The 45,691-nt window shown below is 41.9% G+C and carries 49 protein-coding genes and 1 pseudogene (1 of these 50 running past the window's edge); 23 read left to right on the forward strand and 27 right to left on the reverse strand.

What is annotated here, in order from left to right; genetic code table 11:
- The 3 genes and pseudogenes from CDG77_RS04030 to CDG77_RS39040 form a co-directional block, all read right to left on the reverse strand.
- Positions 1-75, reverse strand: partial view of a DUF4335 domain-containing protein gene (locus tag CDG77_RS04030; protein ID WP_094328133.1) — the start only. The gene continues 1,539 nt to the left of window position 1, outside the view; 75 of the gene's 1,614 nt are visible here — the first part of the coding sequence; the start codon lies at positions 73-75; its stop codon lies off the left edge, out of view.
- Between the two features lie 253 nt (positions 76-328).
- Positions 329-934, reverse strand: coding sequence for a DUF3038 domain-containing protein (locus tag CDG77_RS04035; RefSeq protein ID WP_094328134.1), 606 nt, complete (start codon positions 932-934; stop codon positions 329-331).
- A 798-nt stretch (positions 935-1,732) separates the two neighbouring features.
- Positions 1,733-1,989, reverse strand: a pseudogene (locus CDG77_RS39040) (hypothetical protein); the annotation flags it as partial.
- 286 nt (positions 1,990-2,275) lie between these two features.
- Here CDG77_RS39040 and CDG77_RS04040 point away from each other — a divergent pair.
- From CDG77_RS04040 to CDG77_RS04055, 4 genes are all read left to right on the forward strand, one after another.
- On the forward strand, positions 2,276-2,614 hold the full coding sequence (locus tag CDG77_RS04040; RefSeq protein ID WP_094328135.1) for a hypothetical protein: 339 nt from the start codon (positions 2,276-2,278) through the stop codon (positions 2,612-2,614).
- A gap of 181 nt (positions 2,615-2,795) precedes the next feature.
- Positions 2,796-3,980 (forward strand): AbrB family transcriptional regulator, encoded by a 1,185-nt coding sequence (locus CDG77_RS04045; RefSeq protein ID WP_094328136.1) that lies wholly within the window; start codon positions 2,796-2,798, stop codon positions 3,978-3,980.
- A gap of 123 nt (positions 3,981-4,103) precedes the next feature.
- Positions 4,104-4,919: a DUF1838 domain-containing protein gene (locus CDG77_RS04050; RefSeq protein ID WP_094328137.1), complete on the forward strand. Its 816-nt coding sequence runs from the start codon at positions 4,104-4,106 to the stop codon at positions 4,917-4,919.
- Positions 4,920-4,962: 43 nt separating this feature from the next.
- Positions 4,963-5,484 carry a GNAT family N-acetyltransferase gene (locus CDG77_RS04055; RefSeq protein WP_094328138.1) on the forward strand — a complete coding sequence of 174 codons (522 nt, stop codon included), beginning with the start codon at positions 4,963-4,965 and terminating at the stop codon, positions 5,482-5,484.
- Between the two features lie 176 nt (positions 5,485-5,660).
- Here CDG77_RS04055 and CDG77_RS04060 read toward each other — a convergent pair whose 3' ends face one another.
- The 3 genes from CDG77_RS04060 to glsA are packed head-to-tail and all read right to left on the reverse strand — an operon-like array spanning position 5,661 to position 7,010.
- Positions 5,661-5,846 carry a DUF6887 family protein gene (locus tag CDG77_RS04060; protein ID WP_094328139.1) on the reverse strand — a complete coding sequence of 62 codons (186 nt, stop codon included), beginning with the start codon at positions 5,844-5,846 and terminating at the stop codon, positions 5,661-5,663.
- A complete protein-coding gene (locus tag CDG77_RS36235; RefSeq protein WP_190233902.1) occupies positions 5,843-6,019 on the reverse strand; it encodes a DUF6888 family protein in 177 nt (58 codons plus the stop codon). Before CDG77_RS36235 ends, CDG77_RS04060 begins: the two co-directional genes overlap by 4 nt.
- Positions 6,020-6,029: 10 nt before the next feature.
- Positions 6,030-7,010 carry a glutaminase A gene (glsA, locus tag CDG77_RS04065; protein WP_094328140.1) on the reverse strand — a complete coding sequence of 327 codons (981 nt, stop codon included), beginning with the start codon at positions 7,008-7,010 and terminating at the stop codon, positions 6,030-6,032.
- 896 nt (positions 7,011-7,906) lie between these two features.
- On the opposite strand from glsA, the gene CDG77_RS04070 reads away from it, so the two are divergent.
- The 8 genes from CDG77_RS04070 (at position 7,907) to CDG77_RS04100 (ending at position 15,553) form a co-directional block, all read left to right on the forward strand.
- Complete coding sequence (locus CDG77_RS04070; protein ID WP_094328141.1) at positions 7,907-9,010, forward strand: septal ring lytic transglycosylase RlpA family protein; 1,104 nt, start codon at positions 7,907-7,909, stop codon at positions 9,008-9,010.
- A 256-nt stretch (positions 9,011-9,266) separates the two neighbouring features.
- Complete coding sequence (locus tag CDG77_RS04080; protein WP_094328143.1) at positions 9,267-10,865, forward strand: bifunctional pantoate--beta-alanine ligase/(d)CMP kinase; 1,599 nt, start codon at positions 9,267-9,269, stop codon at positions 10,863-10,865.
- A gap of 471 nt (positions 10,866-11,336) precedes the next feature.
- Positions 11,337-11,939 (forward strand): superoxide dismutase, encoded by a 603-nt coding sequence (locus CDG77_RS04085; RefSeq protein WP_094328144.1) that lies wholly within the window; start codon positions 11,337-11,339, stop codon positions 11,937-11,939.
- 536 nt (positions 11,940-12,475) lie between these two features.
- The gene (locus CDG77_RS38410; RefSeq protein ID WP_258169569.1) at positions 12,476-12,607 is read left to right on the forward strand and encodes a hypothetical protein; all 132 of its coding nucleotides are present in this window, start codon (positions 12,476-12,478) and stop codon (positions 12,605-12,607) included.
- Complete coding sequence (locus CDG77_RS35175; protein WP_143856953.1) at positions 12,604-12,837, forward strand: hypothetical protein; 234 nt, start codon at positions 12,604-12,606, stop codon at positions 12,835-12,837. The genes CDG77_RS38410 and CDG77_RS35175 overlap by 4 nt, the downstream gene beginning before the upstream one ends.
- Before the next feature lie 138 nt (positions 12,838-12,975).
- Complete coding sequence (locus CDG77_RS04090) at positions 12,976-13,182, forward strand: hypothetical protein (protein WP_069070599.1); 207 nt, start codon at positions 12,976-12,978, stop codon at positions 13,180-13,182.
- Positions 13,183-13,269: 87 nt separating this feature from the next.
- Positions 13,270-14,406, forward strand: coding sequence for an AIR synthase related protein (locus tag CDG77_RS04095; protein ID WP_094328145.1), 1,137 nt, complete (start codon positions 13,270-13,272; stop codon positions 14,404-14,406).
- A gap of 460 nt (positions 14,407-14,866) precedes the next feature.
- A complete protein-coding gene (locus tag CDG77_RS04100) occupies positions 14,867-15,553 on the forward strand; it encodes a PHP domain-containing protein (RefSeq protein WP_094328146.1) in 687 nt (228 codons plus the stop codon).
- A 170-nt stretch (positions 15,554-15,723) separates the two neighbouring features.
- Here the strand turns inward: CDG77_RS04100 and CDG77_RS04105 are convergent, their stop codons facing one another.
- Complete coding sequence (locus CDG77_RS04105) at positions 15,724-16,002, reverse strand: hypothetical protein (protein ID WP_094328147.1); 279 nt, start codon at positions 16,000-16,002, stop codon at positions 15,724-15,726.
- Positions 16,003-16,165: 163 nt separating this feature from the next.
- Complete coding sequence (locus CDG77_RS04110) at positions 16,166-16,939, reverse strand: hypothetical protein (RefSeq protein WP_094328148.1); 774 nt, start codon at positions 16,937-16,939, stop codon at positions 16,166-16,168.
- Between the two features lie 113 nt (positions 16,940-17,052).
- Between CDG77_RS04110 and CDG77_RS36240 the strand changes: the two genes are divergently transcribed.
- Positions 17,053-17,520 carry a hypothetical protein gene (locus CDG77_RS36240; protein ID WP_190233903.1) on the forward strand — a complete coding sequence of 156 codons (468 nt, stop codon included), beginning with the start codon at positions 17,053-17,055 and terminating at the stop codon, positions 17,518-17,520.
- A 40-nt stretch (positions 17,521-17,560) separates the two neighbouring features.
- On the opposite strand, the gene CDG77_RS04120 is transcribed toward CDG77_RS36240, so the two are convergent.
- From CDG77_RS04120 to CDG77_RS04130, 3 genes are all read right to left on the reverse strand, one after another.
- Positions 17,561-17,968: a hypothetical protein gene (locus CDG77_RS04120; protein WP_094328178.1), complete on the reverse strand. Its 408-nt coding sequence runs from the start codon at positions 17,966-17,968 to the stop codon at positions 17,561-17,563.
- Positions 17,969-18,157: 189 nt separating this feature from the next.
- Positions 18,158-18,658, reverse strand: coding sequence for a hypothetical protein (locus CDG77_RS04125; protein WP_094328179.1), 501 nt, complete (start codon positions 18,656-18,658; stop codon positions 18,158-18,160).
- 358 nt (positions 18,659-19,016) lie between these two features.
- Positions 19,017-20,117, reverse strand: coding sequence for a D-alanine--D-alanine ligase family protein (locus CDG77_RS04130; RefSeq protein ID WP_094328149.1), 1,101 nt, complete (start codon positions 20,115-20,117; stop codon positions 19,017-19,019).
- A 201-nt stretch (positions 20,118-20,318) separates the two neighbouring features.
- Between CDG77_RS04130 and CDG77_RS04135 the strand changes: the two genes are divergently transcribed.
- Entirely contained in the window at positions 20,319-22,010 is a 1,692-nt protein-coding gene (locus CDG77_RS04135) for an NAD-binding protein (RefSeq protein WP_094328150.1), read from the forward strand.
- A gap of 51 nt (positions 22,011-22,061) precedes the next feature.
- Here CDG77_RS04135 and CDG77_RS04140 read toward each other — a convergent pair whose 3' ends face one another.
- The 4 genes from CDG77_RS04140 to CDG77_RS04155 are packed head-to-tail and all read right to left on the reverse strand — an operon-like array spanning position 22,062 to position 24,879.
- Positions 22,062-22,427, reverse strand: a complete 366-nt coding sequence (locus CDG77_RS04140) for a helix-turn-helix domain-containing protein (RefSeq protein ID WP_094328151.1) — start codon at positions 22,425-22,427, stop codon at positions 22,062-22,064.
- Between the two features lie 4 nt (positions 22,428-22,431).
- A complete protein-coding gene (locus tag CDG77_RS04145) occupies positions 22,432-22,860 on the reverse strand; it encodes a DUF2358 domain-containing protein (protein ID WP_094328152.1) in 429 nt (142 codons plus the stop codon).
- 12 nt (positions 22,861-22,872) lie between these two features.
- Entirely contained in the window at positions 22,873-24,027 is a 1,155-nt protein-coding gene (locus CDG77_RS04150) for a glycoside hydrolase family 10 protein (RefSeq protein WP_094328153.1), read from the reverse strand.
- A 33-nt stretch (positions 24,028-24,060) separates the two neighbouring features.
- Positions 24,061-24,879, reverse strand: coding sequence for a DUF1206 domain-containing protein (locus CDG77_RS04155; protein WP_094328154.1), 819 nt, complete (start codon positions 24,877-24,879; stop codon positions 24,061-24,063).
- Between the two features lie 193 nt (positions 24,880-25,072).
- Here CDG77_RS04155 and CDG77_RS04160 point away from each other — a divergent pair, with 193 nt between their 5' ends.
- Positions 25,073-25,936, forward strand: a complete 864-nt coding sequence (locus CDG77_RS04160; protein ID WP_094328155.1) for an alpha/beta fold hydrolase — start codon at positions 25,073-25,075, stop codon at positions 25,934-25,936.
- A gap of 302 nt (positions 25,937-26,238) precedes the next feature.
- On the forward strand, positions 26,239-26,694 hold the full coding sequence (locus CDG77_RS04165; RefSeq protein ID WP_094328156.1) for a pentapeptide repeat-containing protein: 456 nt from the start codon (positions 26,239-26,241) through the stop codon (positions 26,692-26,694).
- Positions 26,695-26,959: 265 nt separating this feature from the next.
- On the opposite strand, the gene CDG77_RS04170 is transcribed toward CDG77_RS04165, so the two are convergent.
- On the reverse strand, positions 26,960-29,071 hold the full coding sequence (locus CDG77_RS04170) for a M3 family metallopeptidase (protein ID WP_094328157.1): 2,112 nt from the start codon (positions 29,069-29,071) through the stop codon (positions 26,960-26,962).
- A 611-nt stretch (positions 29,072-29,682) separates the two neighbouring features.
- Here CDG77_RS04170 and CDG77_RS04175 point away from each other — a divergent pair.
- On the forward strand, positions 29,683-30,639 hold the full coding sequence (locus CDG77_RS04175) for a hypothetical protein (protein ID WP_094328158.1): 957 nt from the start codon (positions 29,683-29,685) through the stop codon (positions 30,637-30,639).
- A gap of 439 nt (positions 30,640-31,078) precedes the next feature.
- Here the strand turns inward: CDG77_RS04175 and CDG77_RS04180 are convergent, their stop codons facing one another.
- A complete protein-coding gene (locus tag CDG77_RS04180; RefSeq protein WP_094328159.1) occupies positions 31,079-32,899 on the reverse strand; it encodes an ABC transporter ATP-binding protein in 1,821 nt (606 codons plus the stop codon).
- A gap of 92 nt (positions 32,900-32,991) precedes the next feature.
- Entirely contained in the window at positions 32,992-33,789 is a 798-nt protein-coding gene (locus tag CDG77_RS04185; protein WP_094328160.1) for a DUF6816 family protein, read from the reverse strand.
- Between the two features lie 280 nt (positions 33,790-34,069).
- Here CDG77_RS04185 and CDG77_RS04190 point away from each other — a divergent pair, with 280 nt between their 5' ends.
- The gene (locus CDG77_RS04190) at positions 34,070-35,185 is read left to right on the forward strand and encodes a toll/interleukin-1 receptor domain-containing protein (RefSeq protein WP_094328161.1); all 1,116 of its coding nucleotides are present in this window, start codon (positions 34,070-34,072) and stop codon (positions 35,183-35,185) included.
- A gap of 40 nt (positions 35,186-35,225) precedes the next feature.
- On the opposite strand, the gene CDG77_RS04195 is transcribed toward CDG77_RS04190, so the two are convergent.
- From CDG77_RS04195 to ffh, 5 genes are all read right to left on the reverse strand, one after another.
- Entirely contained in the window at positions 35,226-35,630 is a 405-nt protein-coding gene (locus CDG77_RS04195; RefSeq protein WP_094328162.1) for a ChuX/HutX family heme-like substrate-binding protein, read from the reverse strand.
- Between the two features lie 79 nt (positions 35,631-35,709).
- On the reverse strand, positions 35,710-36,663 hold the full coding sequence (locus tag CDG77_RS04200) for a PhoH family protein (RefSeq protein WP_094328163.1): 954 nt from the start codon (positions 36,661-36,663) through the stop codon (positions 35,710-35,712).
- A 255-nt stretch (positions 36,664-36,918) separates the two neighbouring features.
- Complete coding sequence (locus CDG77_RS04205) at positions 36,919-37,356, reverse strand: KH domain-containing protein (protein ID WP_094328164.1); 438 nt, start codon at positions 37,354-37,356, stop codon at positions 36,919-36,921.
- Positions 37,316-37,579 (reverse strand): 30S ribosomal protein S16, encoded by a 264-nt coding sequence (gene rpsP, locus CDG77_RS04210; protein ID WP_094328165.1) that lies wholly within the window; start codon positions 37,577-37,579, stop codon positions 37,316-37,318. Before rpsP ends, CDG77_RS04205 begins: the two co-directional genes overlap by 41 nt.
- Positions 37,580-37,813: 234 nt before the next feature.
- Complete coding sequence (gene ffh / locus CDG77_RS04215) at positions 37,814-39,280, reverse strand: signal recognition particle protein (RefSeq protein WP_094328166.1); 1,467 nt, start codon at positions 39,278-39,280, stop codon at positions 37,814-37,816.
- A 215-nt stretch (positions 39,281-39,495) separates the two neighbouring features.
- Here ffh and CDG77_RS04220 point away from each other — a divergent pair, with 215 nt between their 5' ends.
- Together CDG77_RS04220 and CDG77_RS04225 are read left to right on the forward strand one after the other, a co-directional pair.
- A complete protein-coding gene (locus CDG77_RS04220) occupies positions 39,496-40,125 on the forward strand; it encodes a Uma2 family endonuclease (RefSeq protein ID WP_094328167.1) in 630 nt (209 codons plus the stop codon).
- A gap of 28 nt (positions 40,126-40,153) precedes the next feature.
- Positions 40,154-40,798, forward strand: coding sequence for a DsbA family protein (locus CDG77_RS04225; RefSeq protein WP_094328168.1), 645 nt, complete (start codon positions 40,154-40,156; stop codon positions 40,796-40,798).
- Positions 40,799-40,802: 4 nt separating this feature from the next.
- Here the strand turns inward: CDG77_RS04225 and CDG77_RS04230 are convergent, their stop codons facing one another.
- The 3 genes from CDG77_RS04230 to CDG77_RS04240 form a co-directional block, all read right to left on the reverse strand.
- Positions 40,803-41,288 (reverse strand): hypothetical protein, encoded by a 486-nt coding sequence (locus tag CDG77_RS04230; RefSeq protein WP_094328169.1) that lies wholly within the window; start codon positions 41,286-41,288, stop codon positions 40,803-40,805.
- Between the two features lie 154 nt (positions 41,289-41,442).
- Complete coding sequence (locus CDG77_RS04235; RefSeq protein WP_094328170.1) at positions 41,443-42,825, reverse strand: aminopeptidase P family protein; 1,383 nt, start codon at positions 42,823-42,825, stop codon at positions 41,443-41,445.
- A 34-nt stretch (positions 42,826-42,859) separates the two neighbouring features.
- The gene (locus CDG77_RS04240) at positions 42,860-43,099 is read right to left on the reverse strand and encodes a hypothetical protein (protein WP_143856954.1); all 240 of its coding nucleotides are present in this window, start codon (positions 43,097-43,099) and stop codon (positions 42,860-42,862) included.
- Positions 43,100-43,311: 212 nt separating this feature from the next.
- Here CDG77_RS04240 and CDG77_RS04250 point away from each other — a divergent pair, with 212 nt between their 5' ends.
- Complete coding sequence (locus tag CDG77_RS04250) at positions 43,312-44,112, forward strand: PhzF family phenazine biosynthesis protein (protein WP_094328173.1); 801 nt, start codon at positions 43,312-43,314, stop codon at positions 44,110-44,112.
- Positions 44,113-44,119: 7 nt separating this feature from the next.
- Here CDG77_RS04250 and CDG77_RS04255 read toward each other — a convergent pair whose 3' ends face one another.
- On the reverse strand, positions 44,120-44,584 hold the full coding sequence (locus CDG77_RS04255) for a DUF29 domain-containing protein (protein WP_094328174.1): 465 nt from the start codon (positions 44,582-44,584) through the stop codon (positions 44,120-44,122).
- Positions 44,585-44,835: 251 nt separating this feature from the next.
- Here CDG77_RS04255 and CDG77_RS04260 point away from each other — a divergent pair, with 251 nt between their 5' ends.
- On the forward strand, positions 44,836-45,144 hold the full coding sequence (locus CDG77_RS04260; protein WP_094328175.1) for a hypothetical protein: 309 nt from the start codon (positions 44,836-44,838) through the stop codon (positions 45,142-45,144).
- Positions 45,145-45,233: 89 nt separating this feature from the next.
- Positions 45,234-45,671 carry a DUF4332 domain-containing protein gene (locus CDG77_RS04265; protein WP_094328176.1) on the forward strand — a complete coding sequence of 146 codons (438 nt, stop codon included), beginning with the start codon at positions 45,234-45,236 and terminating at the stop codon, positions 45,669-45,671.
- The last annotated feature ends 20 nt before the right edge of the window (positions 45,672-45,691 follow it).

Consider the following 45,691-nt stretch of genomic DNA (forward strand, 5'->3'; position numbering starts at 1 on the left):
CGAGCTTTGCGCGAATACTTCTAGCGTGCAAGTAGGGGGGGTGTAGCGACGAATTACAGAATTTGATAGAGGCATAGCAGGAACTGCGAGGAAGACTATTTGGGATTTTGCAAAAATTTAAGCCAGTTGCTTGCAAAGAAAAGTTGAAACGGTGGATTCCTTCACTCACAAGGAATGTTTGTCAGGTTTCTTCCGTTGTGTAGTCTTGTGCCAGGAGGAAGCAGTGCTGATAGTGCATCGCCCAAGGGCTAACGGCTATCAAAAAGGTTTCCCGATCTAGCAAACAAATCACAAGCGAATTTTGATTGAGGAATTTCAAATTTCAAATCTAAAATTTTGTCGAACGGTCTATAAGTGCTAGCCAGAGACGGCGATGCCCACCAGGGGCGCTGTAAAAAAGTAAATCTACAAGCAGTTTTAGTGCCAGGTTGGTAAGTAAATCCGTTGAGATTTTCTCGTCCTCTTCCATCCGATCTTGGTAGGTGTTGCAAAAAGCATCAATATAGTCTCCAAGTAAAGCAGCCTGGTGAGGTTCCCGGTTATTTTCTGCCATTTGTTCCAACAGGCCGACAGCGCGGCGAATCAATTCCTGGTGCTGTTTGGCTAGGTAGCAGATAATCAGAACAAGCGATCGCGCTTCTTCGACATCTAGCTTTTTTCGCCCTCCTTGACCTTTGCGTAGGGGATTTGACTGGCGCAGTCGCCATAAAGCTACGCGGTCTGGCACTCTTGACTCTAAATTCAGATCGGTTGCCGCCGAAAGCATAGCCTCTGAGCCAATCCCAGTTAAGGTTTCTAGCGCCAACAGCACCAAGTCTAATTGGGTTTTGATATTGTCCCATTGAACTGTGTTTGGGGCTGGAAGCTTGATTAAATCCTCCCACTGGGAATTTGGAGTGGCTGAGTTGGCGGCCGAGTGCATAACTTTTAGCATAGGTGATCGAGCGGATAGGGGATGTTGCTGTTACCCATTTTGAAACCAGACTCTCAAGCATCAAGCTTGGTTTCCCATAGCGATGAGCCAGAGGCTTCAGCTAGATTTTTTCTATGTGGTAAACAGCATGTATCTTTGTCCTACTCTAGATGAAAATTTATTTTCAACAAAGTAGAAAAGTATCAATTCTAATTAAGGTTTACCCAACTTTCATTGCTAATTCCGTACAAGAGTATAAATAAACTATGTTTTGAATGCTAACTGCCAATTATCGTTAAGTAATTATGTAGAATACCTCCTACATTTATTTGCAGTTTTAAATTGTGAAATTTCTTGATGCTGATTACTTGTTTTTAATGTATACATAATTACTATACAAATCTTTTGGCTGTTTGCTAAAGGTGCTTCTTGCTGCTACGGAGCAGTTTCACTTGTGTGCAGCCTGTTATTTCAGGACACGCTGGGCAGCATCAGGACTGATCGATCTGACTTTTCCCGTTAAGTCTCTCTAGCAAGCTGCTAACCCTCTCTAAGGGACTTCCAAATAAAAAAATATCCAATTAACTCCTGTGGGGTGGGCGTCTCGCCCGCCCAGTCTATATGGCGGGCAAGATGCCCACCCCACAATATTGGATAATTTATTTCTTGGAGTTCCCTAAGAGGATGTTTTAAAAGTCCTCTGGTCGGTAGCAAAACGTTTTAGATCCCCCTAAATCCCCCTTAAGAAGGGGGACTTTTAGAGACTTTGCCCCATTTTTTACGGGTGTTTGGGGGATCAACAAGTGCCTAAAATTACAGCTAACCACTTTTAAAACATCCTCTAAGAGACGCTACGCGAATACGAAGATCGTGCAATTTTAACTCGCCTAACCACAGTACCTGGATGCCAATGGAAGTATTACGTCGATATTCTAAGTAACCGCCTAAACGAGCGATATCTACGATGGGCTACGCCTACGCAAACCAAGCGCCCAACTAACTGTTAACACCTTGGGTAGTTTTAGTAATTTGGCTTTTAAAACGTTAAGTTGACAGGGATTGAGGACTTCAATAGCCGCAGAATTCTAAACTGCGGTTACGATCCGCGCGAACGAGAACTCCTTATGGCACAAAGAGTCAAAACTCACTTTGAGCGTTCCTACACTCGTCACTAAAATAGGAACTAGAGACTGGGGACTGGAGATTGGGGATTGGAATCAGAATTATTCCCAACACTTAATCCCTAATTTATAAATCTGAGTCACGATCGAGTTAGCGGCTCTGCGCTAAAGTAAAAATATTGGGATCAAAATCTCTGGCAGTAAGTTCAATACACCACTAATCTTTACCACTGCGGCGATAATGTCTCAAGAGTATAACGAATCACTCCAAATTCAAGAGATCACCAAACTCAAACCGAAACACTTTGCTGATTTAGTCAGATCGGCACAATTGATTTTCGACCCCACAGCAGGTGTTTCGGGAAGACATATAACAGTTGACTGGGAACAATTCGGAATTCCCCATGATGTGGCGGACAATCTCAGAAGCCTTGGTCAACAGTACCAATATGCATCTCCTCACATCCCTGTTGAAGTCATTTGGGGTCAATTAACTCCCGAAACTCGTATTTGGTTCGTTCAAAACAAAGATAGGTTGTGGCAGCTTGAAGAAGCTTTCCCAGCCCTTGATGAAGATTAAACGGCTGAACCATTAGAAAGGAATATAAATTATTTGTAGGGGCAGAATAATCGTTGTGCCCCTATCCTGTCTCTATAGCGATTCTTGTGTAAGTTGATTTATGCGATGGCGCAAGCGACCGCCGTAGGCGATCGCGTTAGCTTAAGTACATAAGTTAAATTAATAAAAAAGCTTTCTATTGATGAATCAAAGCCTAAGTGTTGCTTCCAGCCTGGAAGAACACACTCATAAAAATCCTGTTGTTACCAAACAACAGCTATTTACGAAGCAACTAATTGTCCTTGTCTTAGAAATACTTCTAGCATTACCTCTGGGTTTACTCCTGGCCAAGTTCCAAATTGGTAGAATTGCCTGGATATTTGGCGGCATTGCTGCTGGTACAGTAGTTATTCAAGGGTGTCGAATTTTTTATCAATATTCCCCCCAACCTAACCGCACTGCTAGAAAAGTGGGAATGGCACTTGTAGGTTTAACTGTCGGCGCTTCCAATACCCACGGTAATCTAGCTAGTATTGCTTCTAGTATTCCCATATTTATTTTTCTGACCTTGTTTCTGCTGCTGAGTGGAAGCTGTATTGGTTATATTTACGCCCGCCTCAGTAAAACCAACCTATTGACAGCAATGCTGGCGACAGTTCCTGGTGGTGTCGGAATTATGGCTGCGATCGCAGCCGATTACAATAAAAATGTCAGCTTAGTTGCTCTAGTTCAGGCGATTCGCGTCACTTCAGTAGTTGTTTTGATTCCCTTCATCGCTAGGACATCAGCTGGTAATTACTATCCCCAACCACTCCCAATCAACGGCGTTTGGCTCAATCTCGATCCATCTCAACTAGAATTACTCTTGTTAGTACTCCTAATCACTGGATTAGTAGTTTATCCAGCTATATTATTTAAAATTCCCGCCGGCGATTTCTTTGGTGCATTGTTGATTGGTATGGGGTTTAATCCTTTGCTACATTGGCTGCCTTTTGTGGGCGATATTAGTTTTAGTCCGCCGCCAATAATAAACTTATTGGGTCAAATGCTTCTGGGAATTACCATTGGTGAATATTGGGGAGACAAACCCAACTTTAAGAAGCGGACTGTCGGCTATGCCTTGATGTCTGTAGGAATGACTCTCATCGCCGGAGCGATCGCTGCTATACTTGCCATGCAATTAACTTCTTGGGACTGGTTAACCTGTCTCTTAGTCACAGCACCAGGAGGATCGGCAGAAATGATTTTGGTTTCCCTGGCATTAAATCATAATGTTGAAATTGTCACAACTGGTCATTTAGTGCGGTTGATTGCGATTAATAGTTCCCTACCTCTTTGGGTGTTTTTGTTTCGCCATCTAGATGAGCAAGTTTCTGAACCAGTTTAATTGATGAAGGTATTGGTAATGGGGCATTAGTTTTTGACAAATGACAAATGACAAATGACAAAGATGCAACTTGAATGCTGATTAGCTTATCCTTTTGTTATCCAAACACTAAGGATGCTTTAGATGGTTGCCCAAATCCAAGAACTTGAAGCGCAGCACTGGGTTAAAACTCGTTCTTCCCTCGACCCTAGCGAATCGACTTTCCTGATTTGGAAAGGTAAGATTTATGCCTTTATCCCTGGCGAGAAAAGACAACTCCTGTTCAAGATGCTGGGATTGAGTGTTAGCCGATGTATTCCCACAGCAGAGGGTAGCTGGGATTTTACTTCTAGAGAACTGACTTACTACCTCAATCCAAAAACAGATGAAGTCTTACGCAAATGGGAGAATCCTTGGACAGGCGAGACAGTTCCGGTAATTCACGTCGCCAATAATCCCGTGCAGGGTAGGTTTGAGGGAAATTTTCCCGCACAAGTAGATGGTGACAGTACAACCTTCGTTTTTGATATATTTCCCTATTACCCCAATCCCTTAGCAGACGATCGCAAATTTACCGAATATAGCCCAAATCCAATTTATCAGGCGGCAGAATTGTTTAAATTAACTGTGCCAACCGCAGATTTATTTAACACAGCGCTTCAGTCAGTTTCTGAACTCAAACTGAGTTGGGATCGGATTGGTCAATGGCTTCCTTGGATGAAAATGGGCGATCGCCCCGGTCAACTTATCTATAGTGCTGTTGGTAGCAAAGTCAATGGTTTAACAGAACTGCCTCCACTGTTGCAAGACGAAATTAATAACCGGATTCCTCTATATAAACAAGCCCCAAAAGCATTGATAGATGGGGAAGATATGACTTCTTGGTTGTACTTCCAAAAGCACTTTCAAGCTTATTTAGCTGGTGAAATCTTCCCACTTCCCCAAGCAGAAGAGTTGTAAACTAGCTGAAAAGAACTATCGATCTCTTGCCAGGAGATAGCTGATGGCGATCCGAGAAGCAAACTTAGCTGATGCACCTGGCATCGCCAAAGTCCATATAGACACTTGGCGGACAACCTACAGCAAGTTAATGCCAGCAAAGTTTCTCGCAGATTTATCTTATGAAGAACGAGAGACAAAATGGGTAAAAATTTTGAGCAATATAACTCAGGATGATTTCACATATATTACTGAGGATGAAACCGGGCAAATAGTTGGTTTTGCTAGTGGAGGTAAAGAGAGGACAGGCGATTGCCTTTATCAAGGCGAGCTTTATGCTATCTATATTCTGGAGAAGTACCAGCGCCAAGGTTTAGGATATCGCCTGGTTTCCACCATCGCCACCAGGCTAATGCAGTCTGGTATTAGTTCAATGTTAGTCTGGGTTTTAGCTGATAACCCCGCAGCCCATTTCTATCAAAGCCTTGGTGGTCAACAGGTGAACCAAAAGCAAATTGAGATTGCCACAGTGCAACTGGTTGAGGTTGCTTATGGTTGGATAGACACCCGAAAAGGGATAATTTAGGGATTTCCAAGAAATAAATTATCCAAAGAAACTAACGACTCCAGACGCAGCGAAAAGTTACGATGGAGGAATCCTCCGATCGTAACTTTTCAAGAGAGAGAAATAGAAAGGATTTTTGCGTCAGTTTTGGGATATTTTTTTATGTTGCATTTTGAAAATTGAAATGGAATGATAGGTCAATGTGATTTATTGATTCGCTTGCTTAATTCGGCTTGAATTTCTTCCTCTGTAGTGCAAACTACACCTAGTCTAGCTGCTAGCCTATCCATATAAGTATGAAACGCCTCCGTATCTTCTGGATGCGATCGCACATAAGCGAGTAAATCCTTGTCTGACATTGCCTTATAATCGGGCTGTGTCATTTAATCATTACCTCTCCATTAGAAAAAATTTCTATTTCAATTGTGTCGCCAATTAAGACAAATATTGGTTGGGTTCGTTCATCTAGTCGAACTATGTTGATTGCTTGAAACATATTACTTGCCATAAGGCACAAGCGATACAGCGTTTTTAACTGCTCTAGTATTGGCTCCATTATAACCTCGTTATTTCTGGTAGTCTTTTTTTTGACACTCAAATAGATGTAAACCTAACCGTTGGGAAAGTTCTTCACATACTTTCACCCCGCGTACACTATTACCACGCACATCCAGTAGTGGCGAAAAAACTCCAATGCCCATTTTATTGGGTACAACAGCGATAATCCCGCCACAAATACCGCTTTTCGCCGGAATCCCAATTTTGTAAGCCCACTCACCCGCAAAGTTGTACATCCCACAGGTGTACATCACACTCAGAATATCTTTGATGTAACGCTTATCTACCGCCTGTTCTTTGGTAATGGGGTTCATACCTTTGTTAGCCAGGGTAGCCGCCATCACTGCTAAATCTTGGCAATTCACTATCACAGCACACTGCTGGAAATAAAGATCCAACGACTCTTCAATATTCCGGTCAATCATGCCAAAGTTGAGCATCAGATGCGCCATTGCGCGGTTGCGATGTCCGGTACTGCGTTCTGAGGTAAAAACTGAAATGTCAACGAATACATCGCGGCCAATATATCGCTTGAACATATCCAGCGTTCGGTTAAGACGTTCCGTTGGGCCAGAACCTTTAATTAAGCTGGTGGTTGCGATCGCTCCAGCGTTTACCATTGGATTATAAGGTCGCTTCGATTGCTCATCCAAAACAATCGCGTTGAATGCATCCCCTGTTGGTTCCACGCCAACTCTAGTTAAAACATAATCCAGTCCATGATCTTCTAAGGCAAGTCCATAAGCAAAGACTTTGGAAATAGACTGAATGGTAAAGAGTTGGTCATAATCGCCAACTTTGTAAATCTGACCATCTACTGTGACAATGCAAATACTGAACAAATCCGGGTTTGCCTTCGCCAGTTCTGGAATATATTTAGCTACTGTACCCTCTTGCAGTAACTTGTACTGGGAATGCAATTCCTTAAGAACAGCTAATAATGGCGATGAATCTATTTCTAAATCTCTTTGATTTACTTGGCTTGTCATCAGACTGATAGTATTCTCCAAAATACTCACTATATATAGTAGGGGTGCAGCCGTACATACTTACAACCACAAAGATTTTGTCAAAGACAGCTTGCTGTCAAAAATCATCCTTGAGCAATTACTGAGGTTTCTAAGATTAAGTTGTTATTTTTAACACACCAAATGTTTTTTGTGCAAGCGATCGCGAAGATTTATTAATTTTTCCATCGTTAATCACAAAAAATATTAGGTTGAGTATATTTCTTTATTTTATACTCAGTAACACTGATACTATTAGTTGTATTTAGTACTTGTATCCGTTTAGTCATTGGGAATAAAAGTCATCATTAATCTAAGTAGAAGAAACATCTTAAACTCAAACTAATTTGCCTAATTATTTCAGATGTAACTCTTATCACGACTTATTCATAGGGAAATCTAAATATTTAATTAAATAAGTGATTTTAAGTATTTATGCAGATGCTATTTAATTGAGGTTATATTATCTTCTTATAGGAAATAGCGAGATAAATGTAATATAGAATACACGCATAGTTGCGAGCCTTTAGAGGAGAAATCAATAGGGTATCGTTGCTTCGGCTTGAAATAAGCGTAAAGTTTTTTGAAGAAATTTTCGACTTGCATAAAAAAGCGTTACATAGCCAAAGTCCGCCCTTGAGAAAGGTTTCACCCTTAAATTTGGAACTTTAATTTGATTAGGCTGTCGATAATTACGCTAAAACCCTGATCCCCAAGCTAAAAGGTTCGTGTTAGTCTGTTGCAGTTATAAAGAACAAAGTGAAAACGGAACGAGTTCGAGTTTTTCAGAAGGGAAGTAACTTTCAACTAATTCACTAGTAGAAAAATCCCGCAATTTATAAAACTTAAGTTCTACAGTCGCTTTCAAAAACGGACGCATGAATCAAAGACATTTGTGGATTATTGTTGCCCTGTCTATGGCTGTTTTGGGCATACCTTCAGTCGGTTGTACTCAAACCACCACTCAAACCACCAAGGGAAATGCGCTAGCTTCCCAAAAATCACCTAACCCTGAGGTGGTTAAGGTGGGAGAGTACCAATCCAGAGCAGGGAAACAAACCTTGGATGCTGCGATCGCAGAAATTCATCCTCACAACATTAGAGGACGTAAGGCGGCAACCCTTTTTATCCGAAATATACCTGTTCTCACCTTTTTGAGTTCTGTATCAAATACGAATCTTGAAACTAAAAAAGTTGGTTCAATGGTCAATACTGGGGGCGTACAATCGTACGCCCTTATTGCTAGCAATTCATCAAATACATTGAATACTGGCAACTTAACAGATGTGAGTAACCAGATTAGCTCCGATGACAATGACCCGGTTCAGATAGCTGGTGTAATAGCAGCCAAGATCAACCAGTTGAATCGGGAAAATGTTGACGGCAGTAAGATTACCGTCAGTTGGAAAGCAGGGGAAAAATCTAATGCCAATCAAGCGCAAAACAAAAGCGCTCCCCCCCAGCAAGATGGCGATCGCTATGTAATCAAAATTAATGGCGAAGAATTGGTCGAAATTAACGAAGGTACACGACTAGCAGGTTCCACCAACAATCTGGCGCAAGATGCATTGCAAGCAACCAATCGCCTACGGAGACTACTAGGCAATGCCTCTCCCCTAAAAGAAATTGCGAATTTACCAGTATCAATACCAAAGCTACCCCGGCAAATTGCCGTCGGAATAGTGCAAGCCACCTTGAGAGGCATGGCTTCTTATTATGGCTATGACGGTTCTGGTACTCGTACTGCTAGCGGTCAGAGATTCAACCCAGAAGAAATGACTGCCGCCCATCGCAGTTTACCCTTTGGTACGCAAGTGCGTGTAACCAACACGCGTAATGGTCGTTCTGTAGTGCTGCGGATTAATGACCGAGGCCCATACGTTCGGGGTCGAATCATTGACGTATCTGCTGGCGCGGCTCGGATTTTAGGAATGATGGGCAGTGGCGTTGCACCAGTACATATTGAAGTCTTAGGGAAATAATTATTGGGGACTGGGGACTGGTGACTGAGACTTTGTAGAGAAGGAAGAATTATTAAAAAAGTCTCTCATTTTTCTATCCCCAATCCCTAATACCCAATCCCCAATCCCTAATACCCAATCCCCAATCCCTAATCCCCAATCCCCAATCCCAATCCCCAGTTCCGTATCACTTAATTCCCCTAGTTCAATCAACTCTTCCCTCTATTTCAGATATAAACTAGCGGGGGAGGGATCGATAAGAACTAGGGGTATTTTTGTGCGCCTGCTGACAACAGTCGCAGCTTTACGCTGCTATTTAACTAAACGCTGCTCAGAAAACGCGGTTACTGAGGATCTAAGACTAGATGAGATGACTGGCTGGTATCAAACGGCAGTCGGTCTAGTGCCAACGATGGGGAATTTGCATCAAGGGCATTTAAGCTTGATCCAACGGGCACGGCAAGAAAATTCTACGGTGATTGTGAGTATTTTTGTCAATCCCCTGCAATTTGCTCCCAATGAGGATTATCAACGCTACCCCCGCACTTTAGAGCAAGACCAACAACTTTGCGAAGAAGCTGGGGTAGATGCCATTTTTGCACCGAGTCCTGAAGAGATGGCAGTTCCCCATAAGAGTATACAAGAATCAAAGGTTACACAAATTATACCACCATCTGCTATGATGACAGGCTTGTGTGGTCGTTCTCGGCTGGGTCACTTTCAAGGTGTCGCTACGATTGTTGCCAAGCTTCTCAACTTGGTACAGCCTGACCGTGCCTACTTTGGTCAAAAGGATGGTCAGCAACTAGCAATTATTAAACGCTTAGTAGCTGACTTGAATTTGCCAGTAGAAATTGTTGGTTGTCCAACAGTGCGAGAAGCGTCGGGTCTTGCCTTCAGTTCTCGCAATCAATATTTGACTGCAACGGCAAAAGAGCAAGCGGCTGCATTATATCGCGGCTTGCAACGGGCTGAAACTGCGTTTCGGGCAGGCGATCGCAATAGCAACAAGTTGATAGCAGTGGTACAGCAAGAAGTGGCAATGGTCAACACAATTTTAGTGGAATATATTGAATTAGTTGAACCGACTACGTTGATGTCTTTAGAAAAAGTTGAGGAGGAAGGAATGTTGGCGATCGCAGCTCGTCTTGGTGCTACACGTTTGATTGACAATACGATATTGCGCGATCGTCAACCCATTATCGCCATTGATGGCCCAGCTGGTGCTGGAAAATCCACAGTGGCGCGACAAGTGGCAGCAAACCTGGGTTTAGTCTATTTAGATACAGGAGCAATGTACCGTGCTGTCACTTGGTTAGTATTGGAAAAAGGGATTGCTATTGATGATAAGTGTGCGATCGCTGAATTAACTAATCAGTCTAAAATTGAACTTACTCCTAACCAGGATTTACAATCATCCGTGCGGGTTTGGATTAATGGTACTGATGTTACCCAGGTAATTCGCACCACTGAGGTAACATCTCTTGTATCTGCGATCGCAGCCCAAAGCGCTGTCCGTCAAGCACTGGTTAAACAACAGCAAAGCTGGGGTCAAAAAGGTGGTTTAGTCGCTGAAGGACGAGACATCGGTACTCACGTGTTCCCCGATGCCGAAGTAAAAATCTTCTTAACCGCTTCTGTGGGCGAACGCGCCCGTCGCCGCCAGCAAGACTTTAATAAACAAGGTCAATCCGAAATCAATTTAGAGCAACTGGAACGGGATATTGCCGAACGTGACTGGAAAGATAGTACGCGCAAAGTTTCACCTTTGCAAAAAGCGGCGGATGCGATCGAAGTTCAAACCGATGGTTTGGATGTGTCTGAAGTCACTGCACAAATTGTTAACTATTACCAGCAGCGTTTATCTCAGTGGTAATCACCAGTATTCACTGTTAGCTTTTTAGTTTCAAAGGATGGTGAGCGATTATTTACTTACCATCCTCAAAACAGTATTTAAAAATAAGATAATTTCAAGTGATTTATTAAGTCTTGTTCTAGAAACCTTAAATTATTTCAGTATTAAATCATCTTGCTTTCGACTGATTTTCCACATCGCAATTAATCCTACTAAAGATAGAAGTATGAAAGCTTTAATTGCTAAATGCTAATTATAGATTGGGCTTTTGCTATGAGATATTAGCCATTTTTATTTATAACCGTGAATCCCTAGCGATTTGACTTATCACCGAAGTACTTTGTTTCCATCTTCACTTTGGTAGTAGAATGACGATGTTAAGTTTTATGCTCAATCATTAAAGACATAAAACCTCAAAAATAAAAGCTGTTAATTTCCCAAGCTTCTGTAATAGCTTAAAACTGGAAACCGATAAAGAGAGGATTTGACACAATGGCATTTGTACAGGCCCCGCTACCCTTCGAGATTAATGCTTTAGAGCCAAAAGGCATGAAAGCTGAAACTTTCGAGTATCACTACGGTAAACATCACAAGGCTTATGTAGACAAACTTAACGAGCTCACTGAAGGTACAGAACTTGCTGATAAGTCTCTAGAAGAGGTGATCGAGATTTCTTTCCAAGACTCCTCTAAGGCGGTAATCTTCAACAACGCTGCTCAAGTTTGGAACCACACCTTCTTCTGGAATTCCTTGAAACCAAATGGTGGTGGCGCACCCACTGGCGATCTCGCAGCCAAAATTGATAAAGATTTTGGTAGTTTTGACAAATTCAAAGAAGAGTTCTCTAACGCGGCTGCAACTCAATTTGGCAGTGGATGGTCTTGGCTGATTGATGATGGTGGTACGCTGAAGGTGATCAAAACACCAAATGCAGAAAACCCTCTAGCTCATGGTAAAAAGGCACTCCTAACTTTGGATGTTTGGGAACATGCCTACTATATTGACTATAGAAATGCTCGTCCAGCGTTCATCAAGAATTTCTTAGATAACTTGGTCAACTGGGACTTTGCTGCTGAAAACTTGGCCAAAGCTTAATCACCTACCAGTGTTGAATCGGTTGTAACAGTAGCTTTTACCAGATATGTAAAGCAAAAACAACCTGTTAATTTATCAATAATTATTAGCAGTCACGAGTAGTATTCGTGGCTGTTTTTAATTTGCTGGGTAGATGTGGTGGAATATTTTAAGCATATCCACAGTAACACTGGCTTAATTCATAAAAAAAATTATATTAAGAAAAATTATACTTGAAAAAGTAAGTGGGCATGAATAATTAAAGGTTACAGTAAGCCGCTTCAATCCTTACTCTGAGCCAATTTAATGATTTTATATTACGTAATATAGTTTGACTTATTCTTACCTGCTTACTTAAGTATAAAAAACCTGATAGTTTAACATTTATGTGTCATGAAATACAACAAATTTTCAGATTTGAGAGGGGAGCATTAATGCTTCAACTTTTGACAACATTAACGTTTACATAAAATATGGCGAAAATCCAACTTACCCTCACTTTTGTGGCTGCTGTGGTAAGCAGACTTCGCAATCTGGTATCAAGATTCTCAAGGAGAATGAAAACCAGTGTGACGATCGCAGCATTTGTGGCGATCGCAGTTCTAGCCGGACACACTGTATCAGCACAGATAACGCCACCTTCACTAACTTCACTAAATACTGTACGGCTATTGATGATAGCGTCTTGAATATTTACAGAGCATCTGATGGAAAAGGTCTGAATAAGACTTACAAACAGCTGATTGAGGCTGCCTTCCAGCCAGAGTGGTGGAATTCCACATGGTCAATTCAGGTCGATAAAAATGACGGTAGCCGTGAACCCGTCCTATTGGGTTTGGGGAGTATTCTCGATCCAGACAAGAAAAAATACACGCTGATGGAGTACAACTTTTCGCTTTTATCTCGATCAATTCTGTAAATAGCTTTCATCCCCGCTTCTTCGAGGTGGGGTTTTCAGTATATTATCTTTCTGATAATCCTTTTTCAAAAACCTTTTTCATCAGCCTTAACTGCCTCCTGTATCTTAAAAGTAGTAGCATAAAAATTAAAATATTATATGGATAGCAAAGAACTAGCCCAATATATTGAAGCAACGAATAGCATCTCTAAACCTTGGGTATTGGTACAACTGCGCCTCAAGAAATTGCAAGAGCGCCGAGCAACCCTTACAAACGATGTCTATACCAAAGAATTAGAAGATATTTACCAAGACTTGATGAATTTGGGTGAATGGTGGCGCGGTATTGAAGATGAGGTATTTTAAAGTGAGGAGTTATGACTTTTCCTAACTTTTAACTCTTGCACAGACGCGATTAATCGCGTTTCTACTCCTAACTTAAAACGCAACCTGATGGCTCAAGCTCTCGATCAAGTCGATTACGATACTCTCGATGCCGCAAAAAGACGCTTCATCGAAGCTGCAAAACGCACACTTACCTTTGCAAGCGCCTATGGCACTGTCCCCGCATCGGGTCTTGGAGCAAGTGCTAACGCTTTCAGCTTCAACCTCGCTCCATTTATTCAAGCGGGCGCTCCAGAACTTTCTCTAACACTCGTCCCTGAAGGACTAGGAACGGCAGACGATACCCGCCCTGATGACCTTTCCGAAGAAGAACTTCGGCGATTCTGGTGGAACATCGGGATCAAAATCATCTCGTGTCTGACAAACGATGCGGCAACTTCAGGGATGCAGACTCTACTTCTTGGTCTTTATCTGCCATCAAGTACTCCTGAAACGATCTTTACCCCCGCCTTCCTTGATGGGTTTCTGGATGGAGTCGTTGAGGGGTGCAAACGAGTTGGGTGTGTCTATCTTTCAGGGGAAACTCCTCAACTAAAAACTAAGATGATTCCAGGTCGGCTCGACATTGCAGGTTCGGTTTTTGGGGTTATGCCGCCTGGTGTCGCTCCCATTGATAGCTCGCGCCTGGATGTCGGAAATACTATTGTTCTCGTCGAGAGTTCTGGCCCCCATGAAAACGGCTTTACCCCACTGCGAAAGCTTGCTGAATCCCTTCCTGATGGGTATAGAACAAAGCTTCCAAGTGGGCAGGAGTTCTGGGAAGCGATGAATGCTGCTTCATATCTCTACACGCCGCTCGTACAGGCGGTACTTGGCGAAGGAATTCGCCCTACCGCCATTGAGAATATCACCGGACATGGATGGCAAAAGTTGATGCGGTCGGTGAAGCCACTTCGATATGTCATTGAAACGATGCTCCCAGTGCCGGAGATATTTACGTTTGTCGAGGGTCATCTTGAGGGCGGGGCAGAGACGATGCTTTCAGTGTTCAATTACGGAGCCGGATTTGCATTTTATACAGAGTCTCAGCAGGATGCCGAAAGAATTGTCATCCTTGCAAAAGAACATCAGCTAACGGCTGTGATTGCTGGAAAGGTTGAAGCCTCCCTTAGCCGCGAGGTGGTGATAGAACCCCTTGGGGTAACGTTGGAGGGAGATTCTTTTGGGATTGCGCGGGGAGTATAATCAGCCGCAAGCGATCGCTAGTTTTTTGAGAACTATTATGAACTCACTCATGCGATGCCTGCGGCAGGCTACGCCTATGCTAAATTTATTACTGGATTAAAAAAATAGTGCAATTACTGAGCAATAGTTTTTTTTGACACGCGATATCTATTTACATCTCAGGCTTGTTAGAGAAAATAATCCTCCTAAATCTCTTCAAATAAGTCATTTTGCACAAATAGTATAAGTGTATTTACAAAATTTTATATGTAGTTTTTATTGCTACTTACATTCAAAGTAGTACAAATTACCCATGACTACTGAGGTTAAGATTTGCTAACCTAGTCTTAACATATTGAAAAATTTGCTGAGAAAGCTGAGAAAGTAGCCACCAATACTAATTTACAGTGTTGGAAATTTCTCATCTGTAGATGGGGCATTTTAGTGTGTTAAAAATATATATTTTTATCCAGAGGGGGTTATGGCTATAAATTTGGCCCAGACTACTGCTTCAGCAGAACTTTTGAAGCAAGTATTCCAGAACATTGATGCATATAGTTGTCCAAGGTTATTCAACTTTCACATGCACACGATCTACTCGGATGGCAGGTTAAAGCCGAGTGGATTGATGGAGCAGGCGATCGCAATTGGACTAAAAGGGTTAGCGATCACTGACCATCATGGCATTCTTGGCTATCAAGCGGCCCTTGCTTGGTTAGAAGATTGGAAGTGGAGTAATTCTGGTGCAACAACTCCTTATCTGTGGAGTGGCGTGGAAATCAATGCAAACCTTCTGGATATAGAAGTTCATATTTTGGCTTATGCTTTTGCTCCAGAACACTCTAGTATGAAACCCTATCTGCAAAGAAGGCCAACTACAGGCCAAGAATATCAGGCAAGTAACGTGATTGCCGCTATTCACGAAGCTGGTGGATTGGCAGTTCTGGCTCATCCAGCGCGTTACAAGCGATCGCATTTTGAGTTAATTCCAGCCGCATCCCAAAAAGGGATCGATGGCGTGGAAACTTTCTATGCCTACAACAACCCTAACCCTTGGAAACCCAGCATATTGGAATCAGAACAAGTGCAAAAGCTGGCTGATGAATATTTTCTTTTCAATACCTGTGGTACTGATACCCACGGTTTGAGCCTGCTACAACGCTTGTAGAGATGAATCAATTTTTTTTAAATCTCCTGGTTCAATCCGCCAGGAGGTTATCTTTTTTAAAGTATCTATATCTAAGTCTGATGGCAAAGAGGATTGCGATCGCAAACTACAACTGCTGCAAATTATTTATTTGGGAGCTAAAGAACCGAGGGTCTAGGATTAGTTATGAATTATTCGGTAAAATAATATGAAATACTAAATATAAATATTGCTAAGAGAACAGGAATAATTTGACTAAAGTCTATTCGCTTTTTTTGAAGTATTTCTAAACAAGATATCGGAATCATCAGAGGCCAGAAGAGAGTTGTCACCATAAACATCACAACAGATAAAAATTTATCTTCTGGAGTGGAAGTAGGATGACGTAGAGAAAATATTAACCAATTGCTTAAAAAATAACCTGTCATTAACAGATAACCAAGAGTTAAAGTAAGTTGTATCTGATTCATTGTGAGTACTCCTGAAGTTTTGTGAGTTTCACTATAGCCTTTCCTGTTCTAGTTAGGTACACGCCTCAATAATCCCCTTTGGAGAAACTTTTTAAATTTTGGATGATGAATATTCAATACCATCATCCAAAATTTAAAGTTCAGTTAGCTATGAGAGTAATAATTAAGCAGTCTTAAAAAATCGAATAATTTCGCGGACGCGATCGAGAAATTGCCCGTCAGTGGAAAGTTGCGCGATCGCAGTTCGCGCTTCTCTTGCCAAACGCTCATGTTCTGTTTGATTTGTCGCCCGTAATTCCTCAAAATTAGCCGCAATCCGGGCTAAATCTCTGCGAGTTTCTTCGGCAAAGCGTTGTTGAGTTGCAGATAAGGAATAGGGTTGTTCGGGGTTGAGTTGATCTTCCAACGACTGGATTTTTTGTTCCAATATCGAGAAGCGATCGCGCAGTTCAACAATATCTTCGCGCGGATACTTCCATTCTTGGCGAATCATCGCTAACCGCGCATATAAATACTCATAAGCTCGAATAGCTGGACGCAGAATCGTTAATAACAAAGCTGCACCAGAACTTATATATCCCACCGTACTAATACCAGTGGCAGCAAGGGTATAAAGACCAATGGCTGAGAATAAGTGGAAAGCAATGGCAACCCAGAACGATCGCTTTGCCAATAATGTGACATACTTCACTTGTTTCTCATCGACTGGAATTCCTTTCTCAGTTGATTGTGCTGCTTCTGCTAAGACTTCTTTGGCTTGAAAATGCACATTCCACGGTACGGTAACAATTACTAACAGCCACCAAAAACTTGCACCACCAATCACCCAATCAAGAAAGTTACCAGCAGGGATGTGCAACCATTGCAGTAAGCCAAAAGCCGCCAGTACCACAACCACAATTCCAGCGATGGAACTGATGAAAAAGTTAATATACATCTTGCCCTGTCTCCGATGAAACTATCACCTCGATTATGGCTATCGGTTCTCAATTATACAAATATATTTGTGATGGTTTTTCTAGTTGCACATAATAAAAGAAGAGAGAAATAATGGAATACTGCTTTGTAGAATTTCAAGTAGATGATTCCAAAATATTCAATGCTCTTTGTGAAGTTTTCAACGAAATTAAAAAAGATAAAGACAACGATTCTTGGCGTAATGAAGAAGATTGGCTAATTTTTTTTGATCGCAAAGCATTATCACATTTTTGGTGGCCTAGTGAAGAGGAAGAGACTGAATATTACCGTCGCTGGTTTGCAACACCTGTGGAACAGAGGTGGACAGATCCTAGCCTCGAAACTCCTTGGGACTTTTATTCTATGTTTGATGCTTTTCAAAATGGTGAATATCAATTAATTTCTTGTCGCATGGTTTCTGCCGACAGAGCCAAACTTGAATTTGAACCCTTTAGCTATCCCTATGGCGGAACTGGTGCAATACAGGCGTTAGTTGAATCATTCGATTTTGTAATTATTGCAGAAGATGACGGTATAGAATACACAAAATTTAACCTGTAGCTTAGGAAAAGAGTGAGGCAATTCAAACCTTTCCCCGTCATTATTGGATGAGATAGCTACGCCAAATTGGTTGAGTATTTTTACTACGTTTTTCTGGAATTAGCGATCGCCAAGTTTTACCTTCTTGCTGAATTTGCAAGTAAACGTCAAAGAGTTGTTTTGGTTGCGTTAAGCGCCGTTTTGGTAGCTTGAGAATCAAATCGTAAGTTCCCCGAACGCGGAAAGCTGGTAAGTTTTCAATGGTTAGGGGTTGTTGCTGGGTAATGGATAGCCGCTTGATTTCAAATCCTTGAAAATCTAGATCCAACTGTTGGCTAAGTTTTTGTTGAGTTTGCTCTAGCCCAAGTGCGATCGCTTTTTGCACTAACTCGCTAGTCGGTAGCAGTCCAATACTGCCACAAGCTGTAACTAGCACCAGCAATATTGCCGTCAAAACTAACCGCACTATTTTATGCACTGCCTAATCTGATATTTTCTTCTTTATCAGTTTAACCGGACGAACTGCTACTTTTTTAGCATCGAGTAACTAAGTCTTATGCTATATAAATGCTACATATATAATTAGTAAAGGCACGGTATAACCGTGCCCTAATTCGCAAAAAGTATTATTTTGAAAGGTTTTTGCTTTACAGAAAATTTAATACTGACGTAAAATTGCAGACAATGAACTATCTTTACGAAGATCCATCAAGTCTGCCAAAGAATCTGGGCGCGTATCCAAGTGGTGTTTATGTTCTGCTGGTAGAACCGTAACTAGATGTTTTGCTTTCGGTTGCATCTGCATCATCGGCATCGTCATCAGTTGTGGCTGTGGCACAAAAATTGGCTGGTTCTTGGGAAGGCGTGGTTCCAATTTTTGGTAATTGCTCTGTGCCAAGCGTACCTGATGGCGGTTAACCAGTTTTTGGACTTTTTGCGGTTGCTTTTTCCGGTTGAGCGTTTTGAAAATGAGCAAGGAACCACCACCACAACTGAGGACGATCGCAGCCACCATCCATAAAGGCGTAGGATTGCTATTCTCAGAGGGTATACTGATTGGTTCTTCAACGATAACTGGGATTTTTTCTGGTTCTTCTTGTGCTACCGGGCCAGCATTACCTAAGCTATACACGGCAAAAGCACCACCTCCTAAAAACATGGCTAAACACCCAGTTAATAATAGCCAAGGATGGTGTGCAACCAGATATATCAGAACATTCGAGCTTTGTTTTAATCTCGATTTCCTGTTTGTCAGCTCTGGAGTAGCCCTTCTGAGTCGGGTTGGCTCGCGCTGTACACTCTGACTTTTTTCCATGATTACTTTCAGATTTGTACCCCTCTAGTCAATAAATTGTACTGGAGGAGTCAAGCATCAGGTATCCGTAACAAAATTTCCGATTCCAGTAGCTTTTTTGTAAAACAGAGGCTACCAAATCCGGCTAACTTTTGTCAAAATTGTGTATTTCTTGTGACTTCTTGCCCTAATAATCTGAAATTAGTTTGCTTATTTTCTTCCATCAGCTAGGAGAATGCCTTTCAAGAGCAAGTTGAATTAAGCGATCGACTAATTCTGGAAAGGAGACTCCACTATGGGCCCAGAGTTGGGGATACATGCTCGTTGCCGTAAAGCCTGGTAAAGTATTGATTTCGTTAATCAAAACTTCTTGTGTTGCTTCCACATAGAAGAAATCTACCCTTGCTAATCCCGCAGCGTCAACAGCTGCAAAGGCTTGCAAAGCCATGTCCTGAATTTTACGGGCGATCGCATCTGGAATCGATGCCGGAATCAGTAAATCTGCCCGACCCTCTGTATATTTAGTTTCATAATCATAAAAATCGCTGTCATAACTAATCTCTCCAATGACAGAGGCTTGGGGTCGATCGTTTCCTAAAACAGCACACTCAACTTCCCTGGCGACGACACCAGCTTCGACAACCAGTCTTCGATCGTAACTGGCAGCACTATCTAAAGCAGCTTCTAATTCTTGGCGCGATCGCACTTTGGCAATTCCCACTGATGAACCCAAATTAGCAGGCTTGACAAAAGCGGGATAACCTAATGCGGCCTCAATTTCATCACATAGTTTCGGAAACACGCAAGGATTAGACCAAACTTGCGCTCTAGTTATCGCCTTATATTTTACCTGTGGTAGCCCCGCTTGCTCAAAGGCAATTTTCATGGCAATTTTATCCATTCCCATTGCCGAACCTAACACCCCAGAACCAACAAAGGGGATTTGCATCAAAGTTAGTAACCCTTGAATTGTTCCGTCTTCACCGTTGGGGCCGTGGAGAATGGGAAACCAAACATCTACTTGGGCAACTTGAGAGGGAGATTGCCACTTGCTTAAGGTTTGGGCTTGAGGGTTGGATGTCAGATTTCCTTCGGAAGTTGATTGTTCGGATTCTAGTAACGGATTGCCGGTTCCTAAAACCTTTTGGGGCGCTTCTCCTGCTAGCCAGCGTCCATCTTTTTGGATGTAAAAAGGCAGTATTTCGTACTTACTAGCATTTTGCTCTGCACTTAAGGCTTTAGCGATCGCCTGTGCTGATTTGATTGAAACTTCATGTTCTCCCGAACGACCGCCAAACAGTAATCCCACGCACAGCTTAGTCATTTTCGGTTCCTCCACACTTCTCAAGCAGATAGCGTATCACAACCTACAAAAATTGCCATATTTTTCTAGATTATTTTATTGCCCCCTGCTCCCAATTGAAACAATCGTGTTGTCAGCTACAGTTATATTTCAGCAAAATGGGCAACAATATTGATAAATAACTAGAAATGCAGCCCCACCTGTAAAAGATGCTGCCGTTTCATGAAACCCAGAATTATTGTTTGTGGCTTAGGACGTACCGGATATAAAACCTTTCGTTTGCTGAGACATCAGGGAACCTTCGTTGTTGGTATTCATCACCAATCTATCCCTGGCGAAACGGCAGGAGATGTGATTGTTGGCGATTTACAAGCAGCTTCTACCCTAACAGCAGCAGGAATTCAACAGGCACACACTTTAGTCATTGCCGGATCTAAAGATGCTTTGAATTTGTCTATTATGATGCAAGCGCGGGTGCTGAATCCCCAGATTCGGATTATCAACCGTTTTTATAATACAAATTTGGGTGAGCGCCTAGATCAAAGTTTGCCAGACCATTTGAGTATGAGTGTTGTCGGATTAGCAGCACCTGTATTCACCTTTGCAGCACTGGGAAACCGAGCGATCGGACAAATCAAATTATTTCAGCAAACTTGGCCAATTCACGAAGAGTACATTGATGAAAACCACTTCTGGAAAGGTCTAAAGCTGAGTGAATTGTGGGAAGATCGCTCGCGGATGCTGATTTATTACTTGCCAGTAAAAGGTGAGATGGATTTGATATCAGGTGTCATATCTGGCCAAGAGATCCAAGTAGGCGATCGCTTAATTGTTGGTACGCAACCCCGCATCCGTTCTCCCAGGCGATCGTTGATTAGAAAATTGCTGAAAGTCTTGACTAATATTAGGCTGTTTCAGCAACACGGGCGCTCAGTCTTGGTGGGTGCTATTGCGCTATTGGCAGTTATTCTGATTGCCACATTTACCTATATGTCGGCTGAGTTGAGTTTGTCTCCTGTCGATGCTCTATATTTTTCTGTAGGCATGATTACGGGAGCCGGTGGTAATGACAAAGTAGTAGAAAATGCTCCTAACAGTATTAAGTTATTTACCGTTGTGATGATGCTGGTTGGAGCAGTGGTGATTGGTATTTGGTATGCCATGCTCACCGATTTTGTCTTGGGGAGTCGCTTTAAGCAATTTTGGGATGCAGCCCGAATTCCCCAGCGATATCACTACATTGTCTGTGGCTTGAGTGGCATTGGTGTGAGAATTGTCCAGCAACTCCACGCCAGCGGACATGAAGTTGTAGTAGTTGAACCCGACTCCAACAACAAATATATCAACACCGCCCGCGAACTCGGTATTCCCGTCATTCAGGGCGATGCCAGCTTCCGTACAATACTCAAAGCCAGCAATATAGACTCTGCCTCTGCCGTGCTTGCCGTTACTAGCAATGATGCTACCAATCTAGAAATTGCCCTCAAAGCCAAAGGCTTGACACCTAGCATTCCGGTGATTGTTCATTATGCCGATCCCGATTTTGCCGGCATAGCGCAACAGCTATTTGGCTTCGAGGCCGTACTGAGTCCGGCTGAACTAGCAGCCCCAGCTTTTGCTGCTGCTGCACTAGGGGGACGCATCCTTGGCAATGGCATCACAGCCGATAGTCTTTGGGTAGCCTTTGCAACCGCGATTACAGCTTCACACGCCTTTTGTGGGCAGTGGGTGAAAGATGTAGCAATATCATCTGACTGTGTACCTTTGTATGTAGAAACAAACAACCAAACCCTTCATGGCTGGGATTTACTAGAAACTAACCTTAGTGTTGGTGACGTTTTGTATATGACAATGCCAGCAACACAGCTATATCAATTGTGGCGAGACGAGCCAGTTTGCGAAACACATGCTTAAATGTCATGGTCTTATATATCTGAATTAGCTGTTTTTTAGAAAAGCGATCGCTCATCCTAAAATAAACAAACTTGCATCAACATGAAAAAAGTTTCCCAAAGTCTCAGCTTGTTCTTTCGTCATTTTTAACTCGCCATTAATGATTTTAGTAAACATCTCACTTGAACCAAGAATTTCCACTAAATCAGCTTGTTTCAAACCCCTAGCTTCCATCAAATGCAAGAGTCTTGAATAAGGTATTGAAGCATTAAGCTGATAGTGCTTATCTTCAAAATCTTCGATCGGTTTTACCAATAATTCCAACAAAGCATCTTCTTCATCTGTCAGATGGGAACGAGAAAGCCGTTCTTCAACAGTTTCTAAAAATTTCTCGTTATCCTCTTCTGTCTTGATAATCCGAGGTTGATGTTGAGACATTAAATTAGCTCTCTCCTTCTTTTTGCCAAAACTGCTTTAATATCTCGCTAGGTTTGCGATCCCAGGTATCGATATGCTCGTATATAAAATTATCTTGGTTAAGTTTATATGTTGAATAGCCATTAAAAAGCAAACCTGCTTTCCAAGGAACGCGCAACACTCCCCGTACTGTCCACTTTGCTAAGATAGTATCTTCGGCTGACTCAGATACTTCATGCACATCAAAGTAAATTTGGCTAAAAAATAGCCGAGCATGAAATCGCAAAGTCCAAAATATAATGCGATAGTTAAATTTGTATTTGAATGTATTTACTGGGTCTTTAAAGTAGATATCGTCTGTATAAATGTGATAAGAAATATCTTTTTCAAAAAGTGTTGGTAAATCCTGTTTGAGGATTTTAATTACTTCTTCCACTGAGAATTTAGATTCCACGCGCCTTTTCCCTTAAAAAATCTTTTTTAATAACCTCTCCACTCCTTGCCATATTGAAGATGATCTGCTGTTGTCTACACCACTCCTAGTTAAATCTGACAAAGTGGGAAATGATGCAGACTTAGCATAGGGGCCATTTCGTAAAACTTTAGCTAGGGTATTGTTATTTTCGCGCAAACCTTCGTAAAAAAAGAATACCTCTCCTTGAATACCAAGTTGGCGATTGTATTCAATTGCCTGCACCAGATATTCTGGACTAATATAATAATTGCCAAGCTTCATCAGTATTCCCGGTGCTAACTTCGGCAGTGTCGCATCAGTGAACTGCTGGCTTACTAGTTTATCAGCGATCGCCCGATAACTCCCAAAGTCACGGCGATAAATCTGCGGCTGAATCATATCAACAATTCCCCGCTTCAGCCATGCAGGGGAGTCTTGCAGATATTCCTGGAATGCCCAATCATGGATATTAGGTGCGATCGCTACTAACAAATTAGGATTCACCCCTTTCACCTCCCCATAGAGACGCGCCAAAAAGTCAGTAAGAATATCTGCACGCCACTGTAACCATTGCCTATCCTTGGGATTCTCTGGCGGATTGCGATCGAATTCCTGGCGATAGCGGCTGACAGTTCCCTCGTCATAGCCACCTTCACATGGGAATGCAGGGAAGCGATCGTCACCTTGAATACCATCCACATCGTAATTATTCGCAACTTCCAGCACCAAGTTTAAGAAGAATTCTTGCACCTGTGAGTCGAGGGCATTCAACCACTCAAAGCCGTTTTTCTTTAGTAAGTTGCCGTTGCGATCGCACGCAGCCCATTCCGGTTTTTTCTGTAAAAGTACACCGCCATTCAAATTGTAAGAACTAGCAAAACCGTATTCAAACCAAGGAATTACTTTCAACCCAACTCGCCGCGCCTCCACCACCACTTCTTCTAAAGGGTCACGACCTACAAACAGAGGGTCAATTTCGACTCCAAATGTCTGCTGCATTGTTTGACTGGGATACAGAGTTACCGCCTTGTTCCAAACAACGGGAAACACCACGTTAAATCCCGTCTCAGCCAGAAAATCCATCGCCTCAGCAATGCGTTCCTTTGACCTGAGAACCTTACTATCAGTAGTGGTCAGCCAAATACCACGAGTTTCTATTATTGTCATTTCTATAAATTGAAATTCTCAGCACTGCACCATCTAAACATTGACTAGCCGACGATACCGCGCCTGTATTATTGTGTAAATTCCATAAGCAACCAAACCTAACGCCACAATACCCAAAAACCATGCTCCATAAGGCTGTTGCGCTAGCGTCTGTAATACTTCATCCAAACCTTCTGCGGTAGCAGCGTTTGATTGCCTTGCTGCTTCAATTAAGAACCAACCGATAATACAAAATACTATGCCCCGTGCCGCTAAACCAAATCTGGAAATCCTCATTACCCATTGGGTTTGTGTGTTGCTTAACTGAGTTAAATTGAGTTCTTTACGAAATTTGCCACTAAAAGCTTGATAAAACTGATAGAAGCCTAGAGCAATTACAAACACTCCCACAGTTCCAACTAACCATTGACCAAAGGGTTGAGAAAGCAAACGTGCTGTCGAATCTTCAGTAGAATCACTACTATTTTTACCGCTGCCTGTACCCATAACGATTTGCACAGCACTTAAGGCTAAACTTGCATAAATCAAGCCATTAACTGCGTAACCAATTCGCACTGCCAAACCTTTGGCATCATTACCTTTCTTTTCTGGGTCTTTAATTGCCTGTACAAAACGCCAGATTACGTATCCAATCAAGCCAATTGCAACTAAAGCCAGTAAAAATTTACCAAATGGCTGGTTGACGATTGTTTGGAGAGCGCCTTGGGTATCAGTTGTTTTACCACCCCTGCCAAAAGCCGCCTGTGCTGCCAGTAGTCCAACTATACCGTAAACTACTCCCTTGGAAACATAGCCAAATCGTCCCAGTCGCTCAACCCACAATGAAGCATGGTTTGTCAACTGTTGTGTCATGAGTAGTTGGATGAGAATTATATCTACTTTTACCAAAATTTACCCACGATTCACATCTACCCCAAGGCAAATTGTCTAATATTTTTGCAAAAAATCACTATCGTAATACTGTCTTTTAATAGATGTGAGGCTGCTAAAAATAATATTGTATATTAATTATTGAGTATTTTATAATGCTGAATTTGGATTAATTATGTCTTTAATAGAAAGTTCTTGGAAACACGAATATATAACTACCAATGGGGTAAGACTACACTACGTTACCCAAGGGGAAGGCCCGTTAATGTTGATGTTGCATGGCTTTCCTGAGTTTTGGTACTCTTGGCGGCATCAAATACCAGAATTTGCCCAAAATTTTAAAGTTGTCGCCCTTGACTTGCGTGGCTACAACGATAGTGATAAACCAAGTGAGCAATCCGCTTATGTAATGAATGAATTTATCAAAGATGTTGAGGGAGTAATTAAAGGATTAGGATATCAAAAATGTGTATTAGTTGGACATGATTGGGGCGGTGCGATCGCTTGGAATTTTGCTTATGCTCATCCCGAAATGTTAGAGCAATTAATTATCCTTAACCTGCCTCATCCTGCCAAATTTGCCCAAGGCTTACGCACTCCCCAACAGTTGCAGCGTAGTTACTATATCTTCCTCTTTCAACTCCCCTGGATGCCAGAATTATTCTTACAATCTTCAGACTACCAAGCAATTGAAACAATTTTTAAAGGTACAGCAGTTAACAAGAATGCTTTCACCAAAGCGGATATTGACGCTTATAAAGATGCTGCTGCGAAACGTGGTGCCCTCACAGCAATGTTGAACTACTATCGCAATATTTTTCAGCAGAGAATGCTAAATCCAAGTTGGGGCGTTCTGGAAGTGCCAACACTGATGATTTGGGGAGAAAATGACACCGCACTTGGCAAGGAACTAACCTATGATACCGCAGCTTATGTTAGGAACTTTCAAATCAAGTACATTCCTAATTGTGGGCATTGGGTGCAGCAAGAACAGCCTGAATTGGTTAATCAGTATATGCAAGGATTTTTAAAGATTTAACTTAATTTGTGATGAAATCATTTGGCAAGTATTTATACTTATCAAAACAGCCAAATTATAACCACTAGTGCAAGCTCTTAAAAAGATTTAACAGAGATTTAACACTGGAATCTTTTTCGGGTTTATCGGGTAAAAATCGACCAAAAACAGGATATATGGCATTTATTATCTCGCGATCGTAGCTGTTTCCGATCGCAACCAACTTGTTAGTACATAGATAGATTGACCTTACGAAGTTTAGTGAGATAATAGAGTTGTGAGGGACAGAACGGACGCAACTTGATTATTAAGGGGGAAAATATATGAAACTCCAGCTATTAGCGGCCATGGCCTTAGCAACTCCCCTATTTTTCACTAGCTCGGTTAGAGCCGAAAATCCGCAGGATTTACAAAAGCTGCTTTCAACTGGGGAATGCATCCAGTGTAATTTATCGGGAGCTAACCTCAGTGGCGCTCATTTAATTGGTGCTGACTTGAGAGGCTCGAAGCTCCAAGGAGCAAACCTTGTAGGGGCTAACCTCGAAGGTGCTGACTTAACAGGTGCTAACTTGGCAGGTGCTAACCTAACATCAGCTTATGTAACCAATGTGAATTTGAAGCAAACTAATCTCAACGGAGTAAATTTTACTCGCGCGACGATTCACGATTCTAATGTGTATAAAGCATCAATGAACGATCTCAATCTAACTGATGCCGAAATATTTAACACTGGAATCGGGATTGGTGGAGAAGATGCCGAGATTCCTGATTGGAAATAGAGTGAACTAAGTAGGCAGGTTAAAATAAACACAACACCAGATAAACTGGTTGTTTGCCAGTATTGTCTTTAGAGTCTGCTTATAAAAAAATAAAAAATGAACCCCCTCTGTTTTGTAATCACTTTACTATGACGCAAGCAGAGGGGGTTTCTTATTGGGATTGAGTCGGTATGCAGACGAGAAAAACACAAATAGTAATATAAGTCAATCTGGTTCAGTTGGTGATTAGGGACGTTGCATTGCAACGTCTCCACAGAGGTGTTGTTTAATTTACAGCAGCACTGACTAAACCATTGTGCCTGAGTAAAGCGATCGTACTTGGTTCGCGACCTCGGAAAGTTTTAAACACCTCCATTGGATGCTGACCACCACCAAGCGCCAGTACCGTATCCCGATAACGCCGACCTGTAGCTTTTATAGCCTCTTCATTTTCTAGCCCAGCTTCTTCAAAAGCGGCAAAAGCATCAGCGCTCAGTACCTCAGCCCACTTATAACTGTAGTAACCCGCCGCATAACCACCCTCAAAAATATGTCCAAAAGCACATAAAATAGCATCTTCTGGAAGTGGCTGTAAAACGGTAGTAGTCTTGGCTATGCGATGGCGCACATCTGATGGAGTTTCATTACTACCAGGGTGATAGCGATAGTGGAGTTCTAAATCAAGACTGCTTAAGTGAATCTGCCGCAACATGGCAGTACCACTCATATAATTACGCGCCGCTAGCAGCTTTTGATAATAATGCTCCGGTAGGGCTTCACCAGTTTTGTAATGCTTCGCCATACCAAACAAAGTGGGTCGCTCATAGCACCAGTTTTCCATAAACTGACTAGGTAGCTCTACTGCATCCCACTCTACATTATTGATGCCTGCGGCTCCGGGATAGTCAACCTTAGTAAGTAGATGGTGCAGTCCATGACCAAATTCGTGGAACAAAGTCTCTACTTCATAGAAGGTCATTAAACTAGGTTTACCATCTACGGGAGGACTTTGGTTACACACCAAATAAGCTACTGGTAAGCGGATGGCAATGACACCATTTTCAGTGATTTTGCCCCGATTAATGCACACATCCATCCAAGCACCTCCACGTTTTTCTGCTGGACGGCTGTAGGGGTCTAAGTAGAAATAGGCTATGGGAGAACCAGTTTCGTCAGCAATTTGAAAATAACGGACATCCTCATGCCAGACTGGGGCTTGACCATCGGCAGGAGTCACAGTAACACCAAACAGCCGCTTGACTAGTCCAAATAAACCGTCTAATACTTGGGGAAGAGGAAAGTAGGGACGTAATTCTTCTGCGGTAAAGGCAAATTTTGCTTCTCGTTGGCGTTCTGCCCAAAAGGTGATATCCCAGTGTTTTAAGTCTTCAGCTTCTGCTGCTCCCTGTGCTGCTGCAAAAGCTTTGAGTTCTACCAAGTCTTTGACAGCAGCATCATAACTAGCGCGGCGTAGTTCTTCTAATAGGGCGTTGACTGCTTCAACGTTGGGAGCCATTTTACTAGCGAGGCTCAATTGGGCAAAACTTTTAAAGCCTAGTATATCTGCAAGTTCTTGACGCAACTTTAAAATACGCTCAATTAAGGGGTTGTTATCCAAATCGCCAGATGAAGCGCGGGTGATATGAGCTTTGTAGAGTTTTTCACGCAAATCTCGCCGGGTGCTGTGCTGCATGAAAGGGCCATAGCTGGGAAAGTCTAAAGTAATCCGCCAGGGGCCATTTTCTGGTGTGGCGTTGCTTTCGCCAGCTGCACGAGCAACTTGAGCTGCTAAACTCACTAAGCTTGGTGGTAAACCGTCAATTTCTGCTTGTGTTGTTAGGGTTAAGCTGAAAGCTTTAGTGGCATCAAGTACATGGTTAGAAAATTTGGTAGAAAGTTCCGCTAACTCCATTTGTATGGCGTTGAAACGCTCTCTTGCCTCTCCTTCCAAGCCAACACCGGAAAGTTCTGCATCCCGGATGGCAGCTTCTACAATGCGCTGTTGAGCTAATTCTAAAGTTGCCCAATTATCACTGGTACGGAGTGCTTTAAAAGCATTGTAGATGGGTTGGCTTTGACCGAGCTTATTGATAAATTGTACGACTAGTGGCTGTACGATTTCATGAGCTTCGCGCAGTTCCGGGCTATTTTTAACACCCATTAAATGATTCACCACCCCCCAACTCCAGGTAAGCCGTTCTGTAAGCTTTTCTAAGGGTTCTATTAAACCACTCCAAGTAGGTTGTACATTAGCCTCTAGGGTGGCAAGCTGCTGGTCAAGTTCTGCCAACAACTGATTGAAAGCTGGTACTACTCGTTCTGGTTTAATCTCTGCAAAGGGAGGTAAGCCAACGCCTTGGAGTAAGGGATTTTCGGAAATAATGGTACTTGCACTCATAGTTTTGTGTGAACCGCGAACTAATAAAAATCAATAATGATTTTTATTTATATATCTTCTAATGTAGCGATCGCTGCACTAAATAATCTTGCCATTCTGAACAAAAAGGCAAAAAAAGCGAGAATTAATCATAAATTTATCCTGATACAGCTATTTTGTTTCGATTGTGAACAATATCTGACAGGATGACAGTTCCAGAAATCTCAGCGAAAGTCTCTGAGATAATATAGTCATCCACCCATATTCTCAATCAGGTGGCTAATTATGACTAGTCTCTTACCCAGTTCTCAATCAACAGAAGTCTCGGTGTTGAGCCTGATAATATTTAGCTACTTCAACTTAAGCTCGTGCGATCGCAAAAAGACATCATCATGTACTATGTCAAACAGGTAGCTCGGCCGTCAGCATGGGCGTTACCCTGAAAGTACGGTTTCAGTTCAAGAATCCTACGCTTTCAAGCCGTGGGAGTGTCTAATTAACTGAGTGCGATCGAGCATCCTTACCGAACCGAGAAGGGAGGCTCGACTTTTGTGATTTTATTTGGCAACTCATCTTTTTACTCGTAAAATCGAAGACAAGATCAAGGTCAGTAGAAAAGAGTCCCTAAATTAATGAATACGTTAATCAGTCAGGGTGGAAGAGTTATCACTAAACCTCAGATGGTAGACAGGATAAACGATATCGGTTGGCAAGCTCACCAAGGCAGTGTTGCTGCGATTATTCAGCTATTGAATGAAAAGCTAGCTAAGTCTGGTGTCAGAACTAGAGCCATTTTTTCTGATGGTGTCTTACAACTTCTGTGTGAAGCGGCTAGGATAGATCAACTTGAGCAATCCCCTCTCGTAGAACAAATCCAGCAAATTCTTGAATCTATCGCCCCGCGTCACATTCGCCGGGTCAATATCAATAGTCGGATTGTTCGGGAACAACAATTACTGTGGTTAAAAGAAATAGATAGCGATCGCGACAACCAATTGCTTTGGTCGCATGAAATTGCCTTAATTCAGCCCAATATTGTAAAGCAACTAATTAAAGATTTCGCAGACGCTCAAGCTGAACTAGGAAAACCAACTTTTCCTAAAACCCCAGTCTCTCGTCCTTTGGTACTTATTAACAAAGAGAAACACAATAATAAACCTAAAACCAAGGTATTAGCAGCAGTTGGTTTATGCTCACTGTTGTTGCTTAGTTGGATTGTTTATGCTCAGTTAGGCGATCAACTAAAAAACCTAATGCAACTAGGAAGTTCTAAATCTTTAACTACAGAAAATACTAATCAGAGGAAAGCCCAAACACCATCTCGCGTTCCTAACAATAGCTTTGATGAGCCATCTGACGATCCATTTGCAATATCTGTGCGAATTGCAAATCTTGCTTCTACATCTGGTAAAACAGCCACAACCTCAACTCAGTGGCTAGAGATCGCTGCTAAGTGGCAACGGGCTTCAGATTTAATGAGTAAGGTACCACAAAATCACAGCCGTTATCAGGAAGCTAAAATTCGGACTCAACTATATAAGAAATATAGTGAGGCGGCGCAGAAAGAAGCTGAGAAGAGTAAATCTTAGTACAGTTTTGCGTGAAATCGTAGCGTTTTTAAACGCACTAAGTAGCAAAGGTAAGTGCAGATGCGCTTTGCCTTTCCGTAGGGTAGGGACACAGAGTCTTGTCAAATTTAATTCGCTACGAATTAGTTAAAATCTGTACTTAGTTTTGTAATTTATCAATAAAAGCTTTAATAAATAGCCAATTCCTTGTACCAAGGTGAGAATAGCTACTTCTAATTGAGACTTAAAAAAATTAAATATTCAAGAATTTATAATTATTATTAAGAGGCTGCTATTGGTAGCTTCTTAATGTTGCTGAAAAAGTAATTTTATTTAATATAGAACGTAATCTTGCGCCGGACAATTAGAAAAATCGACCTTATTGTATTGTCAATAAAGTCGATTGAATCAAGTAGATTGATTTATGGGGTCAATCCAAAATCCAAAATGTCTATATCCCCTAACTTAGAAGTTCTCCTGTTTCTTGCAGGGAGTGTAAGCGGCGATAAATGCCCTCGTGACGCAAGAGTTCATCGTGGCTACCCACTTCTACAATCTTTCCTTGCTCCAGAACTACAATTTTATCTGCTTCCCGCACTGTACTTAAACGGTGAGCAATCACAATAGTGGTGCAAGTTCCCTGAATCGATCGCATCGCTAGCTGAATTGAACGCTCAGACTCATAATCTAAACTAGAGGTGGCTTCGTCAAAAATCAGCACGTCTGGTTGCACTAACAACGCCCTCGCAATTCCTAAGCGTTGTCTTTGTCCTCCAGATAACCTCACACCTCGTTCCCCCACGACGGTGTAATAACCTTTGGGTAGCTGCTGCACTACTTCATCGACTCTGGCAATTCTACAGGCTTCTTTTACCTGCTCTAAACTGGCATCCCGTCTACCATAAGTCAGGTTATCCAATATAGTACCGTTGAAAACGTCTACTTCTTGGTGAACGATCGCTAATCTTCGTCTATACTTACCCACATTCAAAGTGCGAATATCTTGACCATCAATCAAAATTCGACCTGATTGAGGTTCAAAATATCGTAACAGCAACTTCACCAAAGTAGACTTACCAGAACCGGAACGCCCCACTAATGCCACTGTTTGGTATGGCTCAATTAACAAGTTGATATCTTGCAAAACTTGACGGTTAGCCTCATATCCAAAACTGAGGTGCGACAACTCAACTTTTCCAGTAAATTTATAAGGTGATTCTGTGTGGTTACTCTCTTCTAAAAGACTAGCTGAATCAGATGCAGTTGGCTCTTGGAGAAATTCGTGAAACCGCAGCATTGAAGAATAACGACGGGCAAAAAGTTCTGCCAAATTGCTAATAGGTTCTAATTCGGCATAAGCCATGCTAGAAAGAGTTAAAGTCATGACAAAGTGACCGATAGAAATTCTCCCATCTACTGTTGCTGCTAAAGTCAAACCCAGTATTGAAAATACGCAAAACTGAATTACAGTCCTTTGCCAAGTAGCCAGTTTCGTATAACCTTTGTGGACGCGATACTCAACTACCATTAGCTCGCGATCCAAACGTTGCTTTTGCCGCTTCAGTTCGTTAGCTTCTGTAGCAAATGCTTTCACCGTTTTGATATTGGTAATCAGTTCAGAATTGCGACTTTCGGTATCCTCTCCATATTTATCCAGAATAGTTTCGTGCCAAATTAGCTGCTTTAAATCCTTCAAGGTAAAGCTAAGAATAACTACAAAGGAAATCAGATACAAAATTGCAATTCGCCACTCAATCACCAAGATAAACACGAAAATTCCCAGTACCCGAACTAGTTTAGGAATTAACTGTCCAGCAATTTCGGGGTAAGTAAAAGTGTGGTTAGAAATACCTCTAGCTATTCTTCCAGCGATGCGTCCAGGGTTATTTTCATCATAAAATTCTAGTGGAAGAGTGAGAATTTTTTCTATAGCTGTTTGGGCTTTCTGGCGACGCATCCTTAAGGTTATATCCCAATGAAACCAATGGGTTAACCAAGGTTGTGTTGGCGCTTTGACTACGGTGACAAGGAAAACTAAACCCAGTAATAAACTCAAAGATAGAGTTTTGGTAACTGGATAATTAGTGATGTCAGAAAAAGTTGCGATCGCACTTTGAAGTGGTTTATCCAATGGTTGAGCAGACAAAACGTTTAATATCTGCCCGATCGCGTAAGGAACAACCAAATCAATAATTTCGTAAACGCTGGATGCTGCGATACTAAAGAGACTCAGCTTCCAATCAGAGCGAAAGTAATTGACAATATCTTGAAATTTGGCCATGATGCACACCGTCCAAGAGCGCGATCGTGAGCTTGGAATTTATATACTACAAACGTAATACAAATTAGTCAAGGTCTATTAAGTTTAAATCATTATTTCTGAGTATTAGGTATTTGTACTGGAACAAACTCTAGGCGATATCGATAGAGAGCAACTGGTCGAGAACCAGCTTTAAAGTAATCTGGATCTTGAGATGAAAGATAGACAGCAGTAACTTGATCTGCTTCAATTGCCGGATTAGTCGTTAAAAGTTTATGATAGGCGGTGGTAGATTCTACGGAGTTTAAATAGGGGCGTGAACCGCCTTTAAATAATTGTTGAAATACTTCTGTAGTGATAAATTTGCCATCAGGGATAGTTTCTGTAGCCCGTGCAGTCACAATGGAAACTAATTGGCGACTGCTACGCAAGAATGTAATCTGACGATTAGGTGAATCTGGATCTACTTTGACTAATAACACTGCTTCATCCCCTAAATAAGCCCGTGCCAAGTTCAAACTATTAAACGATCTATCTGCTACTAAAATTGGGGATTTGTTATCTATCTGAGGAAATATTTTTAACCTAGCAATAGGTGGTAGCTGTTTCACAAATCTTACTACAAAACTCACAGGCTGATTTAATTGTCGGCGATTACCTTCAAACCCTGGAGTTACGATATCTGGTGCTAAAGGTGCGGCTAAATCTACTAAAGTACTGGTAACTTGCCAAGAACCAGCCATCCATTCAGGGTAAATCAAATCACCCAGAGCCGGTTGCACTGACGTTAATTTTTCCCACTGAGGAAAATTTGCTAACCGTTCAGACAACTCTCCTGCAAAAGCTTCGCTACTCCATAGTAGGAACGAAACAACTAAGCAAAAACTCCAAATCGCCTTCTTTGTAAGCATCGGTAGTGTTTGTTTAATATTTATTTTTTATGGAATAAAAATTTATCTCCAGGAAAATAAAGCATTTAAGGTATTGCTCATTATCCAGCTAGCTAATCACACATTGAGCTATGATATGTAGTACATAAAATTTTCAGATAAGTTATCATAATTGGGTGTTTGAAAAGTAAATTATTGCTAGTGTACAATTCCATAAAATGCTGATTATTTAATTTATATTATATCAATCCCATAAATTTTGGTGATAGCTAAGTTATTTGCAAAATTAGGAAAATAATAAATGAACGCACGTCAAAATGAAGTTTGTTTGCTCTACTCTGAATCGGATAAAGCTATAGCAAGTCTCCTAGAAGATGCTTTAAATTATTATAGTATTAATGTATGGCAAGCACAAAATATTTCTATAGGAAGTAAAATCATAAATCAAACAACAGAAATGCTAGATAAAGCTAAATTTGTCATAGTTTTATGGTCAAATAATTCTGTAAAATCTGCCTTATTAAAAAGCTTGGCTTCGGAAGCAAAAAAAAATAATAAGATTCTGATTCCTGTATTAATTGAAAATATTAAAATCCCTGGAGAATTTTTAGATATTCAACCAGCTTATCTATTAAATTGGGATGGAGATCACGAAAACGAACAAATTGTCAAACTTTGGAGACTCATCCAAGACAAAGTTCTGAAATATCGTAGTAAAAAAGTAGGATTTAATCAATTTATCGCTATTTTAGGTCTAGTATTAACAGGATTAAGTGTAATTATTGCTATTACACCTCCAGAAGTTAGATGTTTTTTCAAACTCCAATGTTCCGAAAATACATCTAGCGAAAAAACTCTAAAATCTTCTGAAGTTACCTCACAATCACCTACTGAAACTGATTTGCCAAATCCGATTAAATCAACACCAACACCTCAGCCTATTATTGAAAATCCTTTACCAAATAAAACTCCTGCGCCTACACTCACTGACAAGAATAACCCAAGTATTCAACAAGAAACAGGATCTCAACAATCGGTCGAAGTAGAAGGGTTTATTTTTAAACTTAAAAGCTGCAAAAGATTAAATGAAAATGTAAAATGTGATGTATTAATAACAAATACCCTCAAGGATAGAGAACTGAGGTTATATGGTAATTATACCTCTAAAAGAAGCAAATTTTTGGATTTAGAGGGTATTACATATCCTGCTGACTCAGTTGAAATTGATGCAATTAAAAATAATTATTACGTTAGTACACAACTTATCCAAAATGCTAATGTTAGGTTGAGTGTGAGTTTTATCGAAATTCCTTTACAAGTCAATAAGATACAAGTACTTAACATTGAAGCAGAAGGATTTGACTCACCTAAATCACTTAAAGATATTCAATTTCGTGACATCGTATTATCTAAATAATTGGTGATTGACGATTTTCTACAATTACCAATTATCCATATTAAATCTCTGCTGGTAAGGGTTCCCAAACTTCCCCATACTTCTCTTTTAAAGTCTCCCAAGCTTCCACCTGTCCTGGTTCATATTCTCCGGGTTTACCCCATTGCAAAAATAGGCTTAAAGCAGACTCATGTTTATCATCTAAAAACCGAATAGCATAGGTTGTAAAATTTCCTCTTTTTGCTTCACCCGTTTCAAATTTAACCTGAATAATTCTGTCCATATTCAAATGAAATTCAAAGCCTTCAGTGTGCATGTTTGCATACTTACCTTTTGGTAATTCTGCATAAAATAGCTTTTCAACCTTGCCCCGTGCTTCTAATACAGCCGCACTACTAGTAACAATTAAACGCAAAGTTCCAAGAGTCTCACAAGCTTCTAAAAATTCTTTCAAAGTAGTACTCATAAATTATTATCCTTTGTTATTTGTTCATACCCAATGCCCAATGCCCAATTCCCAATTCCCAATTCCCAATGCCCAATTCCTATTTTTCGTATTGTTCATAAGCTGCAACAATTCGCTGAACAAGAGGATGGCGCACGACATCTTTTTGAGTAAATTCGCAAAAAGCAATGCCTTCAACGTGTTTTAAAATTTGTAAAGCCACTCCTAAACCCGATTGTTGGTGAAGTGGTAAATCAGTTTGTGTCATGTCGCCTGTAATCACCATCCGCGAACGGAAACCCAAACGAGTCAAAACCATTTTCATCTGAGCGGGTGTGGTATTTTGAGCTTCATCGACAATGATAAAAGCGTTATTGAGGGTGCGTCCCCGCATATAGGCGAGAGGTGCGACTTCAATCACACCACGTTCCATTAAACTGGGTACTTTTTCTGGGTCGATAAATTCATAAATAGCATCATAAAGGGGGCGAAGATAGGGATTAACTTTCTGCTGTAAGTCTCCAGGCAAAAAACCGAGTTTTTCACCGGCTTCAACGGCAGGACGAGTTAAAATTAGCTTTTCAACTTGGTTGGCTAGGAGTGCTTGGACGGCGACAACAACGGCGAGATAAGTCTTGCCGGTACCAGCAGGCCCGATCCCAAAGGTGAGATCGCGCTTACGGAGTGCGTCGATATATTGACGCTGACGAAAGGTTTTAGCACGGATTTCTTCGCCTCGGCGATTTTTGGCAAGGACATTTCGCTGTAAATCTTGCAATTCCCCTTGCCGATCGCTATCTATGGCTTGACGGGCTGTTAAAATATCGGCACTGGTGATAGTATTGCCCTTAATCCAGAGGTCTTCAAGCGATCGCACTAATCGAGAAGCCAGATCGATTTGCCCCTCAGTACCAGAAATCAATAATTCTTGCCCGCGTAAGACTAAAGTCGCTCCTGTTTGGCGAGATAGGATTTTGAGATTTTCTTCTCCATCTCCCCCAAGAGCGATCGCACTAGCAACATTCGGCAGCTGAATTGTTAAAGCACCTGCCATAGTATTTTTTAATTCGTAAGGATCTATTTTTGACAAAGGTTAATCTTTTTTCGCTAAAGGCGAAATTACGCTTTTTACTTACATTTTAGAAACATATTTGCAACAAATGAATCAACCGTAGGAGCGTAAATCTGTACGTCCCTACTGGATAAAGAGTTCAAAAAATATCCAAAAATCTTTTTGCTACTTTCCATCTTTACAAAAATTCTGAGCGGAGGTAACTACAACCGCTCAGATTTGCTCTCTAGTTTGAACCTAGCGGAGGCGGGGTTTAACAATGGGTTTAGGCCCATCATTTCCACGCACTTCTCTTCTAGTCGGTGGTGGCGATCGCTCTTCTGTCTCTTCATCAAAAGACATACCTTCACGGCCCGGAGTGGTACTGCCGTAGATATCTAGGTATGCTGATTGCCCAGCTGCGGCTGCGGCTGCGGCAATTACTGTACGAATCGCCTGAATATTGCGTCCCCCTCGACCAAACACTTTCCCTTTATCTGTGCTTTCAAAGGCGATGCGAACCCAAACCCGGTTTAGGGCTTGAGAAATTTCACAATCGACACTTAAAGTCTCTGGAGATTCCAAAAATGGCTGCACCAAAAACCGAACCAGATCAACATAGTTGGGACTGGCTGTTGGCAATTTTGTTCCGAAATTATGATGCGGCTGTTGTTGCACTGACCTGTTCAAAAACATTAGCTTTTACTAGAATGCGACGTACGGTGTCAGTGGGTTGAGCGCCTTGTTGTAGTCGCTTGACGATACCGGGAACGTCTAATCGCACTTCATCAGTTCTGGGGTTATAAAATCCCAATTCTTCTAAGGGACGGCCATCACGGCGAGCGAGGTTGTTAATGGCGACAATCCGGTAACTTGCTTCCCGTTTTTTACCGAATCGTTTCAAGCGCAGTTTGATCATGGTTGAAGAATCATTCTCCTGTTTAGATATTAATTAGCAACTAGTGGGCGAAGAAGTAACCTAAATCTGGCTATTGCCGAGAAATTGAGGCTTAGTTTCCTCTGCTGATAAATTCTGAGGTCGAAATGCTAATTTTAGCACTGCCTAGCATTTGCTGCTATTAGTCATTGGTCATTTGTCATTTGTCATTTGTAAATTACCAATGCCCCATGCCCCATGCCCAATGCCCAATAATTAAAGATTGCCGAAGCCTTTTTTCTTTTTCTCTTTGGGTTTTTTCTTTTTCGTGCCTGCATCGCCACCATAGCCACGCCATCCGGGGGCTGCGGGACGATTTCCAGCACCAGCGAAGGCGTTGCCCATACCGCCGCCACCGCCAAACATTCCCGGCATTCCAGGGAAACCACCTTGACCCATTTGCTGCATGAGCGATCGCATTTTTTGGAAATCACCCACCAGTTTAGTCACGTCTGACTCTCGATAACCGGAGCCAGTAGCAATCCGCCGCCGCCGACTGGGAGAACTAGCTAATAAATCGGGATCGTGGCGTTCTTGGCGAGTCATGGAGTTAATCATGGCCTCGCAGCGCTTAAGCTGGGTTTCTCCCTGCTTGAGTTGATCGTCTGAAAGCTTGTTCATCCCTGGGATCATCTTGATGAAGCCTCCCAGAGAACCCATATTCTTCAGCATTCGCAACTGCTTGAGAAAGTCAGTAAAGTCAAACTTTGCTGACAGGATTTTCTCCTGCATTTTCTCAGCATCTGCTAAATCAAACTCTTCCTGGGCTTTTTCTACAAGGGTTAGTACATCGCCCATTCCCAAAATTCGGGATGCCATGCGATCGGGATAAAAGGGTTGCAGCGCCTCGACTTTCTCACCCACGCCCACAAACTTAATCGGCGCTCCCGAAATCTTTCGCACTGAAAGGGCTGCACCACCACGGCTATCACCATCCATTTTGGTGAGAATTGCCCCAGTAATTCCAATTTGATCGTGGAAGGTACGAGTCAGATTTGCTGCCTCTTGACCAGTCATTGCATCCACCACCAACAGAGTTTCATGGGGTTGGACAGTTGCTTTGATGCGGGCTAATTCCGCCATCATGTCTTCGTCAATTTGCAGACGACCAGCAGTATCAATAATTACTGTGTTTACACCTTCTGCTCTAGCGCGTTCTACACCCTGTCGAGCTATTTCTACGGGATCTGCGTCGCTTCCTAGTTCAAATACTGGTACATCAATTTGCTTACCTAACGTCAGCAACTGGTCGATCGCGGCTGGGCGATATACGTCTGTCGCCACCAATAAACAGCTACGATCTAATTTTCTCAGATGTAAGGCTAACTTAGCGGTAGCTGTGGTTTTACCAGTACCTTGTAACCCAGCCATCAAGATAATAGTCGGCTTTTCCTGGGCTTCTGCGATCGGAACATTTTCTTCTCCCATCACCTCCACCAGTTCATCGTGAACAATTTTGATGAACTGTTGGTCAGGTCGCACGCCAGTAACCACCTCGGCTCCCTGGGCTTTGGCTTCGACTTCGCTAATAAAATCTTTGACTACCTGGAGGTTAACATCTGCCTCCAACAAGGCGCGGCGCACTTCGCGCAATGCATCTTGAATGTTGGATTGAGAAATTTTGTCCTGTCCCCGCAGTTTTTTCCAGGCGGATTCTAAACGGTCAGATAGAGCATCAAACATAATGTAATTACAGGTAGTTCGCCAATGGGGAATCTTGAACCGCTGATGAATGCGATTCCGAATTTCCGCTAAATTTTAAACGTGCTATTTACCAGCTTAGTAGTTTTCACCGCGACTGTAGCAACCAGATACCTAGCTTTATAGAAGATTGAGCTTAAAGTACAATGAGGGCAAGAAAGGCTATTGTACAGCGAGAACCCACATTACATATCGCTATGACTAGCAATACACTGCTTCAACCCACAGAAATCATCCACTTATCGGGTATTAGTTGGCAAACTTATGAAAATTTGCTAACTGAACTTAGTGCTAGTCGCCGCCTCCGACTTACTTACAATCGAGGTAGTCTAGAAATCATGGCTCCTTCACCTGAACATGAGAGTTATAAAAAAGTTTTGGGTCGATTTGTTGAAACTCTCGCAGAAGAACTAGAAGTTAGAATTGACTGCCTTGGTTCTACCACTTTTAAACGTCCAGAACTGAGTGGCGCAGAACCAGATGAATGCTTTTATATTGAAAATATTAATTTCATAAAAGGCAAAAAAAGAATAGATTTAGCCCAAGATCCACCGCCAGATTTGGTAGTAGAAATTGATATTACTAGCAGTTCTATAAATCGCTTTCGAGTCTATGCCGATATGGGTGTGCCGGAAATCTGGCGATATGATGGTAATGATTTTAGTATTAATATTTTAGAAAATCAGAAATATATATCTGTTGAACGGAGTTTAGCATTTCCCAATCTGCCATTAATAGAAATTTCTAGTTTTTTAGAGCAGGTGGGAGAAAAAGATTATTTAGAATTAGTTAAAGAATTTCCCCAATGGGTTAGAAGCCACATTTAATATTAAAATTGCGAGTTAATTTAGATAGATGTCGCAGCGAATCAAAGTATATTCATACTCGATCTACCACTCGTCAAATTCATATATTGGTATCGCTCTTGCCGAAAAAGCATTGCAGGGTTTACCTGTTGATATTGAACGAAGACCAATCTACATACCGAAAGAGCGAGGTATAAAGGTAGCTGATTTACAAGGACGAAGTGAAAGCGCTTTGTTATCGTCGTATCACAAAGAAGATTGTTTGCGGTGGGCGAAAAAGTACGGCATTGAAATTCGGCTCAAGGAATTTGAAGAATTTGGTAGGTGGGTCAAGCGTTGGGAGAAAATGAAATTTGGTCGGGAAGAACTTCCGGCGAGAGCTTATTACGCTGCTTGTGGAACTGGGAAGGAGCATCTGCTTGATGCAGCTTTTTTTCGAGCGACGTACATCGATTTTCTTGATGTTAATGATGAGTCTGTGATTAGTAAAATTGCAAATGATGTTGGGTTGAATGGCGATCGCATTCTTGAATTAATCCACGGCGAAGCAGCAAAACTTGCAGCAGTGGCAGCTTTGGCAGAATACGAACAGTTTGGCTGTCCTGGAGTCCCGACTTGGGTAGTCAACGGTGAGAGGTTTTGGGGAAAAGATCGCGTTGATTGGGTTGTCGAAAAGGTAAAGCACTTATCTTAATTTCTCAACGAGTCGTCGGTTTTGAACGCTGTTGTTGGTAAAAACCGACAACTTTTTGCACATACTCAGCAGTGAAGCCTTTGTCACACCCTGTATAGTTACCAGTCATCCACCAACAAGCTGCGCCGCGCACAGATGCAATTTCATTATTGTTGGTGGCGCGGAATTGATTGGTTAACTCCCGGCGGGTAATGCAAGAGACGACTTGACGAGCGATCGCAGGGCTATTTTCAAATTGTGTCGGTGTTAGTTCTCGTTTCAAACAAGTTCTTGACCAGCCTTTGAGGGTTTCTGGTTTAACTTGCCATTGGCTGTAATATCCATCGTTGGGATTTTTTGTCTGCGGTGCAGCTTGTCGTAACGCCTCTACCATTGCCGCAACTTGGGGATCAGAAACCAGTACTGGCTGCTGTGCTTGAGCTAATAAAGGGAATAGTCCGAAGGTGACAATAACTCCGTTGAGTAGTAATTTTATAGGGGTTTTGATCATGAATTTGGAATTTTTTTAGGTATTAGGGATTTCTAAGAATTAACGAACCGCAAAGGACGCAAAGGACGCGAAGTTTAGAAAGAAAAGATGTTACAAATGATTGAGCATTGCTATATGTCTTTACAGTACCAATTAGCAAGCCATGATGGACAGATTAACGACCTACTAAATTTTCTATACTATCAGCATCATTTGGTAATGCGGCTGTTAAAACTTCGCTACCTTCTCTGGTAACTAAAACATCATCTTCAATACGGATTCCACGCACATCGGCGAATTCAGATAAACGCTGCCAATTTACTACATTCTGATATTTGGAGCGAACATTCGCATCATTTAAAATTGCTGGTACTTGATAAAAACCAGGCTCAATTGTGACTAACATTCCTGTACGCAGAGGACGATTTAAACGCAGGTAGCTTAAGCCAAAGCGATCGCTCCTTTGCCGTCCCTCTTCATATCCTGCTATATCTCCTAAATCTTCCATATCATGGACATCTAAACCCAATAGATGACCAATACCATGAGGGAAAAACAGCGCATGGGCATCCATCTCTACTAAATCTTGGGGATTTCCTTGGAAAATGCCTAACTCTACTAAACCTTCAGCTATAACCGTCGCAGCTAGTAGATGAATATCTTCATACTCCACACCAGGCTGTATTTTGGCAATGCAAGCATCATGAGCCGCTAGCACTACATTATAAATATCTCTCTGGGTAGATGAAAACTTACCCGAAACTGGCCAGGTGCGAGTTACATCACCTGCCCAACCCATCTCAGTTTCAGCGCCAACATCGGCAAGCAATAAGTCACCTGGTTGTAGAGGATGGTGATAGTGTTCGTTATGCAAAACTTCACCGTGAACGGTGACAATACTGGTGTAGGAAGTTGTCATGTTATGGGCAATAATTACCCCTTCCATCGCGGCGCGAACTTCTGCTTCTCGCTTGGCTTGAGGTGTTGCTGCCATCCCAGCTTTGTGTGCTTGAACAGTTACAGCAGCAGCTTTTCGCAACTCGGTTAATGCAGTTTCATCGTGGGTGAGGCGGATAGAAGCGATCGCTTTGGCTAAGTCTAAATCAATTCCTTGGGGAGGACTTTGGGGTAAAACCCATCTATTTAATAGCTGCGATTGTTGCGTCCATGTTGCTGCATCTTGTACGGCAAGTGTGACGGCATCTTCTAGCCAAGACTCTAATTCTGCCATTGGTCTAGCCACATCTGCCCCAATCTTCTGCGCTATTTCCTCGCGCGTTGGCATTTCTCCATGCCAAAGGGCGCTACTGGGTGATGGTTCGTCGATGAATAGTTCTAGCCTGCCGGCTTCTAAACGAATTGCCGCATTTGATAATGGCAGTCCGGCAAAATAGAGGAAATGGCTGTTAGCGCGAAACGGAAAGGTATTTGCCAGAAAATTGCGGGGACTGTTGCTACCTGACCAGAGAATTACGGGAAAATCAATGAGATTGGCTAGTTGTTGCCGTCGGAGGCGTAAAGTATTGACGAGGGAAGTAGAAGTTTGTTGGATAAACATAAATAGAAACTCAAGGGTATAGTTTTGTTTTTATTTAGTCGTTATCGTCTTTATCGTCATCTTTTTTATCATTTTTGCGATCGCCATCTTTGTCATCACGATCTTTGTCTTTCTGATTTACCTGGTTAGGCTGTTGGGTAGGTTGTAGCACTGGTTTTGGTTGCTCAGTTGGAGTAGATGGTTGTGGTATCTCAACAACACAACTAACTAATCCTCCAGAAATTAGCGCTAAGTTGACAATAGCAAAAATGCTTCTGAAGATTTTTATCATCATCCTAGTTTTTGGAGATTATATTCCTAATTTATCAGGTACTGTATATGGCGATTCTCATTTGGATGTTGTAACACACGCTTTAGCTTACAAAAGCAACAGGCGTGAGGTACAGATCATCGTAGGGGCACAACATGTTGTTCCCCTACCCGTGTACTTCATTTACCTGCAATACGCTGTAACTATATTGCTGTTTAATTTTCAAGGTGACTCTAATGGGACAAATTATTACTCAGGTTGATGCTTTTACCAATAGACCTTTCGCAGGAAATCCTGCTGCTGTCTGTGTTTTGTCTACTCGCCAAAATAAACGCTGGATGCAAAACGTGGCACAGGAGATGAATTTATCTGAGACGGCTTTTCTAGTTAGACAGGATGATGGCTTTAATCTGCGTTGGTTTACGCCGACGGTGGAAGTACCGCTTTGTGGTCATGCAACTTTAGCTAGCGCTCATGTACTTTGGTCAGAAGGGCATTTATCACCTGATGAAGTTGCGCGTTTTTATACTAAAAGTGGAGTACTCGTTGCCAAATTACAAGGTGAGTGGATTGAGTTAGATTTTCCTGTGAATCACTCACGAGTAATCATTGCACCTCCAGAACTCAAGGTTGCTTTGGGTGTACCATACAGATTTACCTTGCAGAATTCACTAGCTTATTTAGTGCAATTGGAATCGGAAGATTTGGTGCGGCAAATGCAGCCTAATTTTCAACTACTAAAAACTTTACCACTTGGTAAAGTTATAGTTACCAGTTTGACTAATCCTGGTTCAGATTATGATTTTGTCTCTCGCTTCTTTGCACCAGAAGTAGGTATTAATGAAGATCCGGTGACTGGTTCAGCCCATTGTTGCCTTGCTGCGTTCTGGCGCGATCACTTAAACAAAAATGAGTTATTGGCTTATCAAGCATCCCGGCGTGGTGGAGTCGTAAAAGTTCGCTATGACGGAGGCGATCGCGTCTTTCTTGGCGGACAAGCGGTAACTGTTATGCGAGGTGAGTTAATTACCGGATAAACCTAGATTACAAATCAATCGCATCTGGTAAAAACTCAGCATCGAGAACTTGGGCAATGCCATAAGGACATTCCCCTGGAAACGTATTTATTGGTAGTTCAGTTTCATTACTAGCAGCTTTCAATCCGCGATCGTAACATTGGGCTAAAACTTCTTCTGGATACGGCTTGAGGCTAGGACTCTCTTGTAACAAATCTGTAATTCGGTTGCGTTGCTCATTAATAGTATTTCGCCAAGAGCCACTCCGCAAACTAGACTGATATTGCCACTTGAGCAAATGTTGTAATAATACTTCCAAGCGGCTTTTCAATTCTCGCCGTTCAGAGCGTCCCAAGTTCTCAATTTCCTCAATCACAACATCCCAGTCTACTTGTTCAAATTGTCCAGCACGAATAAGTTGTACAGTCTTTTCTGTCCATGCTACAAAGTCTATTTCATACAACTGGGCTGTACTTTTCAGAATCGGTGTCATGAGCTTCCTGCAATCCACTATGAACGAGCTACATTTTAACTATCACGCCCATCTTACAGCACTTCCTGCTGCTATGAGGTACAGATACTTGGGATGCTATTAGTAGTCTGTCAAGCTAGTAATGAAAAGTTTGTAGTAAGCACTTTAGTGTTTAGAAAATCAGGACTGAAATCCTGACTACGAACTTTGTTACCCCAGATCGCCGATAATTCGATCAATTAGCCTACCTTATAACTTCGGTAAGTGCTGTAATGTTAGTCGATACAATAGCATTGTTAAGCGAAGCAATGGCATTGTCACTCGAAGCAATGGCATTGTCACTCGAAGCAATGGCATTGTTAAGCGAAGCAATAGCATTGTCACTCGAAGCAATGGCATTGTCACTCGAAGCAATGGCATTGTCAAGCGAAGCAATGGCATTGTCACTCGAAGCAATGGCATTCTCACTCGAAGCAATGGCATTGTCAAGCGAAACAATCGCATTGCAGTACATTGCATTTAGATGTGAAGCATTCCCGCAGGATAGCAGGAAGAAAACATTCAAAGGTTCAGATCCCTGACTTCTTAAAGAAGTCGGGGATCTTATTGTTCACCAATGATTTAGGATTGCTGTATATGTGAGTGAACAAACCTATATTTAGTTTTAATAATGTCTACTAAAAATACAAATAATCGCAATCTGCTTGCATCTCGTGACTGGCCAATCGAGCAATTACCTGGACTCAGCCACGACGAACAATCACAACTGCAAAATTGTGGGATTAATACCACAGTAGCGCTAGTCAAACAAGGAAAGACTCTAGAGGCACGACTAGCGTTAGCAAATAAATTACAGATTCATCTTCAGTATGTAAATAAATGGATGGCTTTAGCTGACTTAGCGCGTATTCCTAGCGTCGGCGTGCAATATTGTGGTTTATTGCTTCACGCAGGTATTGGTTCTGTAAGCCAGTTGGCACAGACACCCACTCACAGATTGCACCAACAAATCATGCGCTTGCAAGTAGCAACAATGCAGCGACGAGATTTGTGCCCAGCAATCGAGCTAGTACAACAATGGAGTCAGCAAGCGCAAGCAATTAGGTGATTGGGGATTGGGGATTGGGG

It is taken from the genome of Nostoc sp. 'Peltigera membranacea cyanobiont' 213 (genome assembly GCF_002245975.1).
GTDB lineage: Bacteria > Cyanobacteriota > Cyanobacteriia > Cyanobacteriales > Nostocaceae > Nostoc.

Bases quoted from the DNA above. Each gene is read 5' to 3' on its own strand.
- CDG77_RS04035 (WP_094328134.1), bottom strand. From the start codon at position 934: ATGCTAAAAGTTATGCACTCGGCCGCCAACTCAGCCACTCCAAATTCC.
- CDG77_RS04040 (WP_094328135.1), top strand. From the start codon at position 2,276: ATGTCTCAAGAGTATAACGAATCACTCCAAATTCAAGAGATCACCAAA.
- CDG77_RS04045 (WP_094328136.1), top strand. From the start codon at position 2,796: ATGAATCAAAGCCTAAGTGTTGCTTCCAGCCTGGAAGAACACACTCAT.
- CDG77_RS04050 (WP_094328137.1), top strand. From the start codon at position 4,104: ATGGTTGCCCAAATCCAAGAACTTGAAGCGCAGCACTGGGTTAAAACT.
- CDG77_RS04055 (WP_094328138.1), top strand. From the start codon at position 4,963: ATGGCGATCCGAGAAGCAAACTTAGCTGATGCACCTGGCATCGCCAAA.
- CDG77_RS04060 (WP_094328139.1), bottom strand. From the start codon at position 5,846: ATGACACAGCCCGATTATAAGGCAATGTCAGACAAGGATTTACTCGCT.
- CDG77_RS36235 (WP_190233902.1), bottom strand. From the start codon at position 6,019: ATGGAGCCAATACTAGAGCAGTTAAAAACGCTGTATCGCTTGTGCCTT.
- glsA (WP_094328140.1), bottom strand. From the start codon at position 7,010: ATGACAAGCCAAGTAAATCAAAGAGATTTAGAAATAGATTCATCGCCA.
- CDG77_RS04070 (WP_094328141.1), top strand. From the start codon at position 7,907: ATGAATCAAAGACATTTGTGGATTATTGTTGCCCTGTCTATGGCTGTT.
- CDG77_RS04085 (WP_094328144.1), top strand. From the start codon at position 11,337: ATGGCATTTGTACAGGCCCCGCTACCCTTCGAGATTAATGCTTTAGAG.
- CDG77_RS38410 (WP_258169569.1), top strand. From the start codon at position 12,476: ATGAAAACCAGTGTGACGATCGCAGCATTTGTGGCGATCGCAGTTCTA.
- CDG77_RS04090 (WP_069070599.1), top strand. From the start codon at position 12,976: ATGGATAGCAAAGAACTAGCCCAATATATTGAAGCAACGAATAGCATC.
- CDG77_RS04095 (WP_094328145.1), top strand. From the start codon at position 13,270: ATGGCTCAAGCTCTCGATCAAGTCGATTACGATACTCTCGATGCCGCA.
- CDG77_RS04100 (WP_094328146.1), top strand. From the start codon at position 14,867: ATGGCTATAAATTTGGCCCAGACTACTGCTTCAGCAGAACTTTTGAAG.
- CDG77_RS04105 (WP_094328147.1), bottom strand. From the start codon at position 16,002: ATGAATCAGATACAACTTACTTTAACTCTTGGTTATCTGTTAATGACA.
- CDG77_RS04110 (WP_094328148.1), bottom strand. From the start codon at position 16,939: ATGTATATTAACTTTTTCATCAGTTCCATCGCTGGAATTGTGGTTGTG.
- CDG77_RS36240 (WP_190233903.1), top strand. From the start codon at position 17,053: ATGGAATACTGCTTTGTAGAATTTCAAGTAGATGATTCCAAAATATTC.
- CDG77_RS04125 (WP_094328179.1), bottom strand. From the start codon at position 18,658: ATGTTTTTAGGAGGTGGTGCTTTTGCCGTGTATAGCTTAGGTAATGCT.
- CDG77_RS04130 (WP_094328149.1), bottom strand. From the start codon at position 20,117: ATGACTAAGCTGTGCGTGGGATTACTGTTTGGCGGTCGTTCGGGAGAA.
- CDG77_RS04135 (WP_094328150.1), top strand. From the start codon at position 20,319: ATGAAACCCAGAATTATTGTTTGTGGCTTAGGACGTACCGGATATAAA.
- CDG77_RS04140 (WP_094328151.1), bottom strand. From the start codon at position 22,427: ATGTCTCAACATCAACCTCGGATTATCAAGACAGAAGAGGATAACGAG.
- CDG77_RS04150 (WP_094328153.1), bottom strand. From the start codon at position 24,027: ATGACAATAATAGAAACTCGTGGTATTTGGCTGACCACTACTGATAGT.
- CDG77_RS04155 (WP_094328154.1), bottom strand. From the start codon at position 24,879: ATGACACAACAGTTGACAAACCATGCTTCATTGTGGGTTGAGCGACTG.
- CDG77_RS04160 (WP_094328155.1), top strand. From the start codon at position 25,073: ATGTCTTTAATAGAAAGTTCTTGGAAACACGAATATATAACTACCAAT.
- CDG77_RS04165 (WP_094328156.1), top strand. From the start codon at position 26,239: ATGAAACTCCAGCTATTAGCGGCCATGGCCTTAGCAACTCCCCTATTT.
- CDG77_RS04170 (WP_094328157.1), bottom strand. From the start codon at position 29,071: ATGAGTGCAAGTACCATTATTTCCGAAAATCCCTTACTCCAAGGCGTT.
- CDG77_RS04175 (WP_094328158.1), top strand. From the start codon at position 29,683: ATGAATACGTTAATCAGTCAGGGTGGAAGAGTTATCACTAAACCTCAG.
- CDG77_RS04180 (WP_094328159.1), bottom strand. From the start codon at position 32,899: ATGGCCAAATTTCAAGATATTGTCAATTACTTTCGCTCTGATTGGAAG.
- CDG77_RS04185 (WP_094328160.1), bottom strand. From the start codon at position 33,789: ATGCTTACAAAGAAGGCGATTTGGAGTTTTTGCTTAGTTGTTTCGTTC.
- CDG77_RS04190 (WP_094328161.1), top strand. From the start codon at position 34,070: ATGAACGCACGTCAAAATGAAGTTTGTTTGCTCTACTCTGAATCGGAT.
- CDG77_RS04195 (WP_094328162.1), bottom strand. From the start codon at position 35,630: ATGAGTACTACTTTGAAAGAATTTTTAGAAGCTTGTGAGACTCTTGGA.
- CDG77_RS04200 (WP_094328163.1), bottom strand. From the start codon at position 36,663: ATGGCAGGTGCTTTAACAATTCAGCTGCCGAATGTTGCTAGTGCGATC.
- CDG77_RS04205 (WP_094328164.1), bottom strand. From the start codon at position 37,356: ATGTTTTTGAACAGGTCAGTGCAACAACAGCCGCATCATAATTTCGGA.
- rpsP (WP_094328165.1), bottom strand. From the start codon at position 37,579: ATGATCAAACTGCGCTTGAAACGATTCGGTAAAAAACGGGAAGCAAGT.
- ffh (WP_094328166.1), bottom strand. From the start codon at position 39,280: ATGTTTGATGCTCTATCTGACCGTTTAGAATCCGCCTGGAAAAAACTG.
- CDG77_RS04220 (WP_094328167.1), top strand. From the start codon at position 39,496: ATGACTAGCAATACACTGCTTCAACCCACAGAAATCATCCACTTATCG.
- CDG77_RS04225 (WP_094328168.1), top strand. From the start codon at position 40,154: ATGTCGCAGCGAATCAAAGTATATTCATACTCGATCTACCACTCGTCA.
- CDG77_RS04230 (WP_094328169.1), bottom strand. From the start codon at position 41,288: ATGATCAAAACCCCTATAAAATTACTACTCAACGGAGTTATTGTCACC.
- CDG77_RS04235 (WP_094328170.1), bottom strand. From the start codon at position 42,825: ATGTTTATCCAACAAACTTCTACTTCCCTCGTCAATACTTTACGCCTC.
- CDG77_RS04240 (WP_143856954.1), bottom strand. From the start codon at position 43,099: ATGATGATAAAAATCTTCAGAAGCATTTTTGCTATTGTCAACTTAGCG.
- CDG77_RS04250 (WP_094328173.1), top strand. From the start codon at position 43,312: ATGGGACAAATTATTACTCAGGTTGATGCTTTTACCAATAGACCTTTC.
- CDG77_RS04255 (WP_094328174.1), bottom strand. From the start codon at position 44,584: ATGACACCGATTCTGAAAAGTACAGCCCAGTTGTATGAAATAGACTTT.
- CDG77_RS04260 (WP_094328175.1), top strand. From the start codon at position 44,836: ATGTTAGTCGATACAATAGCATTGTTAAGCGAAGCAATGGCATTGTCA.
- CDG77_RS04265 (WP_094328176.1), top strand. From the start codon at position 45,234: ATGTCTACTAAAAATACAAATAATCGCAATCTGCTTGCATCTCGTGAC.